The sequence below is a fragment of the Streptomyces sp. NPDC003016 genome (assembly GCF_053591455.1).
In genome coordinates, this window is record NZ_JBSFTV010000024.1 from 57,672 (window position 1) to 115,342 (window position 57,671).

Below are 57,671 nucleotides of genomic sequence, written 5' to 3' on the forward strand. Positions count from 1 at the left end.
GCAAGGGAGCCGGGGCCTGGGCGGGAGCGGAGGCCGGCGAGGGAGGGGCGAGGACGGCGGAAGCGGCAGCGGTGAGCCCGCCGATCTGCGCCGACAGGCGGGTGAGCAGCAGCTCGCGGTCGCCGCAGAGCACGAGCGTGTGCCGGCGGCCGTCCGCGACAGCGGCCGTCAGCGCCCGCAGCGCGTCCCCGGTGCCCAGCGGGGTCACACCCAGGTCGCGCAGCCGGGCCAGCACCGCGTCGTCGACGCGCATGCCGCCGTCCGCCCACAGCGGCCAGCCGATCGACAGGGCGCGACCGGACCTGGCGCCCCGCGCGGCCAGTTCGCCGCGGTGCGCGACATAGGCGTCCATGAAGCCGTTGGCCGCCGCGTAGTTCGCCTGCCCCGCGTTGCCGAGCGCGGCCACGGTGGACGAGAAGACGATCAGCTGGTCCAGCGGCTGGTCCATGGTGGCCTCGTCCAGGTTCACCAGGCCCGAGGTCTTGGGCGCGAGGACGGCGCGCAGTCGCTCGTCCGTCTCCGTGGCGAGGTAGCCGTCGTGGAGCACTCCGGCGCAGTGGACGATCCCGTGGATCGCGCCGTGGCGTGACACGACATCGGCCACGAGGGCGTCGACGGCCCGGCGGTCGGTGACGTCGGCCCTGCGGTACTCGACCGTGACGCCCGGCGTTCCGACGGAACCGAGCTCACGCAGCCGGGCGGTGTCGGGTTCGGAGCGGCCGACCAGGACGATCGTGCCCCGGTGGAGGGACCGGGACAGCTCTTCGGCGACGATCCGGCCCAGCCCGCCGAGTCCACCGGTGACCAGGTGGACGCCGCCTTCGCGCCATGGGGTGGCAGCGGTGTCCCCGGCTTGCGGGTGCGGGAGGAGTTCCGCCAGCCGGCGGACGTACCGCCGTCCGTCGTGGTGGCGGATGTCGTGCTCGGCGTGGTCGCGGGCGTCCGCGTCGACGGCTCCGGCGAGCGCGGCGGCGGACGTGGGGTCGGTGTGATCGAAGCGGTCGAGGTACTCGACGCACTGGGTCCGCAGCCAGGGGTGTTCGAGTGCGGCCGTGCGCAGCAGGCCGGACACGCCGGCCGGTACCCGGGCGGCCGAGGAGCCGTGTCCGAGGACGACGAGCTGCACGAGGCGCTCGCCGGTGGCGCCGCGCCCGGCGACGCGGGTGCGTATCCCGCTCAGCAGGGTCTGCGTCAACCGCAGGTACTCGGCGTCCAGCGGACGATCGGCGGCCGGTTCGAACGTCCGCAGCTCGGCGCCCCGGGGCAGCAGCGCGGACAAGGCGCGTACCGCCGAGGAGTCGGTGACACCGGCGCCGACCAGCCACACGTCGTGGCCGTCCGGGACCGCGGGCGCACCGGAGGGAGCGGCTCGCGGCTCCCAGCGCGGCTCCAGCGTCAGCACGGCGCCGCCGGCCGTGTCCGGCGCGGGCGCCCGGTCGGCCGTGGCCGCGCCGTCGCCGGATCCGGCGCCGCGCCGGGCGGCCCCCGACACGTCGCGGGCCGGGTGCAGCCAGTAGGCGTCCTTGGTGAACGGATAGGTGGGCAGGGAGATCCTGCCCGGCCTGTGCCCGTCCGCGAACAGCAGCTCGAACGCGACGGCCCCGCCCTGCGCGTACTGCTCCGCGAGCGATTCCAGGCGGCGCGGATCCGTCTGCTCCAGTGCCGTCCCGTCCGGCTTCCGCTGCGGGCGCTGTGGCTTGTTCTCACCGGTCCTGACGGCCGGCGCGCTGCCGGAGTCCAACCAGGTGCGCAGCGTCCGGACGGCCTGCCCCGGAGTGTTCGCCACGTAGGCCAGGCGGTGGCGGAAGTGCTTGCGGCCCTGGAGCAGCGTGGCGCTGAGGTCCCGCAGGCTCTCCCCGGGGTGGCCTTCGATGTGGGCGACGAGCCGGCGCGCCTGCTCCCGGAGCTGCGCGGCGGTACGGGCGGACAGGGCGATCAGACGGGCGCCGTCCTCCGGCCGTCGCGCGGGGGTCATGGGGGCTGCGGGGGCCGTGGGCGCTTCCGCCAGTACGAGGTGTGCGTTGGTCCCGCTGTAGCCGAACGAACTGACCGCGGCCAGACGGGGCCTGTCCCCGCGCGGCCAGGAGCGCGCGCGGGTGTTCACGTAGAACGGGGTGCCGTCCAGGTCGATGTGGCCGTTGAGCCGCTCGTGCTGGATGGTCGGGGGCAGTGTCGCGTGCTCCAGCGCGAGGATCGCCTTGATGGAGCCGGCCACGCCGGCGGCGCACGCGGTGTGCCCGATGTTGCTCTTCACCGAGCCCAGGGCGCAGTGGCCGCGCCGGTCGGTGTGTGCCGCGAAGCTCCGCACGAGGCCGTCGATCTCCACCGGGTCGCCCAGGGCGGTGCCGGTGCCGTGCGCCTCGACGAGTTCGATGTCCGCGGGGTCGATGCCGAACCTGTCGTACACGCGCCGCTGGAGCTGGGTCTGTGCCTCCGCGCTGGGGGCGGTGATGCCGTTGGACCTGCCGTCCTGGTTGACGCCCCAGCCCTTGATGACCGCGTGGACGCGGTCGCCGTCCGCCTGCGCGTCGGCCAGCCGCTTGAGGAGCAGGACGCCCACTCCCTCCGCGGGTACGAACCCGTTGGCCCGCTCGTCGAACGCGTAGCAGCGGCCGTCCGGGGACAGGGCCCGCAGCTGGCTCATCGCCACATGCACGCCCGGCCCGGGTATGACCCATACACCGCCCGCCAACGCCGTGTCGCTGTCGCCCAGGCAGAGGCTGTCGCAGGCGTTGGCGATCGCCACCAGGGACGACGAGCACGAGGTGTCGATGGAGAGGCAGGGGCCCTTGAGGTTGAGCGTGTAGGAAACGCGGCTGGCGAGGACGGCGCTGTTGGTGCCGAGGTTCTGGTGGGCACTCAGCTCGGTCTCGTCGAGCCTGCCGCCGTAGCCGTTCACCGAGCAGCCGACGAAGACACCGCACTGCGTGCCGGAAAGGGCCTCGGGGTTGTAACCGGCCTCTTCTATGCAGCGCCAGCTCTCCTGGAGGAGGACACGCTGCTGCGGGTCCATGTACTCCGCCTCGCCGGGCGAGATGTTGAAGAACAGCGGGTCGAAGTGGTCGGCGTTCTCCAGCACACCCATCCACTTGCTGTACGACTTGCCGGGTGTGCCGGGACGCTCGTCGTAGTACTCGCCCACCTCCCACCGGGAGGGGGGTACCTCGGAGACGCAGTCGCGGCCCGTGAGGATGTTCTGCCAGAACTCGTCGAGATCGTCCGCCTTGGGGAACGCCCCGGACATGCCGATGACGGCGATGTCGACGAGTTCGATGCCGCGCCCGGCCGGCCGGGCGGGCGCCACGGGCTCGGGTGCGGGCTGCGGCGCCGGGGCGGGCTCGGGTACCGCAGCCGGCACGGGCGCGGGCTGCGGGGCCGGCACGGGTACGGGCTGCGGGGCCGGCACGGGTACGGGCTGCGGGGCCGGCACGGGTACGGCGTGCGGCTCCGGCTCGGGTACGGGAAGCTTCACGCCCGGCTCTCCCGCCAGGTGCCGGGCCAACTCGCTGATGGTCGGGTGGCCGTAGACCGTCGTCGCGGAGAGCGAGAGTCGCAGCCGGGTGTTGATGGTCCGGGTCCAGGTGACGCCCGTGATCGAGTCCAGACCCAGCTCCACGAACGGCGTGTCGTCGTCGAGATCGGACTCGGCCAGCTCCAGTTCCCCGGCCAGACTTGCCCGCAGCCACGCGGCGAGCGCGGCCTCGGCCCCCGCAGGGGTCTGCGGCCCTGCCGCGGAGTCCGGTTCGGCCGTCTGCGGCCGGATCTCCTCCCCGGCCGCCGGCCGGGCGTCCGGGGCGGTGGAGAGGGCGGCCGCCGGCGGCCCGGCGGCAGGGGTGTCGTCCGGGGACGACGGGGCGCCGGCCTCCCCGAGCAGACCCACGAGGTGGCCCACCAGCTCGTCGACCGTGGGGTGGCTGTAGACCTGGGTGGCGGAGAGCGACAGGCCGAAGTGCGTGTTCAGCCTGCGCGTCCAGGTGACGCCTGTGATCGAGTCCAGACCCAGCTCCACGAACGGCGTGTCGTCGTCGATCGCCGACTCGTCCAGTTCCAGCTCCGACGCCAGACTCCGGCGTACATGGACGGCAATGCCGTCCTCTACGGAGAGGGAACCGCTCGGGGCAGCCGAGGACCCAGAGGTCGTGGCACTCATCAGATCTCCCATGGCGCCCTCGATCAGGGCGGACAACTGGCCGAACGTGGGGTGACCGAAGACATCGGCCATCGTGAGAGAAAGCCCGAGGGAACGGTTGACCTCGCCCAGCCACACGACGCAGCTGATCGAGTCCAACCCCAGCTCCACGAGGTGCACGTCGTCGGAGCCCGGAGCCGCTTCGGTCCCGATGACGCCGGTCAACGACTCACGCAGGAACCGATGCAGATCACTATCGGTCGGGATCTTAGTACGTGGTTCGGACATCATCCATCAGCGCCCTCTGCGGACGCCCCGCGTCCGCCGTCGTCCGACCCGGTCCGTGGGACTATGCGGTCGATGTGCCGTCCCAGCGAGGCATTGAAGGTGTCGGGCGCCTCAAGCATCACGAAGTGCCCCACCCCCTCGACCAGATCCACCTCCACTCCGCACCTGTGTGCGGCGGCGAGGTTCGTCGGCATCCAGGAGGTCGAGTTGACCAGGACCAGCGGGACGTCGAAGTGCTTCGGCACGTCCTGCAGGTACGTCAGCATCTCGCGGAACGCGGCCGAGACGATCGCCCCGCCCACCTGCTCGCGCGTGCGCTCGACCAGCTCGACCAGATCCTGTCGCGCTGTGTCGAGGAACAGCTCCCCGGCCTTCACCGGCTGGTCCGAGAACGACTGGACGAAGCGGTCGAGTTGAGCGGCGTCCAGTCGCTTGGGGTCGAGGTTGTGGAGCGTGTCCACGCCGATCATGCCCTGGACCGAACCCCCGAGCAGCGGCGCGGCGGCCAGCATCACCGGCCCGCCCAGCGAGTGACCGATCAGGACCACGTCCCTCACCCCGGCGTGCTCGACGACGGCCGCCACATCCCGGGCGAACGCCTCGATGGTCCACTTCCGCCGGTCCTTGCCCGACCGGCCGTGCCCGGCGAGGTCCAGGGCGATCACGGTGAACCGCCCCTCGAAGAAGGGGATCTGACGGTCCCAGTACGACGCGTCACAGCCCAGACCGTGAATGAAGACCAGTGCGGTGGGGCCGCTGCCCCGGACCCGGTAGTGGATCCGGGTTCCGTCGGCCGACCGCGCCTCGGCCGCACCCGCGCTCCCGGTCGCGGGCAGAGGCGCGGTCGCGGGGAGGGTCGCGGCCGCCGGCAGGGTCGCGGTGGTGTGGGGCGCGGACGCGTCCATCGGCTTGCGCGCGATGATGCCCACGTGCTCCATGTCGGGGCCGGGAGCGCCGTACGACTCCCGGTCCACTCCCACGGCGCCGAAGAACCCGGCGCGCTCCACGACGAACCCGGCCGCCTCGCACTCCCTGCGGAAGACATCGGGGTCGATGGCGTTGATCAGGCTCGGCCCGCCGACGACATGGGCCGGGTCGAAGTGCGCGGCAACGTCGTCGATGTACCCGGGCCACGGGTCACCCGCCCGCTTGCGCTCCTCGTAGTCGGCGGCCTTGGAGGCCCAGTACCCGAAGTAGGGCGAGTCGGTGCTCAGGAACACCTTTCCGCCCGGGGTCAGCCAGCGGAACATCTTGCGCAGTATGAGCCGCACCCCGTCGGGGTCGAGGAAGTGCATGACACGGCTGGCGTGCACGGCGGTGAAGCGCTCGTCCTCGAAGTCGACGTCGGGCAGTGTGCCCCGTCGCAGGGTCAGGCGCTGCCTGCTCTCGTCGTTGACGCGCTGTCCGAGGATGTCCAGGTGCTTCTGCTCCATGTCCAGTGCGACGACCCGGGCCCCGCGCTCCAGCGCGGCGATGCTGGCGACACCGTAGGCGCAGCCCATGTCCAGCACCTCCCCGCCGCGCTCGCCGGCGTAGTCGGCGAAGTCGGTGGAGTAGGGGATCAGGTGCTCGACCATGACGCCCGTGCGGTTGAGGGTGGCGACCATGCCGCCGAAATCGATGGCGGCGGCGGACTTGAGGTCCTCCAGGACGTCGTGCTCCCTCGTCACCGTGATCGGCGCCCTGGACGGGGCGGCGGCCTCGGGTGCCGTCGGTTCCTGCGACGGGAGCGGCGTCAGGGAGACCGCCTTGCGTTCGGGACGACGTTCCCGGCTGCCCCGGCCCGCGCCACGGTCACCCGGACGGACGTCGAGGCGGTGCGGTATCTCCGCCGGATCGGCCAGTACGACGGGCTTGGATGATGCCGTCCGCGTCTCGTCTGCGGGACGCGGCGCACCGGCCGTAGCGGGAACCGCGGCCCTGGGCGCGACCGTGACCGTCGAGGCCGGCGTCGGCGTCGAGGCCGGCGTCGGCGGTGGCGGGGAGACCGCCGTGGCCGGGCCGGGCCGTTCGCCGCCCACCCAGTAGCGGTTCCTGGCGAACGGGTACGCGGGCAGGCGCAGCCTCGTGGGACGGCTTTCGCCCGGCCGGGCGCCCGGGCCCGGGATGGTGTGGCCCGCGACGTAGTGCTGGGCCAGGTCCACGAGTGCCTCACGGCGGTGGGCGGGGTCGAGCCGGGTGTCCAGGGAGTCTTCCAGCCGGGTCCGGATGTGCTCGGCGCCCGCCGCACGGGCGGTGAAGTCCCGGGGCACCGTGCCCCCGAACCACGCACCGGCGCGCGCCGGGCGGTCGGACCGCGCGTGGCTCTTGGCCGTCCAGAGCGCGACGGCCTCGTCGAGGGAGCTCACGACGACGGCGCAGCGGTGGCGGAAGTGATGCCGTCCGGTGAGCAGCGTGGCGCTGAGTCGCGGCAGGTCGGCGTCGCTCAGTGCGCCGGTCGCGATCCGGTCGACCAGCCGGTGGACGACCTGCTCCAGGGCCGTTTCGGTCTTCGCCGAGAGCGGCAGCAGGTAGTACGGCTGCGCCGGGGCGGCCGGTGACGGCCCGCCGGTGTACTCGCGTACGACCACATGGGCGTTGGTGCCGCTCATGCCGAAGGCGCTGACCGCGCCCGTGCGGGGCTTGCCCGGCGGCGGTGTCCACTCCTTGGTCGACTTGTTGACGTAGAAGGGGCTCTCGCTCCAGTCGATGTACTCGTTGTCCTGCTCGCAGTGGAGGCTCGCCGGGATGGTGCCGTGACGCAGGGCCTCCGACAGGCAGACCAGGCCGACCAGGCCGGAGGCGGCGAAGGTGTGGCCGACGTTGGTCTTGGTCGAGGTGAGGGCGCAGAAGCCCTGCTTCTCGGTATGCGGGCGAAACGCCTCGCGCAGGGCGTTGACCTCGACGGGGTCGCCCAGCCTGGTCCCCGTTCCGTGGGTGACGATGTAACCCAGGTCCTCGGGATCGACCCCGCCCCGGCGGTAGACGGTCTCCAGCAGCTCGCGCTGTGCCTCTCCGGCGGGGGCGGTGATGCCGTTGGTCCTGCCGTCGTAGTTGATGCCGCTGGCAGTGATCACGCTGTGGACGGGGTCGCCCTCGGCCTCGGCCCGGTCGAGCGGGCGGAGCACCAGCGCCGTCACCGCCTCGCCGGGCACCATCCCGTCCGCGCGCCGGTCGAAGGTGGCGCAGCGGCCCTCGGCCGACAGCATGCCCGCCCGGTTCATCGCCGCGAGCGACTGCGGGGTGAGGACGAAGTTGGCCGCGGCGACGACGGCGATGTCGCACTCGCCCCGGCGCAGGCTCGCGCACGCCTGGTCCAGGGCGACCAGGCCGGACGAACAGGACGTGTTGATGGCCAGGACGGGGCCCTTGAGGTCGAGGAAGTACGACAGCCGGGCGGCCAGCACGCCGTCATGGTTGGAGGTGAGGCTGCCGCCGTCCCCGACCAGCAGCTGGTAGTCGCCCTGCTCCACGCCGACGAACACGCCGACGCGGCTGTCCTTCAGTTCCTCGGCGCCGAGGGCGGCGTCCTCCAGTGCCTTCCAGCTCTCCTGGAGCAGATGCCGCTGGCGCGGGTCGATCGTGCGGGCCTCCTTGGGCGCGATCTCGAAGAAGGCCGCGTCGAACTCGTCCGCCCAGTCGATGCCGCCCATCCACGGGTAGCGCTCCGCCGCTTCCTCCTCCTGGTGCGCCGCGGCGGCGCCGAAGCGCACCGGCGGGACCTCGGTGACGAGGTCCTTGCCGTCGGTCAGCGCGTTCCAGAAGTCGTCGACGGAACGGCAGCCCGGGAAGATGCCGCTCATGCCGATGACGGCGACCGGCGCCTCGCCCGGGAGCGACTCCCGCGGCTCGTCGGTCCTGGTCCGGCCGTTCCCGGGGAACACTTCGCGAGCGTCCCCGCCGGACGTGTCGTACCGGTCCGGCGTCCCGCCCCGGCCGGACGCCTCGCGTCGGCCGCCGGTCGCCTCGTTCTCTCCGGACGTCTCGTCAGGGCCCGCAAGCGGCACCACCACGGGCTGCCCGGCCAGGTGCCCGGTGAGGCGGCCGATGGTGGGGTGGTCGTACAGGACGGTGGGCAGGAGACGTGTGCCGAGGCGTTCCGACAGCCGGTGGGCCAGCTGTGTCAGCCGGATCGAGTCCAGGCCGAGGTCGACGAAGTTGCCACCGTCGTCGAGCTTCTCCACGGGTGTCTTCAGGACGTGCGCCACGCTCTCGCGGACCGCTGCCGCGAGTCCCGCGCGGAGCCCGTCGCGGTCGGCCGGGGTCTCCTGGGTCCCGGACGGCCGGGGCACCGTGCCGGCGACGGCGCGGTCGACCAGCGACCGTGCCCGCGCGGCGGAGGCGTGCAGGACGAGGGGGGCGGCGGGAGCGGCCGTGAGGAGGCGCTCGAAGAGCGCGAGGCCGGTATCGGTGGCGAGCGGCTGCTGGCCGCTGGAGTCGAGGTAGGCCGTGACGAAGTCGCGGCCGGACCGTCCGTCCGGCCGCCGCTGGGCGGCCGCGCCCAGTCCGCCCTCCTCCCAGAGGGGCCACTGGACCGCCAGGGTCCGGTGCGGGGACCGGCGCCCGTCCAGGGCACGCGCGTACGCCGCCTGGAAGCGGTTGGCCACCGCGTAGTCGCAGCTGCCGAAGTCGCCCAGCGTGGCGGAGCTCGACGAGAAGTGGCAGACGAACCGCGCCGGGCGCGGGCCCGGCACCCGGTCGAGCGCCCGCTCCAGCGCCAGCGTCCCGAGCACTTTGGCGCCGAGGACGTCCTCGATCGCGTCGCGGGTCTTCTCGGTCAGCGGCAGCGCCTGCGCCGTACCGGCGGCGTGGATGACACCGTCGATCGCGCGTACGGAGGACGGCAGACCCTCCAGGAGCCGGACGAGCGTCTCCTCGTCGGTGACATCGGCGCGGCGGCAGACGATCTCTCCGCCGTTACGACGAAGGTCCTCCGCCCACACCTCGTCGGCCGGCCGCAGCGGTGAGCGGCCCAGCAGCACCAGGTTGGCCCGGTACGCCCCCGCGAGGTGCTCCGCGAGACGGCGGCCCAGTCCGCCGAAGGCTCCGGTGACGAGATACGTGCCGCCCTCCCGCAGGGCCGAAGGACCGTGCGGCGCGGGGAGGTCGACGCTCTCGACCCGGCAGACATGGCGTCGGCCCGCCCGGTAGAGGGCGCCGGCCTTGGACTCCTGGTGCTGTTCGGTGAGGAGCAGGCCGGCCCAGCGCGCGGCGTCCGCGACGCCGTCGTGCAGGACGACGCGCAGGGCCGTGCCGGGGAGCACCCCGGGCAGCGAACGCTCGTAGCCGATCAGCGAGTCCAGGGCGGCCTGTTCCACGGCATCGCGGAAGTGCCCGGCCACGAGGACGTCGGGGACGTCCAGGGACGTGGCGGCCAGGGCGCGCACCAGTACACCGACGTCGGTCAGCTCGCGCAGGACGGCAGCGCCGGCGTCCTGCTCGGTGGGCCACAGGTAGTGGATGGCGTCGATCGGACCGTGTGCCTCGGCGACGGTGGCGAGCACGCGTCGCCAGCTCCGCTCGTCGCTCCGGTGCACCGCGTGGGCGGAGACGGAGGCGGAGGCGGCCGGGCCGCTCGCCTGCTCGACGAAGACCAGCCGGGCGCCCGGCGCGTGTTCCCGGGCGGCGCGCCGGTAGGACTCCTGTGCCGCGCGGTCCGTGAGGAAGACCACGACGTTCTGCCCGGTGGACGCGGCTCGGCCCCTTCCGTCCCGGCCGGCCCCTTCCCTCCCGGGATCGCAGGGTGTCCAGCGCTCCTCGAAGAAGCGGGGCTGCGACACGTCGTCGGCCGGCGGCGTGACGCGTTCCCGGCCGGTGGCGTGTGCCCGGGAGGCGTGCGGGGCCTCGGGCTCGTCCGGCTCCCCGGACAGCCAGTAGTACTCCTCGCTGAAGGGGTACGTCGGCATGCTGACCCGGTGCGGCCGCCGGCCGTTGCCGTACAGCAGGTCCCAGTCGACCGGACCGCCCGCTTCCCACAGCCGCGCCACCTTGTCGAGCCTGCGCTCGGCCAGCCACTGGCGGACGAGACCCCGCCGGTCCTCGTCGTCGAGCAGGGACGACGGCGCCGCACCGGCGCCCTCGCTCACGGGCGGGTCCGTACGGTCGGCGAAGTCCCGCAGCGCGCCGATGAGTTCGGACACGGTGTGGACGACGAAGGCCGCCCGCTTCGCCAGGGCGGTCCGCCCGACCTGGAAGGTGAAGGCGATGTCCGCGAGGCGGGGAGCCGTCGGCCGGGCGGTCTCCTCCTCGGCCAGTCGGTGCGCGAGGTCGCGTGCGTACCGGCGCAGGTTCTCGGTGGTCCCGGCCGACAGGGGTACGAGGTGGGGTCCGGCGGGTACCGCGTCCCGGTCTGCCCGGGGCGGGGCCTCCTCCAGGATGGCGTGCACATTGGTGCCGCCGATGCCGAAGGAGCTCACCGCGGCCCGCAGTGGTGCGGCGCCGGGCACCAGGGGTGTGAGGCGGTCCACCACGTGGAAGGGCGAGTGCTCGAAGTCGATCTGCGGGTTGGGCGCGTCGTGGTTGATGGTCGGCGGCACCGTACGGCGGCCCACGACGAGGGCCGTCTTGACGAGTCCCGCGAGACCCGCGGCGGCGTCCAGGTGGCCGAGGTTGGACTTCACGGAGCCGATGCCGCAGAAGCCGGTCGCGTCGGTGTACCGCCGGTACGCCTCGGTCACCGCCATGACCTCGATCGGGTCGCCGATCACCGTGCCGGTGCCGTGGGCCTCCAGGTACCTGACCGACTCGGGGTGGACGCCGGTCCGGTCGAGGACCGAGGCGACCAGCTCGGACTGGCCCGCGACGCTGGGCGCGTAGTAACCGGCCTTCCGGGCTCCGTCGTTGTTCATTCCCACGCCGCGCACCAGCGCGTAGATGTGGTCGCCGTCGCGGACGGCGGACACGGCGTCCTTGAGGAGGACCACCACGGCCCCCTCGCCACCGATCATGCCGGTCGCGTCTGCCGAGAAGGGCTTGCAGTGCCCGTCGGAGGAGAGCGTCATGCCCTCCTCGTACAGGTAGCCGACGGTGTTCTCGCCGTACATGCCGCAGCCGCCGGCCAGGGCGTGCGTGGTCTGCCCGGAGAGGATGCCCTGGCAGGCGAGCGCCAGCCCGGCCAGTGAGGACGAGCAGTTGCTGTGGACGTACAGACTGGGACCGCGCAGTCCGAGCTTGTGCGAGATGGTCGTCGGGATGGTGCCGGGCTGGGCCTGGAGGAATCCGACCAGGGCCTCCGAGTCGCGCCGGGTGTCACGGCCCGCGACGGGGGCCTGGTAAAGGGCGTTGCTGGTGGACATGTAGACCGCCGCGTCCGCGACGTCGTCCGGCAGGTGGCCGGCGTCCTCGATCGCCTTCCACGAGTGCTGGAGCAGCCGGCGCAGCTGAGGGTCCATCAGTTCGGCGTCGCGCGCCGAGACCTGGAAGAAGCCCGCGTCGAAGAGGCCCTTGCCGCGCATGCTGGCGCGCACGGGCACGTGGGCGGGATCCTGGATCAGCCGTTCGTCGATGCCGAGGCGGCGCAGCTCGTCCGCCGGGCAGAGCTCCACGCTCTCCTCGCCCGCGAGGAGGTTGCGCCAGAACTGGTGGTGGTCGTCGGCTCCGGGCAGTCCGACGGACATACCGATGATGGCGACGCTGTCCGCGAGGTACGCGGGCGGTCCGGCGTGGGCGGCGGTGTCGCCCGCGGTGATGCCGGTCTTCCTCCCGTCGGTGCCGTGGCCGGGGCCGGTGTCCGCGGCCGGGGCGGGGGCCGGGGCCGGGGCGGGGACCTCGGCGACCGGGGCCGGTGCCGCGTTCAGAAGGGTGCGCAGATGGGCGCCCGTCCCCCGCGCGTGCGCGCAGCGGAAGACATCGGCCGCCGTGAAGGACACGTCGAACCGCTTGGCGACGCGATCGGCGAGCAGCACCGCCAGCACGGAGTTGCCGCCCGCTTCCAGGAAGGCGTCCGTGGGCCGGAGGTTGCCGACGCCCAGCACCTCACGCCACAGGGTCAGTACGTCGTCCTCCTCCGGGGCCACCACGGCGACGGCGCCGGCCGGCTCCTCGGGCAGCGTCAGGGGCCGTCGCGCCAGCGTCAGGCGGTCGACCTTGCCGTTCGGGGTCTGCGGAAGCCTGTCGATCGGCAGGACGAAGGCCGGAACCATGTGGTCCGGCACGCTGCGGCCCAGGTGCCGGAGCAGTTCCCGGGAGGTGACGGGTGCGACGCCCGGGGTCCGGGTCCAGTACGCGACCAGCTGGGTGCCGCCGTCCGCCGTGCCGGCCCTGGCGACGACGGCGCACTCGCGCACGGCCGGGTGCCGGCTCAGGACGTGCTCGATCTCGCCGGGTTCGACGCGGAAGCCCCGGACCTTCACCTGGGAGTCGATACGGCCCAGGCACTCGATGGTGCCGTCGCTGAGCCGGCGCGCCAGGTCCCCGGTCCGGTACATCCTGCCGCCGGGCGGGAAGGGGTTGTCGGGGAACCGCTCCGCGGTCAGTCCGGGCTTGTTGAGGTAGCCGAGGGCGAGTCCGTCGCCCGCGATGCACAGTTCGCCGGCCACGCCGACGGGGGCGATGCGGCCCTGCCCGTCCACGATGTGGATCCAGGTGTTGTCGATGGGGCGGCCGATCGTGACGCGCTTGTCCGCCTCGATCCGCGCCACCGTGGACCACACCGTCGTCTCGGTGGGCCCGAACAGGTTCCAGACCTCGCAGTCGAGCGCGACCAGGCGTTCCTTCAGCGTCTCGGACAGCGCCTCACCGCCGCACAGGACACGGACGCGTTCGTCGTTGGTCCAGCCCGAGTGGAGCAGCATCGTCCAGGTCGCGGGCGTCGCCTGCATCACGGTCGGCCGTACCCGGGCGATCAGCTCCATGAGCCGCCCCGCGTCGCGGGCGGTGGCGGCGTCGCCGAGATGGCACTGCGCGCCGGTGACCAGCGGCAGGTACAACTCCAGGGCTGCGATGTCGAAGCTGTGCGTCGTCACCGCCAGAATCCGGTCGTCCGCACGCATCCCCGGCCGCTCGGCCATCGCGCACAGGAAGTTGGTGAGTGCGCTGTGGGGCACCACCACGCCCTTGGGGTCGCCGGTGCTGCCCGAGGTGTAGATGACGTACGCCGGGTCGGAACCGGTCACCCGGCTGTCCGTGTCCGCGCCGGTCTCCCGGAAGGCCGTCCCGTCGTGGTGCGCCCGGCCGGGCTCGGGGTCCGTACCGTCGATCAGGACCACACGGCGGCCGGTGGCCCCGGCGCCCGGGTCGAGGTCCCGCAGCTGCCCGTCCAGCGCCGAGACGCTCAGGACCACCTGCGGCGCGGCGTCGTCGAGGATGTACGCGATCCGGTCCCCGGGGTACGTCGGGTCGAGCGGGATGTACGCGCCGCCGGCCCGCATCGTGGCCAGCAGCGCCACGACCAGTTCGGGCGACCGCTCCAGGTAGACGGCGACCAGGCTGCCGGGGCCGACGCCGAGCCCGCGCAGCCGGGCGGCGAGCCGGCACGAACGCTCGTCCAGCTCCGCGTAGGTGAGGGTCTCGGCCCCGTCGGTGAGGGCGATCGCGTCCGGGGTGCGGGCGGCGCGCTCGGCGAACAGTTCGTGCGCCCACCGCTCCGGGTGGCTCACCGCGGTGTCGTTCCACTCCACGGTGAGGGTGTGCAGTTCCTCCGGCGACACCAGCGAGCAGTCGTCGACAAGTTGTGCGGGCGCCGCGGCCGGGACGGTCTCCAGCAGGTGCGCGTACTGGCGCAGCAGCCGGTCGGCCGTCCCCCGGTCGAACAGCGCCGGGTCGTACTTCCAGTTGACGGCGTACCCGTCCTGCGCTCCGTGCGGCTCGACGACCTCCAGGACGAGTTCGTACTCGCCCTCCTGGTGGATGCCCTCGACGTGGGTGAAGGAGCGGGTGTCCGCGGTGACGTCCTCGTGCCAGTCCTGGTACATGAAGGCGTGGCTGAAGACCGGCGCGGAGCCGTCCGTGGCGCCGAGGCCGAGCTCGCGGACGAGCGGCCCGAACGGGTAGCTGCGGGCGATGCCGTTGAAGAGCGTCTTCTGGACGTCCTTGCACAGGTCGGCGAAGGGCTGCCGGCCGGACATCCGGCTCCTGAGGGGCACCATGGTGACGAAGTGGCCCACGGTGTCGTCGAAGCGCGCGCCGGCGCGGTTGCTGACCGGCATGCCGACCACGATGTCGTCCTGCTGGGTGTACTGGCGCAGCAGGACCTTGTACGCCGCCAGGAACGCCGCCGAGGGGTAGACGCCGTGGGTGCGGGCGAACCGCGTGATCCGCCCGCTCAGCTCCGCCGTGAGGCGATGCGTCACGGTGGCGCCGTGCGCGCCGCGCCCGGGCGTGGCGCGCGGCCGGTCGGCGGGGAACGCGGGTGCGGGCAGCGGGCCGGCCAGCTGCTCCTGCCAGTACGCGAGCCGGGCCGCCCCTTCCCCGTCCCGCAGCAGGGCCGTCTCCTCGGCGACGAACTCCGCGTATCCCGCGCGCGCCCGGGGGTCGCCGGGCATCGGCAGACCATCGGCGGCGGCCCGGTAGCAGGCCAGGAGGTCCTTCACGAGGACGACGGCGGAGGCGCCGTCGAGGACGAGGTGGTGGGCGTTCAGGAGTACCCAGGACTCGTCGCCCGGGGTGCGGAACACGGTGAGCGTGCAGAGCGGCCCGTTGTCCAGGTCGAACGGTTCCTTGGCATGCCGGCGCAGCAGCGCGACCGTCTCGTCGTGGTCGAGAGCGGGCAGTTCCCGCTCCGTGAAGGCGGGACGGGGCGCGTCGGGTCGTGCCAGCACCAGTCGGCCGTGCTCCTCGCGCACCACGCCCCCCAGGACGGGGTGGCGGACGACCGTGCGCTCGAAGGCGCGGCGCAGAGCGCGGGTGTCCAGCCCGGTGGCCCGGAAGCAGAGCGGCACGTTGTACGCGCTCGCCCCGGGCGCCGCCTTCTGGAGGGCCCACAGGCCCTGCTGGTCCGCGGAGAGGGGGTGTTCCTCGGGAAGAGGGTGCGACGCGGGCGTCCCGGCGGGCTCGGGGGCGTGCGCACGGGGGACGTCGCCCAGGTGGGCCGCCAGCTGGTCCACGGTCGTGTACTCGAAGAGTGACGCGGACTCGAACGCCGGGTCGAGTTCCCGCTGGATCCGGCGGGCGATGTGGACGAGGGCCATCGAGGACAGTCCCAGCGCGGGGAAGTCCTGGTCGGTCCGCACGTCGTGGGGCCGGGTGTCCAGTTGCCCGCCGATCGCCCGGCGGAGCCATTCGCGGGCACCCGGGGCGGCAGCCGGCGCGGTGTGCGGCCGCTCCGCCTCCCGGAGCGGCTCCTGCGCGCGCTCCGGCGCCGGCTTCTGCTCCGGTTTCCGCTCCGGCTGAGGCCGGTGTTCGTGCTCCGGCCGGTCCTCCCGCCGGGGCCCGTGCTCCGCGGGGGACGGCTTCTCGTCCTCGTACCAGTACTCCTTCCGTCCGAAGGGGTACGTCGGCAGGCTGACACGGCGGGGTGGACGGGCGCCGTGGAGCTCACGCCAGGGCACGGTCGCACCGGTCAGCCACAGCCGCGCCGACGTCCGGAGGTCCCCCGCGGCGACGGCCGCCGCCATGCCGGGGTCCAGCGCCTCACCCACGCGCCGCGACGGCGCACCGGTGAGTTCGGCGTACTCCCCCTCACCCGCGCCACCAGTGGTGAGGAACGCCGCCAGCCGGTCGGCGAGCTCCGTGGTGGAGCGTACGACGAGAGCGAGCCGGACGGGCAGCTCGTCGCGGCCGGTCTGAAGGGTGTGGGCGAGGTCGCGCAGCGGCACCGGCCGCCCGCCGCGGTCCGCCTCCTCCAGGAAGCGGGACAGTCGTCCGGCCGCGGCCCGCAGCTCCTGCGGGGTGCGCGCCGAGAGCGGCACCAGGCAGGTCTCGTGGGCCGGCCGTCCGAACGCACGGGCCGCGACGTCGTCTTCCATGTATTCCTCGATGATCAAATGTGCGTTCGAGCCACCGGCGCCGAAGCAGGAGATGCCGGCGCGCCTCGGCAGAGGCCGCCCCTGCGCGTCGGACGGCGTCCAGGGAGCGAGCTCACGCTGGACGAAGAACGGCGACCGCTTGAAGACGATGCCGGTGTTCAGGTCCTCGGCGTTGATGGAGGGCGCGAGCCGCCCGTGCCGCAGCTGCATCAGGACCTTGGTGAGCCCGGCGATGCCGGACGCGCTCTCGCAGTGGCCCAGGTTGGACTTGAGCGAGCCGATCGCGCAGTACTGCCCCTGGCGCCCCGTGCCGAAGGCCCGGCTCAGCGCCGAGACCTCCATGGAGTCGCCGAGGAGGGTCGCCGTGCCGTGGGCCTCGACATAGCTGACCGTGTCGGGCGTGACACCGGCCTTCTCCATGGCCCGTACGACCACATCACGCTGGGCCGTCAGGCTGGGCATGCTGTAGCGGCTGGTACGGCCGCCGGAGTTGACGGCGCTGCCCTTGATGACACCGTAGACGTGGTCCCCGGCCGCGACCGCGTCCGCCAGCGGCCGCAGCACCACGGCTCCGACGCCCTCGGCCGCGAGGAACCCGTCGGCACGTTCGGAGAACGGACGGCACCGGTCGCCGGACGACAGCAGCCCGTGCTCCTCCAGCACCTCGAAGTGGTCCGGGTTGAGCAGCAGATTGACCCCGCCCGCGATCGCGCAGTCGCTGTCACCGCTGTGGAGGCTTTCGACGGCCAGGTGGACGGCCGTCAGCGAGGCGGAGCACGCCGTGTCGACGGCGATGCTCGGCCCCTGGAAATCGAAGAGGTACGAGGTGCGGTTGGCGATCGACGAGTAGGCGGTTCGCCCGTTGTACGTGGAGTTCATGACGCCCGCGAACACACCGACGCGGCCGCACTCGGCCAGTGCCCCGGCGGTGTAGCCGGCGTCCTGCACGGCGCTGTGCACCGTCTCGACGAAGAGCCGCTCCTGGGGGTCCATCGCCGCCGCTTCCCGCGCGGGGATACCGAAGTACTCGGCGTCGAAGGAGGAGACGTTCGCCAGGAAACCGCCCCGGGGACGCTCCTCGCCCTCCCAGCGGCACCACCATCGGTCCGTCGGGTAGGGGGCGGTGGCGCTCTCGCCGCGGGTCAGGTTCTGCCACAGCTCCTCGGGGCTGTCGGCTCCCGGGTAGCGCCCGCCGAGACCGACGACGGCGATGTCCCCGGTACGGGCCGGGGCGGGGGTCCGCGCCGGTTCGGGGGTCCGCGCCGGTTCGGGGGTCCGCCGGAACCCGTCGTCCGCCGGGGCGGGCCGGAACTCCTGAACGGGCGGGGCAGCCGGGGCGGCCGGGGTGGTCGACGCGACCGGGACGGTCTGGGCGGCCGCCTCCGTCGTGCCGCCGGCCAGTACCCCGGCGAGCCGCTCGGGATGCGACGCCGTGAAGTACCCGGCCACCTCCCCGATCGTCGGGCAGTCGAAGAACAGCGTGCTGCTCAGCTCGTCGAAGTCACGGGACAGCATGTTGTTGAGCTGGATGACGAGGATCGAGTCGAGCCCGAGGTCGAAGAGGTTGGCGTCCTCGGCGAGCTCCTCGGGTGCCAGCCTCAGCGTCCGGGCGACGAGCCCGGTGAGGTACGCCGTGGCGCGGGCGGTGAGGGAAGCACCACCACCGTCGGTGACACCCCGGGCGACAGCACTGGTCCGCGGCTGCGGCTGCGGCGCCTGCGGGAACAGGCGCAGCAGCTCCGGGCGCCGGTCCGCGAGGAAGTGCTCGACGAGTTCGTCCAGCGTGCGCAGCTCGAAGAAGAGCGTGCTGCCGACGTCCTCGAAGTCCTTGGCGACGGCGCTGTTCATGCCGGACACCAGGATGGAGTCCAGCCCGTAATCGTGCAGGTCCTTGTGCGGGTCGAGCTCCGTGTCCGCAAGGCGCAGGGCCTCGCGTATCAGCTGTTCGAAATAGGCAGTGACGTGGGTGCGCAGGGATGCCTCGGCGCCACCGGAGCCACCGGAGCCACCGGAGCCACCGGAGCCACCGGAGCCATCGAGGGCACCGGATTCATGGCCGGAACCGGAGTCGCGGGCGGAACCGGCCGTCGTACCGGCAGCCGCCCCTGCCCGGTCCTCGGCTCCTTCGGGTTCTTCCGGTCCCGTCCGGATGCGGAACCTGCCGTCGCTCTCGGCGACGATCAGTTGCTGGCCGAGGGCATGGGCGGCGGTGTCCGGCTGGGCGCCGGTACGGAAGCCCTCGTCCTCCAGGACCTCCAGCCAGCGGTCGGCCGCCAGCACGGGGCTTCCCGGGATGCGCAGTTCGGCGTCCCGGTACAGCCACCATCCGTCCAGCAGCCCGAACGTCAGATGGGCCAGGATCGTGTTGCGGCTCATCTCGTTGATGAACAGCAGGCCGCCCGTGCGCAGGGCCGCCTTGACGTTGCGCAGGGTGCCGGAGATGTCCGCGGTGGCGTGCAGCACGTTGGTGGCCACGACGATGTCGAAGCCGCCCGGCTCCACGCCCTGCTGCCCGGGCGGGCGCCCCGCGTCGAAGATCCGGGTCGTCAGGTGCGGGTAGCGGGGGCGCAGCCGCTCCTCGGCGCGGAACAGGAACGCCTTGGACAGATCGGTGTAGCAGTACTCGGCGATGCGGTCGCCGAACGGTTCGAGGGCCTCCAGCACCTTCGCGCTCGTCGCACCGGTGCCGGCTCCGACCTCGAGGACACGCAGGCGCCTGGACGAGCCGGCACGGTCCCAGGCCCGTACGGCGTCGGCCACCAGGACGCTCAGCCGGTCGTTGAAGTAGTCGGCGACCGGGTCGCCCCGGTAGATGCCCTCGACCCGTGACATGGAGGAGCCCGGGAAGAGGATCTCGGTGGCCTGCCGGGTGCCGGTGAGGACGTCGGCCAGAGCCAGCAGGCACGACTCGACCAGGTCGACCTGCGCCCGCTGGTTCTCGTTGGGCTGCCATCCGTCGCGCTCGGCGTGCCACTGACGCCACAGTCCGGCCCGGTCCAGGCCGTGGGCGGCCGGCCCGGCGCGGCGGCGGTCGCCCACGAGCTCCACGAGCCCGGCGTGGGCGAGCAGCCGGTCGCTCTCCTCCATCCACCGGGCGTACTTGGCGAGGACACGCTGGTCCAGACCGTCCAGACCCTCGGGCTGTCCGGTCAGGCCGTCCCGGCCCAGCGGAGCGAGGTCCCGGAGCGTGACGAAGAGCAGCTGGGCCGCCAGTTCGCACATACGCGGGTGGGGCAGGAACGCGTGCAGCCGCTCCACCTCGCCGCGCGGCGCACGGTGGGCCGCCACGATCTCGTCCCGTACGGACGGCAGGAGGGCCGGACGGCTGCCCTGCCGCTCGTCGAGCGCGAGTCCGCGCAGCGCCCCGTCCCCGAAGGTCCGCATCAGCACGACCTGGCTGTGCTCGCTCCCGAGGAACGACTCCAGGGCGTTCAGCGCCTCGTCGGGGTCGAGCGAGTCGACGCCGACGGCCGCCATCCGCTCCTGGTAGAAGGGGTCGCTGACCACTCCGGTCACACCCCAGTAGCCCCAGTTGACCGCTTTGGCCAGGGGCAGTCCGCGCTGCTGGAGCTCATGCGCCAAGGCGTCCTTGAAGGTGCATCCGGCCGCGTAGTTCGCCTGGCCGGCGGCCCGCAGGAAACTTTCCACCGAGGAGAAGAAGAGGACGAAGTCCAGCGGCTCGGCGCCGAACACGTCGGCGATGTTGACGCCGACGTCGACCTTCGAGGTGAGCGCCGCACGGAAGACGTCCTCGTCCATGTGCGTCAGCGTCCTGTCGGCCAGCACGATCGCGGAGTGCACCACACCGTCGATGCGCGGATGGTCTTCCTTGATCTGCCGGTACGCGGACAGCAGGCTCCCGCGATCGCTCGCGTCCGCCGAGATGTAGCGGGGGGCCCGCGCGCCGACGGCCCGGGCGCGCGCGGCGAGCCCGGCGAGCTTGCGTTCGATCGCTTCGTCCAGCGGCCGGCGGCCGATCCACACGATCGACGCCTGGTACCGCTCGACCATGGAGCGGCTCCAGAGCTCACCGATACCGCCCGCGCCGCCCACGACGACATGGACGCCGTGCCGGCGGTACGGGCCGGTGGCCGGTTCCTGACCGGTAACCGGTTCCTGACCGGTGACGGGGAGCAGTTCCTGCGAGAACCAACGCCCGCCGCGCAGGGCCAGGGTGGTGCCGGGCCGCACGCCGGTCAGCCGTCGTTCGCCGCCGAGCAGGGCGTCGACCGGTTCGCCGGAGAGCTCGTGGGGCAGGTCGACGAGGTCGATCGTCCAACGGGTGTGTTCCTTGGCCAGGCTGCCCATCAGCCCGTGGACACCTGCGTGTGTCGCCGCGACCCTGTCCCGCTCGCGGACGAGCTGGGTGCCGAAGGTGTACGCCGTCCAGGTCATCTCCCGGGTGCCCTGGCCCAGCGCCAGCAGCGCCTTGACGATCCGGAAGAGTTCGATCACGCCGCGTTCCTGGCTCCCGATCATGTCGTCGGGGTCCTCGGCCGGAGCGACCCAGACGACCTGCGCGATGCGGCCGGCGGCCCCCGGGCGTGCGGGGTGCGCGGGATCCGTGGACGCTTCGCGTATCCGGTCGGCTGTTTCCTGGATCGAGGCGCCCGGCGGGAGGTCGATCGCCCGGTGGCGGGGGTGGAGGGCCCGAAGTCCCGCACTCAGCCGGCGGCCGGAGTCGAAGACGAGCACCTCGCCGTCCGTGGTCTGCGGGGACGCCTCACCGGGATGCCTCGGCTCCCACACGGGCAGCAGGGTGCGCAGCCGCGACGCGCGGGCGGGGCGGTCCGCGGGCGCTTCGAGCTCCCGGTAGGCGAGTCCGCGCAGGGTTGCGCAGACGCGGCCCCGCTCGTCGATGAGGTCGATGTCGAGCACCCGGCCCGCTCCGGCGGCCCGCCGTCCCGCTGCCGGGCGCACCCATGCGTACATCGTGGCGCCGAAGGGCGCGTGGACGTCGAGCCGGTCGAGTGCGAACGGGACCGGAGTCGCCCCGTGCCCGTCGGTGGTGGTGTCCGGGCCGGCGGCCGTGTCGAACGCGGGGTCCAGGCCGAGCGAGGCGTGGATCGCCGCGTCCAGGAAGCTCGGGTGGAGGGTGTAGTCGGCCAGTGAGCCGTCCATGTCCCCGGGCAGCGACAGCTCGGCGAGCACCTCGCGGCGCCCCTCGGATTCTCCCCGGTGCAGGGTCCGTACGAGACGGAAGCCCGGCCCGTACTCGACGCCCGCGCGTGCGATGTGCGCGTAGCACTCCGCCCCGGACAGCGACCGCAGCCGAAGGCCCGAGCGCAGCCGGTCCAGTTCGACGTGCGGCGGGGCCACGGCGGGGCCGGTCACCGCCCGGCCCTGGACGTGCGAACGGCCGCCGTCGCTCAGGAGCTCGAAGCGCAGCGGTCCCGCGCCCGTGGCACCGTCCGCCTCCTCCTGCGTGCGGTGTCGTTCCGGGGCGAGGGTGAACTCGATGTCGCGGCCGTCGTCGCCGACGACCACCGGGCGCACCCAGGTGACGTTCTTGAGGACGGTCCTCCCGCCCTCGCGCTCCGCGCCGGTCAGGGCACGCCGGACGGCGGTGTACGCCATCTCCAGGCCGGCCACGGCGGGCAGCAGCCGCCGGCCGCCGACGACGTGGTCGGCCAGCACGTACTCGTCGCCGGTGAAGCGGGAGCGGTAGCGCTGTCCGTCCGGTCCCGACACGTTCTCGTGCAGCAGCGGGTGCAGCCGCGCGGGCGGCTCCCCGCCCGCCGTGGTCCCCCGCCGCGCCGGCGTCCCGGGGAGCTCCCGCCGGGTCCGCAGGGCCGGTGCGGGCCACGGGTGGGCCACGGGCCCGAAGGCGTATCCCGGCAGACTGATGCGCCGGGCCGCCCGCGGACGGGGCAGGAGGCTCCAGTCGACGTCGGCGCCGTCCGCCCACGCCTTGGCGACCTTCTTGAGCCTGCCGTCGGCCAGTCGGCGCGCGAGTTTCGCGTCCCGGGCCCTCGCGTCCTGCCGCCCGGCCGGCCGGGCCCCGTTCCCCGGCCGCCGGCCCGTGAAGCGCCGGGGCGATCCGTCACCGGCCGGGTCCTGGACGAACGCCTCCAGCTCGGCCGCCAGCCGGCGCGGGTCGCGCACGACGAACGCCACCCGGCAGGCCATCGGCACCCGGCCCACCTGGAGCGTGTGAGCCAGGTCGTCCAGGCGCGACGAGACGGCCCGGGAGCCGCGCAGGTACCGCAGCAGCTCGGCGGCCGCGCGCACGAGGTCGTCGGGTGTGCGGGCCGAGAGCGGCACCAGCTGGGGCACGGTGTCGCCGCCGGTGTCCACGGTCGCCCTCCTGTTCGTGTCTGCGCCGCTGTGCATGCGTCCGGTCGTGTCCGTGGTCGTGTCCGTACTCGTGGTCGTGCGGGCGGCCGGACGCGCCGTGGTGGCCGGGCCGGCGTCGCGTACGTACTCCTCGAAGACGGCGTGCGCGTTGGACCCGCCGAGCCCGATGGAGCTCTGCGCGGCGCGGCGCGGGGTGTCGCCGGCCGGCCAGACACGCAGCCGGTCCACGACCCGGAACGGTGAGGTGTCCAGCCGCAGCTGCGGGTTCGGCCGGTTGTAGTGCAGGGTCGGCGGGATCTGCCCGTGGTAGAGGCTGAGGAGGACCTTCACGCTGCCCGCGAGACCGGCGGCCGTGTCGAGGTGGCCGATGTTCGACTTCACCGAGCCGATGCCGCAGTAGCCGGTGTCGTCCGTGTGCTCGCGGTACACCTCGGTCAGCGCCGCCAGCTCGACGGGGTCGCCCAGCTTCGTACCGGTGCCGTGCGCCTCGACGTAGCCGATGGAACGGGGGTCGACGCCGGTGCGTTCCAGGACCGTCCGGATCAGCCGGCTCTGCCCGTTGACGCTGGGGCTGTAGAAGCCGGTGGCGTCCCCGCCGTCGTTGTTGGTCGCGACACCACGCAGCAGGCCGTAGATGTGGTCGCCGTCGGCGACGGCGTCGGCGGCGCGGCGGATCAGCAGGGCCACGGCTCCCTCACCGCCGACCATGCCGTCGGCATCGGCGTCGAACGCCCTGACGTGGCCGTCGCTGGACAGGTTGAGACCCGGCTGGTGGATGTAGCCGAGGCCGTCGACGCTGTTCGCGGAGGCGGCCGCCACGAGCGCGAAGCCCGACTCCCCCGTCAGCACCGCGCGGGCCGCCAGGGAGAGCGCGGTCAGCGAGGAGGAGCAGTTGGAGTGCACGGACATGCTCGGTCCGCCGAAGCCGAGCTGGTACGAGATCATCGAGGCGACCGTGCCGCTCTGGCTCATGACCCAGGACAGGTACTGGCGGGGGTCGTCGAGCACGGCGGCCGGATTCTCGGCGGTGTCCTCCGGCGCACCGTAGAAGTGGTTGCCGGTGGAGACGTAGACGGCGGTGTCGGGGATGTCGCGGTGGTCGTAGCCCGCGTCCTCGACGGCCTTCCAGGCGTGCAGCAGGAGCTGACGGAACTGCGGGTCCATCAGCTCCACGTGGTTCGGGGAGAGCCGGAAGAACTCTCCGTCGAAGTCCTCCTTGCCGTCGAGGGAGGAGCGCAAGGGGACGTAGGCCGGGTCGCGCAGCACGTGCTCGGGCACACCGGCCTCGCGCAGCTCCTCCTCCGTCCAGCGGCGCACGGCCTCGTCGCCCCGCTTGAGGTTCTCCCAGAACTCCCAGTGGTCGCGGGCTCCCGGGAAGCGGCAGGCGATGCCGACGATCGCCACCGCGTCCTCGGGCACGGACCCGCCACCGGTCCCGGCCTGCGGCTCGGACACGGGCTCGGACACGGGCTCCGGCTCCGGCTCCGGCTCCGGCTCCGGGACACGTACGGCATCCGGCGCGGGGGCCGCGGCCGGCCCGGGGGCGACGGCCCGCACATGCGCCGCGATGCTGCGCACGGTGGCGTACTTGAACAGATCGGCGGCCGCGAACGGCACCCCGAGCCGCCGGCTGATCCGGTCGGCGAGGACGACGGCCGACAGGGAGTTGCCGCCCACCTCGAAGAAGGAGGCGGTGGGGGCGAGGTCCCGTACCTTGAGGACGTCCTGCCAGAGGGCGAGGACCTCCTTCTCGGCGTCGGCCCCGGCATCGGTCCCGGCGGCCTCCGCTGCCCGGGAAACGACGTGCGTCGCGGGAGCCACGGGCGCCGGCGGGGCCGCGGGCGGGGCCAGCGACACCTCCCGCGCCATCAGGTCGTTGCGGTCCACCTTGCCGCTGCCCGTCAGCGGGACGGCGTCGATCGCCACGAAGAAGTCGGGAACCATGTACGCCGGCAGCAGTCCGCGCAGATGCTCCTTGAACGCCCCCGAGGGGTCGCCCGCTGCTCCCGCGCGGCGCGGGACGTAGTACGCGACGAGCTGCTTGGCGCCGTCCTCGCCGCGCGCCACGACCACGCACTGGGCGATGTCCTGATGTCTGCCCAGGTGGTATTCGATGTCGCCCAGTTCGATCCGGTGTCCACGGATCTTCACCTGGAAGTCCAGCCGGCCGAGGTAGTCGATCTCGCCGTCCTCGGTCCAGCGGGCCAGGTCCCCGGTGCGGTAGAGCCTGCCGTCGGGCACGAGGTCGTGGTCGATGAAATTCTCCGCGGTGAGGTCGGGACGGTTCACGTAGCCCCGGGCCACTCCGGTACCGGCGACGCACAGTTCACCGGTCTCCCCGGCCGCCACCGGCCGCAGCCGCTCGTCGAGGATGTGGACCCGGGCGCCCGCGACCGGCCTGCCGATGGTGGTCGGGGCGTCGAAGCGAATGCGTCCGCCCGTGGCGTAGACGGTGGTCTCCGTCGGCCCGTACAGGTTCCACGCCTCACTGCCGGTGTTGCGGAAGTGCTCCTTCAGCGTCCTGGGCAGTGCCTCGCCGCCGCAGAGGATCCGTACGCCCTCGTGATTCCGCCAGCCGGAGTGGAAGAGCATGCTCCAGGTCGCGGGCGTGGCCTGCATGACGGTGGGCCGCACCGTTGCGACGCGCTCCTTGAGGCGCTCGACGTCCTTGATCGTCGGGCTGTCGCAGACATAACAGCGGGCACCGCTGACCAGCGGCAGGAACAGTTCGACCTGTGCCATGTCGAAGCTGATGGTGGTGACGGCGAAGAGGGTGTCCGCCGCGCTCATGCCGGGCTCCCGCCGCATCGAGCGCAGCAGATCGCCGAAGCCCCGGTGGGCGATCATCACTCCCTTGGGACGGCCCGTGCTCCCGGAGGTGTAGATGACGTAGGCGAGGTCGTCCCCGGCCACCTCGGCCCGCACCGGCCCGTCGGCCGGGGCGGCGGCCGCTATCCGCTCCCGCTCCCGCTGTTCGTCGAGCACCAGCAGAGAGGCCGGCACCGCGTCGGCACCGCCGGCGCGCGGGCGGCCGTCGAACAGGTTCCGGGCGCGGTCCTCATGACGCGCCTGGGTGACGACCAAGGCGGTGCCGCTGTCGGTGACGATGTCGGTCAGCCGGGCGACGGGCAGCTCCGGATCGAGGGGCACGAAGGCCGCACCCGCCTTGAGGATCCCGAGCAGCGCGACGACCGTCTCGGCCGACCGGTCGAGCAGGACGGCCACCAGGTCGTTGCGCCGCACACCCCGTTCCACGAGATACGCGGCGAGGGCGTCGCTGCGGCGGCTCAGCGCCCCGTAGGTCAGCACCTCCTCCTGACTGGCGACCGCGACCGCGTCGGGGGTCCGGCGCGCCGCCTCCTCGAAGAGTTCGTGCACGCAGGCCTCGTCGGTCCCGGCCGTGTCCGCGAACCGTTCGCACAGCTCGGCCAGGGGCGTTCCCGGCTCGTCGCACACCGCCGTCAGCACGCGTACGAAACGCTCCGCGAGCTGCTGGACGAAGGGGCGGCTGTAGAGCTCCGGCTGGTACTTCCAGTACAAGGTGAAGGCGTCGCCGCTGCCCCAGACCTCCAGCGAGAGCTCGTACTCCCCCTCCTGGTGGATCTCGTCGACGAGTTCGTACGGCCGGCCGGGGCCGGAGATGCCGTCGAGGACGTCCTGGAAGACGAACGCCGTCTGGAACACCGGGGAGCGGCCGGGAGGCGTGTCCGAAGGGAGTTCCCGGACCAGTGCGGAGAAGGGGTGGCTGTGCAGCATGTCGTCGGCGACGTCGCGCTGCACGGCGGAGACGGTCTCGCCGAACGTGGCCCCGTCCGGGAGCGCGACCCGGACCGGCACCATGTTGATCATCAGTCCCATGGCCCCGGCGAACTCCTCGCCGCCGCGCTCGTTCACCGGCATTCCGACGACCAGCTCACGCCGGGCGGCGGCCTCCCCGGCCGTCCCGAAGACCTCGGCCGCCCCGGAGTCGCGGGAGGGTCCAGAGCCTGCGGCCCGACCGGAGCCTTCGAAGCGGCCGGAGTACGAGGCCAGGGTCGCCGCGTAGGCGGTGAGCATCGCCGTCGAGACGAAGGCGCGCCGGCCGGCGGCCGTTTCCCTGATGCGGGTGACGAGTTCCGCGGGCACCCGGTCGGCATGGGTGTCCCCGGCGAAGCGGTCCGTCAGCGCCGTGTGGGGCCGGCCGGTCGGCAGGTCCAGCACGGGCAGCGGTCCGGCGAGCCGGTCGCGCCAGTACGGGAGGAGCTCCCCGCCGCGCTCGGCCAGGGTCCGCCGCTCCTTGTCCACGAAGTCGTGGAAGCCCGCGCCGGTCCCGGCGTCGAGGTCCGCGGGCGCCACCGGTCCGGCCCCGCTCCGCAGCGCCTCGTACGCCTCGAACAGCGCGGTCATCAGCAGCTTCGCCGAGCTGCCGTCGAAGATGACGTGGTGGACGGTGATCAGCACGATCGACCCGTCCGCCGGGCGGTCGAAGACACGGACCCGGAACAGGCCCTCCCCGTCCGCGGAGGTCCCGTCCATGACGAACGGCCTCTTGCTCTCGCGCCGGACGGCCGCCAGCGCCTCGCCCTCGTCGGCGGCGCCTGTCAGATCGACCCGGGCGAAGTCGGGCTCCCGACCGGGGTCGACCGACTGGCAGGGGGTGTCCCCCTGCCGGTGGATCACCGTGCTGAGCACCGGATGGCGTGCCACCAGCACCCGGCACGCCTCCTGGAAGGCCGGTACGTCCAGGTCGACGACGCGGAAGCACAGCGGCACGTTGTACGCGGCCATGTCCGGGTACGCCCGCTGGAGCGCCCACAGACCGTGCTGCCCCTCGGAGAGCCCGTAGGTGCGCACCCCGGAGCCGGACGGCACGGGCCGCCCCTGCGACGGCTGCTGCCGCAGCTCGCGCAGCAGGTCCCCGACCTCACTGCCGCTGATCCTGCCCGCCCGGTAGTCCGCGATGAGGGCGTTGAGCTCGTGCTTCACTTCTCGTTTCTTCCTGTGTCGAGGAGCGCGATGGCGTCGTCCAGGTGCAGGGCGCCGGTCTCCAGGCGCTCAAGCACCGCCAGGACCTCCGGCTGCGGGCCTTCCGCCCGTTCGGGCCGCTGGGGGCGTGGCTGTTCCTCGGTTCTCGCGGCCACCAGGCGCGACAGTGGCGCACGGCCCCGCGCGGCCAGGTGCGCGGCCAGTTCGGCGACCGTGCCGTGCTCGAACAGGGTGCTGGGCAGGAACCCCGGGTCGACCGTGGCGGCCAGGTCCCTGGTCAGGCCGACGGCCCCCAGCGAGGTCAGCCCCATGGCGATCAGGCCGGTGTGGGCGTCGATCTCGCTGACCGGCCGTCCCAGGCGCGCGGCGACCAGCTGACGCAGGAAGCCCCGCGCCTTCTCCTCGGGCGTGTGGCCGGGGCGTGCCGTGTCCACGGACGGCGCGGGCAGTTCCTCGTCCTCGGGGACGAACCGCCAGTGGACGCCGCCGCCTTCCGGCACACCCGCGGACGCGGACACGCCGTCCGGCACCGCGCTCCGGGCCGGCACGACCGGCACGGGCGCGACGGGCCCCGCGACCCGCGCGCTGTTCGACGGCACACCGTCAGCGAGCGCCCCGCTGCCGCTCACCGGCACGTCGGCCACGGGCACCCCGCTCATCGCCTCGGTGGTCGCGGCGGGCGTCCCCTCGGACGCGCGTCCCTCACCGCGGCGGGGGGTGACCCAGTGCCGCTGCCCGGCGAAGGGATAGGTGGGCAGGTGCAGGCGACGCGGTGACGGCGTGTCGTGCAGGGCGCCCCAGTCGACCGTGTAGCCGCTGAGCCAGAGTTCGGCGATCTTGTCCCACTTGCCCTGGGCCGACCAGCGGCGGACCAGTTCCGCGCGCAGGTCGTCCTCGTCCAGGAGCCGTCCGTCCTGGAGCTGCTCGGCCCCGCGGCCCCGCCACACGTTCCCGGCACCGGTGCCGGCGTCCCAGGCGATGCCGTCGAGGGCGCTCCTCAGCTCGTCGAGACCGTACGCGAGGATCACGGCGCGTTCCGCCAGAGCGACCCGGCCGGTCCGGAGGGTGTGGGCCAGCGCCGCGAGATCCGCTGCCGCTCCTTCCTCCGTCTCCAGGAAGCGCGCCAGCTTGGCGGCGTAGGCACGCAGCCGTTCGCCGTCGGTCGCCGACAGCGGTACGAGTACGGGGGCCGGCCGGCCCCCGCGCGCGTCCCGTGCCGTCGCCCCGGTCACCGGGGGCGCCTCTTCGAGGACGATGTGCGCGTTGGCACCGGTGGCGCCGAAGGCGCTCACCCCGGCCCGGCGCGGCGTACCGGGGCCGCCCGCCGGCCACTCCTCCAGTTCCGTCTGCAGACGGAACGGCGAGTCGTCGAGGTCGAGGTAGGGATTGGTCCGCTCCACCCGCACCAACGGGGTCAGGGTCCGGTGGTGGAGCTGGAGCACCGCCTTGGTCAGCCCGCTGATCCCGGCCGCGGCCTCGGCGTGCCCGATGGCGGACTTGACGGACCCCAGGGAGCAGAAGCGCTTGGCGTCCGTGTACTTCTCGAACGCCCGCCGCAGTGCCTGGATCTCGATCAGGTCACCGATCTCCGTTCCCGTGCCGTGGGCTTCGAGGCAGCCGAGCGAACCCGGGTCGACGCCCGCGCGGTTCAGGCAGTCCTCGATGAGGGCGGCCTGTGCGGCGACGGAGGGCACCCGGATGCCCGGCGTCCGGCCGGAGTGGTTGACGGCGCTGCCCTTGATGACGGCGTAGACCGCGTCACCGTCCGCGAGCGCCGACGCCAGCGGCTTGAGCAGCACCGCCCCGACTCCTTCGGCGGAGACGTAGCCGTCTCCCCCGGCGCCGAACGAGCGGGCCGGTGCCTCGCTCGCGAGCAGTTCCAGCGCGCCGTAGGTCCGGTACTTGCCCGGGTGCAGCGAAAGGTTCACACCGCCCGCGAGGGCCGCCCGGCACTCCCCGCGCCGCAGGCTCTCGACCGCGAGGTGCACGGCGCTGAGCGAGGAGGCGCACACCGTGTCGACGGCCATCGAGGGGCCGCTGAAGTCGCAGAAGTGCGAGACCCGGTTGGCGATGGACGCGGCGTTCAGCGACAGCGGAGCGGGCCCCCGCCCGGTGCGGCCGTCCGGCCGCGCGGCCTCGTGCTGAACCAGCACGTAGTCCTTGTGCATGACGCCGGCGAAGACGCCGACCGCCCGGCGCGGGCCGTCACCACCGGAGGCGGTGAGACCGGCGGGTGTGTACCCGGCGTCCTCGATCGCCTCCCAGCAGACCTCCAGGAACATCCGTTCCTGGGGGTCGAGGAGGACCGCCTCGTCCGCCGGGATCCCGAAGAACTCGGCGTCGAAGCGGTCGACGTCGTCGACGAAGCCGCCCCAGGCTGACATCTTCCGTCCGGACGGCGTGCGCTCCCCCTCGAAGGTGTCGCGCGGCCACCGGCTCTCGGGCACCTCGGTGACGCAGTCCCGCCCGGCCTTGAGGTTCTCCCAGAACTCGGCGACATTCGCCGCCTTCGGGTACCGGCCGGCCATGCCCACGACCGCGATGTCACCCTCGTCGTGCTCGCGCACCGGACCGGTGGGCGGCTCCCCGCCCCCCACGGCCGGCGCGACGGGCGCCACGGAGGACACGGGCGCCACGGACGCCGCCGGTGCGACCGGCTCCGCAGGCCGGGCAGGGCTCGTCGGACCCGGACGGTGGTGGCGTACGAGATGCGCGACCAGTTCGGCCGCCGTCGGGTGCTCGAACAGCAGCGTCGGCGACAGCCTCGTCCCGAGCCGCTCCCCGATCTCCCCCGCCGTCCGCAGGAGGGTGGCGGAGTCCAGGCCGAGGGCGTAGTAACTCGTGTGCATGCCGACCTGGTTCGCCGGAACGCCGAGCTGGGCGGCGAGGACCGAGGTCACCGCGGCGCCGATCCCGTCGGACGGGGGCAGAGCCGCGTCCCGGTCGGCGGACCCGGCCCGGTCCGGCGCGGCGACGGTCCCGGAGACTGATCCGGCCCCCGTGCGGGTCCCGGTGCCCGTTCCGGCTCGGGCGGCGGAACCGGTTCCCGGCCCGTCGTCGCGGCGCGCGGGGTCGATGTGTCCGGCGTCGCGCACCACCTTCGTGGTGAGGTCCGCCAGTTCGCCGATCCTGTGCCCCCCGATGTCGAAGAACTCCATGGTGAAGGTGAGCAGTTCTTCCCGCAGCTCGACCGACTCGCGTCGCACCCGCGTGTAACAGGCGCGGCCCAGCGAGGCGTCGGCCCGGAACGAGGCGTAGTGGAGCGGCAGGAACAGGCGCTGCTCACCGTCCGCCGGGTCACCGCCCGCCTGCGCCTCACCGAGGACCACCGCGCAGGCCGCCACCGCGCTGCCGTCGATCAGGGCGGGGTGGAACAACCGCTCGCCCCGGTCCCGGCTCGCGGCCCGCTCGTCGACGGCGACCCGCAGCCAGATGTCGTCGGCCCCGGTGTACGCGGCGCCGACCGCCTTCATCAGACCGGAATGGACGAGCTCCTGCGCGCGGAAGTCCCTGTAGATCTCCTCGAGGTCGCGCACCCGCCCGTCGGGGTCGCGCAGCGCGGTCCGCACCTCGCCCGGAACGCCGGTCCCGAAGCCCGTGGCCCCGCCCGTCGCCCGGTGCATCCCGGCCGTGACGTACGGCGTCGCCACCGGGCCGGCGCCGGGGCCCTGCGCCGGGGCGTCGGTCACCGTGATGCGCCAGGTGTCCGGGGTCTCGGCGCGCGCCTCGACGCGGATCTCCACGGCACCGTCGGCGTCCACGGCCAGCGGCCGGTAGATGGTCACGTCCCGGAGGGAGAGCTCGCGGTGCGCGAACCCCGTCGTCACCTCCGCGAAACAGCCGTACAGCAGGTCGATCCATGCCAGGCCGGGCAGCAGTCGCCGCCCGTAGACACGGTGGCCGTCCAGGACGGCGTCCCGGGCGTCGATGCGCCGTGTCCACACCATCGGCGAGGCGGCGGCACCGACGCGTTCACCGGTGCGCACGTCGGTCCGGTTGAGCTCCGGGAGCTCGACCGGGCGGCGCCGCACCGGAAGGCGAGGCACGTGGTGTCCCACGACGACGTGACCGTTGGTGCCGCCGTCGGCGAAGCTGCTCAGTGCCGCGTACGGCAGCTCCGTCGCGCCGGCGTGCCGCGGGAAGCCGAGGCGGGCGGGGTCGGGCGTGTAGTGCTCCATGGGCCGGACGCCGGACAGGAACGGCACCATGCGCTGGTGGTGCACCATGAGCGCCACCTTGATGAAGGCGGCGATGCCTTCCGCGCAGAGCGGGTGCCCGATGTTGGGCTTCATCGAGCCGAGACGCAGAGGCCCGGTCCGGTCCTGTCCGTAGACCGCCTCGACGGCCTTGAGTTCGAGGAGGTCGGTCATCTCGGAACCGGAGCCGTTGACGTCGAGGTAGGCGACCTGGTCCGGTCGGCAGCCGGCCTGACGGAGCGCTTCCCGCATGACCTCCTTCTGGGTGGCCAGGTTAGGGGTCGCCGGCCCGGCGGTCCGGCCGTCGTTGTTGATGGCCACGCCTTCGACCACGGCGTACACCGTGTCGCCGTCCCGCTCGGCCTGGGCCAGCGGTTTGAGGACGACGACGCCCGCGCCCTCGCCCAGGACGACGCCGCCGGCCCTGCGGTCGAAGATGTGGAACTCCCCGTCCTCCCGGAGCAGTCCACGGCGGCGGAACAGCTCGTGGGCGGAGGGGTCGGCCAGCAGGCTGACGCCCGCGACCAGGGCCAGGTCGACCGAGCCCGCCGCCAGCGCGTCGGTGGCGACCTTCATCGCCACCAGCGAGGACGAGCAGGCCGTGTCCATGACCATGGCGGGGCCGTGCCAGTTGAAGAACTGGGAGACGTTGGCGGCCAAGTAGTTCTGTCCGACGGCCATGATCGGGTTGCGCGCCTCGCCGACGAGGGCGTCGTCGGCGAGGCCGCGGCTGCGCGCGCCGACGTACACACCCGTACGGGTGCCGTCCAGCTCTCCGAGCCGGTACCCGGCGTGGTGGACGGCCTTGAGGCTCTCCTCCAGCAGCACCAGGGCCTGGGGGTCCATGGCGCGGACGTCCTCGGCGTGCAGCATGAAGTAGCCGGGATCGAAGCCGAACACGTCGTCGATCAGTCCGGCGTGGAAGCCGGTGGGGCGTCCCCAGCGGCTCGTGGGGACCTCACGGACCGCGGAGCGGCCCTGGGAGAGCAGGTCCCAGTAGGCGTCGACACCGGGTGCGCCGGGCAGTCGGCAGGCCATGCCGATGACGGCGACGGCCGCGCCGCGCCCACCGTCGCCCTCGCCTTCGCCCTCGCCCTCGGCGACCGCCACGGCCGCACGGGAAGCCGGTGCGGTCCGGGCAGCGGGTCCGGCCGGGGCGGGTGACTCGGTCCCGGCAGCGGGTCCGGCCGGGGCGGGTGATGCGGCGGGCGACCCGTCCTCCGGGGCGCCGGGCCGCTTCTCGTCCACGCCCTCCGCCGTCTCCTTGTCCGGGCGGGCGTGTTGCGGCTCGTCACCGAACCGCGCGGCGATCTCCGTCGGGTACGTGTTCAGCAGCCACGTCGCGAGTTCGCTCAGGGTCGGGTACTCCAGGAGAACCGACGGGTCGAGCCGGACATCGAGACGCTGCCGGATCTGTTGCAGGACCTGCGCCAGCAGAATGGAGTCGGCGCCGTAGTCCGCGTACGAGGTCTCCGCGTCCAGCAGGCCCGGCTTGAGCTTGAGCTGGCCTTCGAACGTACCGCTGAGGAAGTCGGTGAGCCGCCTCACGAGGGGCCCGTCGGCCGTGGGAGTGGGCGCGGGGACGGCCACCGACGCGGACGCGCTCACCGGTGCCGTCGCCGCGGCGGCGGCCGGCGGCCGGGGTGCGGGGGCGGCCGGCGCCGCCGGGCGCGCGGCCAGCAGTGCGCCCGGGTCGAAGAGCCCGGCGCCGACCCGGACCGGCATGACGACAGGACCGCGGCGCACGGCCAGGATCTCGTCCAGGAACGCCAGGCCCTCGGCGTTCGTGATGCTTAGGAGCCCCGTGTCGGTGTACGCCTGGTTCGTCACCTCGCCGAAGCCGGCCTCCTGCCAACTCGGCCACTGGACGCTGGTGATCGGCAGGTCGGCGGCGTGCGCCCGCGCGAAGTAGTCCATGAAGGCGTTGCCCATCGCGTAGTCGCTCTGGCCCACACCCAGCGTGGGGACGACCCCGGAGACCGACGAGAAGAGCACGGCGAACCTCAGCGACCGCGCGTCGAGGGCGGCCAGCAGGTTCCGGGTGCCCTCGATCTTCGGGGAGACGACGCGGGCGATGTCCGGGACGGGCTTGCGGACGAACGCGGGGTTACGGGTGTCGACCAGCCCGGCGGCGTGGAGGACACCGGTGACACGCCCCAGCGTCGCCTCGATCGTCGCGATGCCCGCGGCCACCTCGTCGGCGCGGTCCAGCGGCAGTGCGAGGACGCGCACCTCGACGCCACGCGCCTCCAGCGCCAGGACGGCGTCGATCTTCTCGCGTACCGAAGGCGGGCAGGCGTCGGCCCACCGGGCACGCGGGGGGAGGGCTTCACGGCCCGTCAGGACCAGTCGGCGCACACCGTAGTGCTCGACCAGATGCCGTGCGCACAGCAGGCCCAGGCCGCGCGTTCCGCCCGTCACGAGGAGGACCTCGTCGTCGGCGAAGACAGGCCGGGCGGTTCGCGCCGCGACCGGCGCGCTCTCTTCGAGCACCGGGGCGTGCCGCACCCCCGCGCGGTAGCAGACCTCGGCCTCACCACTCCCGTCGCCGAGTTCGCGGTGGATGACCGCCGCGAGTTCGGCGTCCTCGCGCACGGCGGGATCCAGGTCGGCGTGGCACGAGGTGAGGCCGCGGTACTCGCTCTGGAGCAACCGGTAGAGCGCGGCACGCGCGGCACCGGCCAAGTCCACCCGCCCACCGTCGGGCCCGGACGCCGGCGCCGGTGCGTGCGCCCGGTCGGGAGCGGACGCGTCCGGTGTCTCCAGGCCCTGGGTCACGTACAGCAGGCGGATGTCCCGGGACGCCTTGGCGTCCAGGGCGCTCTGGAGCAGCGCCAGCGCCCGGCCGGACGGCCGGTGGTCGCTGATCCCGTCGACCGCGTCCGCCCCGGGGGTTCCGTCGCCGCCGGTCCTCACCGCCATGCCGGTGAGGTCGATCCAGGCCGAACACCTGCCGATGCACTGGGCGAGCGCGGTCTCGGCGCCCGGGACGGCCTCCAGCAGTGTCGCGTCGTCGAACAGGGCCGAAAGAGCTTCGGCGAGACGACGGGTGGACCGGTCGTGCAGGACGACGACGGCGGTGTGCCGCGTCCGTGCCGTACCCGACGGGGCCGGCCGCCACTGCTTGGTCAGGAACAGGGCCGCGCGGGCCGGGGGTTCGAGCCCGGCCGAGGGACCCGCGTCGGCAGCGGCGTCGGTCGTGCGCACGGTCGCGGTCGTGCGCACGGGCACGGGCCGGGTGTCGCTCGCGGAATCGGCCCGGGTCTCCGGCCCGGCCTCGGTCGCCTGTGCCGTCTCCGGTATCCAGTGCCGTTCACGGGCGAACGGGTAGGTCGGCGCACTGATCATGCGGGGGGCGGGGGTGGTGCGGGGGTGCAGTCGCTGCCAGTCGGGCGCCGCGCCGCGCACCCACAGTCCGAGGAGCTCGGCCGTCTTGCCGCGTTGCGCCAGCTTGTCGAGGCTCTCCGCGAGCTCTTCGGCGGGGATGAACGAGAGGGCCTGCCTGTCCCGCTTGGCGTTGCCCCGGTACAGGCCTTCGACGCTGTCCTCGCCCGCCAGGTACCGCTCCAGCTTCCCGGCGAGCGCCGCGAACGAGTCGGCGATCACGCCGAGCCGCTCGTCCATCGCCTCGCGCCCCGCCTGCAGGGTGTGGGCCAGGTCCGCCGGGGTGGTCCTCGGGGAGGCGGCCGCGTCCGCCTCGCGGGCGAAGCGCAGCAGTTCGACCGCGTACGCCCGCAGCCGCTCCTCGTTCTTGGCGGAGAGCGGGAAGAGCAGCGGTGTCCGCGTCGGCGTCGACGGTGCGGGACGCAGGTCCACGTGTTCGGCCACCACCAGGTGCGCGTTCGAGCCGCCGGCGCCGAACGAGGAGATGCCGGCGATCCTCGGGTGGGTACGGCCGTCGACGACCGGGCGCTCCCAGTCGCGCAGTTCCTGGTTGACGACGAACGGGGTACGGGTGAAGTCGATGTCGGGGTTCAGCGTCGCGGAGTGCAGCGACGGCGCGATCCGGCCGTGCTGGAGCTGGAGCAGCACCTTGGTGAGCCCCGCGATCCCGGCGGCGCTCTCGCAGTGTCCGATGTTGGACTTCGCGGAACCGAGGTAGCAGTACTGGCTGTCGCCGCCGGCGGCGGTGGCGGGCGCGCCAGGGGCGGATGCGGTCCTGAACGCCTGGCTCAGTCCGGTGATCTCGATGGGGTCGCCGAGCTTGGTTCCGGTGCCGTGCGCCTCGACGTAGCTGACGGCCCTCGGGTCGACCCCGGCCTCGCGCAGCGCACCGTGGATCGCGGCCTGCTGCGCGCGCGGGTTCGGCACCGTGTAACCGTTGGTGCGGCCGCCGTGCGACAGGGCGCTGCCCTTGATGACACCGTAGATGTGGTCGCCGTCGCGTTCGGCGTCGTGCAGCGGCTTCAGCAGGACGACACCGACACCCTCACCGGGGATGTAGCCGTCCCCGCCGACTCCGAAGCTCTCGCAGTGCCCCTTGCCGGAGATGAACTGCCCGGTGCTCAGGGCCAGGTACTTGTTCGGGTGGACCGTCACGTTCACCCCGCCCGCGAAGGCCATTTTGGTGCGGCCCCGGCGGAGGTCCCGGCAGGCCAGCTCCACCGCGGTGAGCGAGCTGGAACACATGGTGTCCACGGTCATGCTGGGGCCGTGCAGGTTCATCACGAAGGAGACGCGGTTCGCGACGCTGGCGTAACTGCTGCCGATCGCGTTCGGGTTGCCGCGGATGGCGTCCCCGCCGGGGAACAACAGCTGGTACTGCCCCCACATCACTCCGGCGTACACGCCGACCTGGCCGTCGCCGGCCTCCCCGCCGGTGTGCCGCAGCCGCTCCCGGGTGTAGCCGGCGTCCTCCATCGCCGTCCAGGCATGCTCCAGGAACAACCGCTCCTGGGGGTCGAGGTAGTCCGCCTCGTGCGGCGATATGTTGAAGAACAGCGGGTCGAACCGGTCGACCTCGGCGATGAACCCGCCCCACCTGCTGTAGTGGCGGCCGGGCCGCGCGCGGTCCTCGGAGTAGTACGCGCGCCAGTCCCAGCGGTCCGCCGGGACCTCGACGACACAGTCGCGTCCGTCCCGCAGGTTCTGCCAGTACTCCCGCAGGTCGCGCGATTGGGGATAGCGGCCGGACAGACCGATGACCGCGATGTCCAGCGCCGCGGGCTGCGGCGTCCCGGCGCCGTGGGCGACCTCCCGAACGGCGTCGGCGGAGGGCACGGCGGCGGACGGCACGGGGGCGGACGGCACGGGGGCGGACGGCACGGCGGTTTCGGCGGCGGGCAGAGCGGCCGGTGCCCCGGTCCGGGCGAACAGCGTGTCCAGGGTGGCTCGGTGGCCGGCCCTGAAGTAGGCGCCCAGCTCGGCGAGGGTGTGGTACTCGAAGAGAAGCGTCTTGGACAGTGAGCCGAACGTCGTCTCCAGTCCGGCCGTCAGCTCGGTCGCCAGGATCGAGTCCATGCCGTACGAACCGAGCGGCTCGTCCTGGTCCAGCTCGGCGAGCGGCAGCTGGGTGATGCGCGACAGTTCCTCCTTGAGGAAGCGCACCGTACGCGCTTCGAGCGCACGGTCGTTCCCGGCAGCGTCCACACCGTCGGCCCCGCCCGCGCCGACGGCACCGGACCCGGTGGTCGCTGCGGGAGCGCCGGAGGCGGTGGACGCGCCGGCGGCCGGCGTGGCGGGCAGGTGAGCGGCCGGCCCGTCCGGTCGGCTGCGCTCCTCGTCCCCGTTCAGAAGGGCCTGGAGGCGCGCCTCCTCCCCCGCTCCTACGACCACATGGGTCTCACCACTGATCAGCGCACGGTGGAAGGCCGCGACACCGGCCTCGGTCGTCATGGGCAGCAGTCCGCTGCGCACCCGCAGCGCCCGGCGGGTGGCCTCGTCGGCCCCCATCCCTCCGCTGTGCCACAGCGGCCATCCGATGGCCACCGTACGACCGCTGCGCCGGCCCGCGTCGACCAGTGCGCCACGCCGGCGCGCGAACTCGTCGAGGAAGGCGTTGGCCACGGCGTAGTCCCCCTGCCCGACGTTTCCGGTCGCGCCCATGATGGACGAGAACAGTACGAAGAAGTCCAGGTCGGCGTCCTTGGTCGCCTCGTCGAGATGGCGGCAGCCGTCGAGCTTAGGCGCCAGGACACGGCGGAACTCCGCCACCGGTTTCTTCGTCAGGAAGTTGTCCTGGATCACGCCCGCGGCGTGGATCACGCCGTGCAGCGCACCGTGGCGTCGCACCAGTTCGACGACGAGTCTCCCGGTGGCCGGACCGTCGGCCGCGTCAAGGACGTGGTACTCCGCCTCGGCGCCCTCGGCGCGCAGTGCGGCCAGCACGGCGTCCTTCTCCGGGCTCAGCGGGGACCGGCCGGTCAGGCAGATCACAGCGCCCTTCGCCCGCCGGGCGATCTCCTCGGCGAAGACCGGCCCCAGGCCGCCCGCGCCACCGGTGATGAGGTACACACCGCCGGCCCGCCACCGCACCGGCCGGGGCGTCACCGGGCCCTCGGCCCCGGTGTCCGCGGAAGCACCGGCCTCGGGGAGGGGCTCCCAGTCGAGGACGGTACGGCGGGCACCCTCGGCATGGCTGATCCGGTGGTCCTCGGACGAGCGGGCGTCCTCCTCCAGCTTCGCGACCAGGTACGGGGCCGGGGAGTCGGCGGGTACCGCGATGACCTGCCCGACCAGGGCGGGGTTCTCCAGTCGCGCCGTCCTGAGCAGGCCGGACAGCGCCTGGTACGTCGCTCCCTCACCGTGCGAGGGCGTCAGCACCTGAAGGAGCACGGGGCCCGCGGGCCTGCCGAGCAGAAGGCCCTTGACGGTGCGGAGCAGCTCGACGGCCCACTGCGCGACCGTGGCCCGGAGGGCGGCGGCGGGCTCGTTCTCCTCGGGCGGTTCCACGAACGACAGGTGCGGTGCCAGGGCGCGCAGTTCACCCAGCCGGTCCTCGAAACCGCAGGCGAGGACCAGCCGCGCGGTGTGGTCGAAGGCCGCGTCCGGGGCCGACGGGCTCGTGACGGCGGGCTGTTCGCGCCATACGGGCCGGAACAGCGTCACCTCTCCTGTGGCGGCCGTCCCGGCCGGTTCCGTGTTCTTCCGCATGGAGTAGCCCCGCAGTGACGCGAAGATCCTTCCCTGTTCGTCGCAGAGGTCGAGGTCCCGCCGCCGCACCTGGCTCGACGCACCCGGGACCTCACGTATCCAGACGTATGCGGATACCGGCGTGGCCGCGAACACGTCGAGGCGGTCCAGGGCGAAGGGCAGGGGTGCGCGCCAGGGCCCTGCTGCGGCGTGGAGCTCCGGTGCGAACGCCGCCTGCAGCGCGCCGTCGAGCACGCTGGGGTGCAGTACGTAGTCCTCCAGGGTGGGGACGGCGTCCGCGGGCAGGGTGAGGAGGGCCAGCAGCTCCCCTTCTCCCAGGTGTACCGACCGTACGGCGCGGTGGGTGCCGCCGTAATCGAGCCCTGCGGCGCGCAACTCCGCGTAGTAGTCGTCGGCTTCGAGGACCGCCGCGCGCATGCGGGACTTCAGTTCCTCGACCGGGAGCGGAGCCGGCGGGGTGACGCGCCGGCGCGACCCGACGCCTCGCGAGTGCACCACGTGCGCTCCCTCGGAGAGAGGACCGGTACGGATCGTGTACGACACCCGGTCTGCCGCGCCGGCCTCGGTCCCCGGACCGTCCCCTGCGGTACCCGAGCCGCCCGTCAGGACGGTGTGGACCGTCCGCTCCTCGTCCCGTACGACGACGGGCCGGGCCCACACCACGTTCTCCAGGCACAGGGCGAAGGCCCCGTCCGCGGTCGCCGGCAGCGTACGGTCGAGGGCCTCGCGTGCCATCTCCAGGTACGCGACGGCCGGCAGCACCGGCTCGCCGCCCACGCGGTGGTCACGCAGGAAGGGGTCCCGCGGGGTGAACGTCGAAACGAAGGCGGCCGCCTCCGTGCCGCCCGCCGCGGCTTCGCGCTGGAGCAGCGGGTGCCGCCGCTCGCGCTTCGGCGCTTCCACGGCCGCGGCGCGGTCGAGCCAGTAACGTTTCTTCGCGAAGGCGTGGGTGGGCAGCGGGACGCGCCGTGGGCGATCGGCGCCCCGGTGGAGCGCTTCCCAGTCGACCTTCGCGCCCCGCACCCACGCGGCCAGCACCTCGCCGGGCGAGCGGCCCGAGCCCACAGAACCCACAGAGCTCTCAGAGCCCTCGGAGCCGATGACCGGGGTCGTCGCGCCGCTCCTCTTCGCGCGTCCCCGAAGGACGGCGGGCGGGAGCGCGTCACCCGACACGAAGGCTCCCAGAAGGCTTTCGAGCGAAGCGACATCCGTCGGCAGCAGACCGAGACGCTCGCTCAGGGCCTCGCGGCCCACCTGCGTCGTGTAAGCGAGGTCCCTGAGACCGGCGTCGGTCGGCCGTTCGCACCGCAGATGAGCGAGCAGGAGTTCCGCCTGGCGTACGAGCTGCGGCTCGGTCTCCGCCGACAGCACGACCACGGACGGAATGCGTTCGGCCGAGGCCGGTTCACCGTGCCCGGCCGCCTCCTCACGGGCGGGAGCGGGAGCGGGGACGGGGGCCTGTGCGACGATCACATGGGCGTTGCTGCCGCCCGAGCCGAAGCTGCTGACCCCGGCGAGGCGGGCGGGGCGGCCGTCGAGTTCCCAGTCCGCGAGCCGTTGCGCAACGGAGAACGGCGTGCCCTCCAGGGTGATCTTCGGATTGAGCCGCGAGAAGTGGAGCGAGGCGGGAAGCTTCCGATGCCGCATCGACAGCACGATCTTCATCAGTCCGGTGATGCCCGCGGCGGCTTCCAGGTGCCCCAGGTTCGTCTTCACCGATCCGATGGCGCATGGTGCCCCGCTCCCCTCGAAGGCCCGGGCGAGCCCCTGGACCTCGATGGGATCGCCGAGCGCCGTGCCGGTGCCGTGCGCTTCGACATAGCTGATGTCGGAGGCGGCCACCCCCGCGTCGGCGAGTGCCGTCCGGACCAGGCTCGCCTGCATGGACGCACTGGGTACGGTCAGGCCACCCGCCTGGCCACCGTGGTTGGTGGCGCTGCCCTTGATGACGGCGTGCACATGGTCGCCGTCGTCGAGCGCCGCCGCCAGCGGCTTCAGCAGCAGGACGGCGCCGCCCTCGGAGCGCACATAGCCGTTCGCCGACTCGTCGAAGGTCTTGCACAGGCCGTCGGGCGACAGCATGCCCGCCTGGTGGTAGGCGATGCTGTTGGCCGGGTGGCACAGGAGGTTGACGCCACCGACCAGGGCCGTGGTGCACTCCCCCGCACGCAGGGCGCGCACCGCCGAGTGCACGGCCACCAGGGAGCTGGAGCACGCGGTGTCCAGCTGGACGCTCGGGCCGCGCAGGTCGTAGAAGTACGAGACGCGGTTGGCGATGATCGCCATGGAGGTCGCCAGCGCGCTGTGCGCCCGTACGGGGAGCCGGTCCGTGTCCGTGGTCCGCTGGTAGTCCGATCCGCTGGCACCGACGAAGACGCCCATCGGCGCGCCCGCGACCGCGCTCGCCGGATATCCGGCGTTCTCCAGGCACGCCCAGGCCAGTTCCAGCATCCAGCGCTGCTGCGGGTCCATGCGCTGCGCTTCGTAGGGCGTGATGCGGAAGAGGGGGGCCTCGAAGGATCCCGCGTCGGCGACGAACCCGCCGCGGTCGATCCCGGGGTGGGTGTCGGGGCCGACCCCTTCGGGCCACTGCCAGCGTCCGTCAGGCAGCGTCCCGACCGCGCAGCGCTCTTCTTCGAGGAGCTGCCACAGCGCGGTGGGGTCCTCGATGCCACCGGGCAGCCGGCAGGCCATACCGACGATCGCGATGTCGCGGCCATCGTGCTGCCCCACGACCGCGGGACGAGCCACGGCCTCGTCCCGGTCGGTGTCTTCACCCCCGGCCGTGCGCCCGCCCCGGTCGGCGGACCCGGCGCGGGCGGCGGGTCCGGCAAGGGGACGGGGCCCCGCGGGTCCCCCGGGCTCCTCGGGCCCGGTGACCGGCCCGGTTCGGATCGGCCGCGGGATGTCCGGCGTGTGGCTCGGTCCCTCTCCCCTGAGGCCGTCGAGATACGCAACGATCCGTGCGCCGGTGTTGTGCTCGAAGAAGAAGAGCGATTCGAGTTGAACGCCGAACCGGGTCTTTATCCTGTCCTGGAGATCAAGCAGACCCGCGGAATCGATTCCCAGCTCGAAGAGCGGACTCTCCAGCGGGTTCGCGATTCCCTCGTATGCGTCGGATCCGCCGAGTATCTCGTCGATCAACTCCAGGACTTCGCAGCGGAGTTGACTGGTCCCGGGGATATCGACGGACAGCGCCGGGGCACCCTGCGACAGCTGCCGGACCCGCTCCCGACGGCGGGGGAGATCGTAGGCCACGAGAACACCGTTGCCTCCGTTGACGAGATCACCGGGGCGATATCCCGGAACGAGACGGCGAACCTCTGCCCCGTGCAGCTGGTGCATGCGCAATACGGTGTCGAGGCAACGCCCTTGCTCGTTCGTCGCCCGAATGTACTCATGCAGTTCGAACTCCGGATGCCGCTTGAAGTCACGGCACCGCGTCACTCCCACCGCCGTCTCGGCGCCCCCGGTGTCGTGGCACCACGTCAGCAGGTGTTCCAGCAGCGTGTCGCCGAATCCCGAACTCTGCTCGCGGGGGTCGATGTTCAGCGAGAGCACATGCGCGACCGCGCCGTCAGGCCGGTGGAGCCGGTCGGCGGTATCGAATCGCACGGAGAGCAGGTCGTCCGCACGGCCGATGCGCTGGGAGTAGACGACACCCCGGACGACACCTTCGGACTCGACGACGAACTGCCCCACGGGGTGAGCGAAAAGGCGCTGCCTGATGACCTGTTCGGATACCCGGAGACCCTCGGCCCAGCAGAGGCTTTCCAGCTCCATGAGCCGGGGCATGTCGGAGAGACGAGCGCCACGGACGGCGCCCTTGCGATTCTTGAACATGAGTGAGTCCGACCCGCCCCCCGCGCCCGGCACTTCGCAGTGACCGGACGACCGTCTTTCCCGCCCCTGAAGGCCGTACCGATTGATCCGCGCGAGCGGGCCCGAGGCCAAGTGCCGGGCGGCTCGTCTCCCCTGCTCCGCGCTCCCCTGTCACCGATGTGACGAGCCGGAGCTCCGAACGGAACCCGGTCGCGAACTGGAAGAAAGCTTGCAGGCGCAAGCGAACAAAAGAAGCATAACCGGTGGTTGGGATTGATCTTGAAACTTCCCCGTGATCCTGGACACCTTCCGTCACGCGGCGAGGGTGCGGTCCGCTTCCGTTCCCCGGTGGCGCCGACGGGTCTCGCGAGGGGTGGGGCGGCCCCACCCCGGGGCCTCGGCCGGGCCAAGCCCCCTGCGCACGGCCTCCGTGCCGGAGGCGTGTGTTCCGTGGGCGGAGTACGTGTTCGGACGAAGGCCGCTTCGCTGCACGCCGGACACCGCACCGTGCGATCAAGTTCAACGCATCATTTGATATCGGATGTTAAAGAACAAGTTAGGGTAGCCGTCGCTCCAGTAAGGGCTTGTACGACGAGGGGGAAGAACTGTGGCTGGACTGCCCATGAGCGGCGACTGGATCCGCCGGTTCCACCCGGCGCCGGAGGCGAGCACCCGCCTGGTCTGCTTCCCGCACGCCGGTGGGTCGGCCACGTTCTACTTCCCCGTCTCCCGGGCGATGTCCCCCGGCGTCGACGTTCTGGCGGTGCAGTATCCGGGCCGACAGGACCGCATGAACGAGCCGGGTATAGACGACATTCCGACCCTGGCCGACCGGATCACCGAGGAGCTCGTGCGCTGGGCGGACCGGCCGCTGACCCTGTTCGGCCACAGCATGGGAGCGACGATAGCCTTCGAGGTCGCGCGGCGGCTCGAAGCCCGGGGCATCGTGCCGCTGGGGCTGTTCGCGTCCGGGCGCAGGGCGCCCTCGCGCCATCGTGGCGAGCGGGTCCATCTGCTCGACGACGACGGGCTCGTCAGGGAGTTGCGGCGGCTGAGCGGCACCGACGCGGAGGTGCTCGCCGACGAGGCGATCCTGCGCATGGTCCTGCCGGCCATGCGCAGCGACTACCGTGCCATCGAAATGTACCGCTACGCGCCGGGACCTCCGCTCAACTGCCCGGTCATCGCCTTGACGGCCGACGACGATCCCCTGGTGGACGTGGCTGACGCCAGGGCGTGGGCGCAGCACACGGTCGCCCCGTTCCGCATCCGGGTCTTCACCGGCGGGCACTTCTTCGTCAGTGCCCACGCGGAGAGCGTCGTGGGGGAGATCACCAGGCACGTCGAGGCCGCGACGGCGCGGCGCTGACCACGCGCCGGCAACGAGGGCAAGGAGCTGGGACCACTGGAACTCCACGAGTACGCGTTCTTCGACGCGGTCGGTCTGCGGAAGCTGATCCGGGACGGGGAGGTGACCGCGGCCGAGGTGGAGCAGGTGGCACGGCTCGCGCTGGAGCGGGCCGACGCCGATCTCAACGCGCTGACCCGGCCGTTGTTCGACCCGTCCCTGGCCCATGAGCCCGACGGACCGCTGGGCGGGGTCCCCTTCGTCATCAAGGACAGCGGCCCCTTCGCCCAGGGAGTGCCGTTCACGCTCGGCAGCCGCAGCATCAACGGTGCCTACGCGGTGGTCGACCACGACCTGATGGCCCGGTTCCGTGCCGCGGGTCTGGCGGCACTCGGGCAGAGCACCGCGCCGGAGTTCGGGCTGAGCTTCGCGACCGAGTCGGTGCGCTACGGCCCCACCCGCAACCCCTGGGACCTCGAGCGCGGCGTGGGCGGGTCGAGCGGTGGCGCGGCCGCGCTCGTCGCCGCGGGCGCGGTACCGCTGGCGCACGCCAACGACGCGGGCGGCTCCATTCGCGTCCCGGCCTCCTCCTGCGGTCTCGTCGGCCTCAAGCCGAGTCTCGGGCGCACCCCGTGCGGACCGCTGAGCGGTGAGGTCGCCTTCGGGCAGCTTGTGGAGTTCGCGGTGACCCGTACCGTGCGGGACACGGCGCATCTGCTGGACGCGGTCTGCGCGCCCGCGGTCGGCGACAAGTACCAGGCGCCGCCGCCGGTGCGCCCGTACGCCGAGGTCATCCGTACCGATCCGGGACGGCTGCGGGTGGCACTCACCACCTCGGCGTGGACGGGCGGGCCGGTGGACGCCCAGGTGGCGGAGACCACGGTGACCGTCGGCAAGGTGCTGGAGTGGATCGGCCACACGGTGACCGAGACAGGGCTGGACGTCGATGGCGAGGCGGTCGTCGAGGCCGCCATGCTCACCGCCGTCACCACAGGTGGCGCGGTGCTGAGGGGCGCGCCCCGCCGGCCCGACGCCTCGTCGCTGGAAGCGGTGTCGCGTCGTGTGCTCGCCGAGACCGAGGCGTTCACCATGCTGGACGTCATGAAGGCGATGGAGGCCCAGCACCGGGTGACCCGGCCCGTGGGCCGGTTCTTCCAGGAGTACGACCTGCTGGTCACGCCGACGCTGGCCCGGCTGCCCGCTCCGCACAGCACCCTGGACTACGACGCTCCCCACCCTTCGGTGCGCTCCTGGCTGAGCCGCATCTTCACGCACGGGCCGTTCACCGCCACGTTCAACGTGTCGGGGAACCCGGCCGTCAGCCTGCCTCTCGGCCAGAGCGTGGAGGGTCTGCCCATCGGGGTGCAGCTCGTCGCGGCGCACGGCCGGGAGGACCTTCTCCTCCAAGTGGCCGCGCAGTTGGAGCAGGCCGTGCCGTGGAAGGACCGCCAACCGCCGGTGTACGTCGGCTGACACCCGGGGCGGCCGGGCGGGAGCGTGCCGTGAGCGGGGGCGGGAGCTTCGGCCCCGCCCCGTCAGGGGTCGGAGCGCGGAGTCAGGAGAGCGGACCTCGCCCGCGGACGACGACCGCGGTGGCCAGATGGCCGGGGCCCTCACCGGCCAAGCTGTGCCACCGCCCCTCGAAGCGGTCGATCCGCTTCCCGGAGACGACCGGTCCGGGGACCTTGAGGGTTCCTGTGAAGGTTCCCCGGTCCGGATCAGGCTCGATCACGCACTCGCTGAAGTCCAGCCAGCGGCCGGTCAGCGGGTACCACGCCTTGAAGACGCTCTCCTTGGCGCTGAACAGCAGCCTGTCCCAGGCGATCGCGGGCTCGGCCGCGACGAGCCGTTCGAGGATGCCGCGCTCCTCGGGCAGCACCACCAGTTCCGCCACACCGTCGGGCACGGGGGCGTTCGGTTCGGCGTCCACGCCCACCGAGGCGACCGCCGAACGCCGGGCCACCGCCGCGGCGCGGTATCCGTCGCAGTGCGTCATGCTTCCGACCACGCCGTCGGGCCACTTCGGCGCGCGGTGCGCCCACGGCGGACCTTCCCGGGCGGGCAGGATCGGCCCGGGTGCCACGCCGAGCCGGGCCAGCGCGATGCGCGCGCACCGCCGTACGGTCGCGAACTCCCGCCGTCGTGCCTCGACGGCGCCGGCCACGACCTCGGCCTCCTGCGGGAACAGCACGACGTCCGGTGGGTCGGTGAACAGCTCACTGACCATCACGTCGTCGGGGAGCAACCGGGTGAGCAGCCCGCGCCGGCCGAGAGCGTCGGTCACCGCCACCTCCCCGGTCCGGGGAGTATGCGGCAGAGTCCGGCGGGCGCGACCGGCCGGCTGCGCCACTCGCGCGGGTAACCGAGCGACACCTCGCGGTGGGGCACCCCGTCGCACTCGATCGTGCGCGGGATGTGCAGATGCCCGTAGACGACGGTGGTCGCGCGGTACCGCACGTGCCAGTCGGCCGTGGCCTCGGTGCCGCACCACAGCGCGAACTCCGGGTAGTGCAGGACGCGGGTGGGCTCGCGCACCAGCGGGAAGTGGTTGACGAGCACGGTGGGCAGTGCGGGGTCGATCCGGTCCAGCCGCGAGCGAGTGTAGGCCAGGCGCGCCCGGCACCACGCCTCACGGCTGGGGTACGGGTCGGGGTGCAGCAGGTACTCGTCGGTGGCGACCACGCCCGCCTCATGGGCGACGGCGAGCGCCCCTTCCTTGGTGTACGTGCCTTCGGGCCGGAACGTGTAGTCGTACAGCACGAACAGCGGCGCGATCACGACCGGCCCGTCAGCGCCCTGCCACACCGGGTAGGGGTCCTCGGGCGTGACCACTCCGAGGCCGCGCAGGGTCTGGACCAGGTGCAGGTAGCGCTCCTCGCCACGGAACTGGACCGGGTCGTTCGGCGGGGTCCACAGTTCGTGGTTGCCGGGGGTCCAGATGACCTTGGCGAAGCGGTCGTTCAGTGTCCCGAGCGCCCACACGATGTCGTCGAAGGTCTCCGCGACGTCTCCGGCGACCACCAGCCAGTCGTCGTCCGACTCCGGTCGCAGACCTTCGACGATGTCGCGGTTCTCGGCGTAGCGGACATGAAGGTCGCTGATGGCGAACAGACTCATCTCAGCGCCCTCCCCGCACCGTGACGGCCGAGCTGCCCGTCCTCGTACACACCGCTTCCCCGTCCATGTCTCCTGCGCACGCTGCCGCTGCACAGCCCTGCCCCTGCGTCCCGCCCCGCGACGCGGGACGGCACACGATCTCCCCACTCTACGTGTCCCGGTCCCAGAGGCCCGGGGCGCGTGGCGCCAGGGCCGGCGAGGGCTCCGCGCGGCGCCGTCAGGAGTGTCCGCAGGGGCGCGGCGCCCGTCCGGCCGGCACCTTCGTCCGGCCCGTCTCCCTCTCCCCCGCCCTCGCCTCGGTCGGGGACGGGGCGGGGGCGGTCGCCCTGCCGATGCCGAATCCCGGCGCGCTGGGCACAGGTGTCACCGCATCGCAGAGGGGCCGCGGCCAGGAGGGCCTGGCGGCCGGCCGGCAGGCGCCGCCGCCGGGTCCCGGTCTCCTGGCGGACACGGTGGTCCTGGCCGAGAACGCGTCGGTCAGGAGCTTCGCCGTTCCGTACAGCCTTTCACCGTCAGCACCTCGACGCACCGTCAGGTTGGAGAAGGCGCACCGCCTTGGACATGTACACCGCGTTTGTGCCATAACTCTTCGGCAGGCTGACCTCGCGGTGGGCATCGAATCCGTTGGCCGACCAGAAGGCGTCGCTTCCCCCAACCGATATCAAGGACATCCGCTCATACATTTTCGACCTGGCCGTTGCCGTCAGATGGCGTACGAGACGTTTTGCCAGACCCCTGCCACGGAACTTTTCGGCGACGGCCAGATCGTGCAGATGCAGGTTTCGCGAGTGAAACGTGGTCTCTTCCGCCCGGGTCAGATCCGGATATTGGAACGTCGGGTAGGGCAGCGCCAGCGAGTAGCCGACTATCTGCTGCTCGAAATCCAGCACAAAGCAGGTGTCCGGTGAGGCGTGAGCCCTGGACTCCAGCGCTTCCCGTTCCTCCGACAGCTCACTTTCGATGTAGATGCTGGCTTCCAGCGCCACGATCCCGTCCCAGTCGCCTTCGGAGATGTGCCGTATATTCACATCCTGGCCCATCTACGCAAGACCTTCCGGGCGTTCGCCGTTCATCCCTGCGTACGGGAGCGGGCCGAGGCCGTCGAGTCCCTGTGCCATGCGGCTGGTGGCGTAGGCGCCGCAGGAGAGTATCCGGACCGGATCTCCCGGTGCGGCCGTCTTGGACATGTGGACGGGACCGCGCTCGCGCCGGGCTTTCCTTGCGCATCGGACGGATGTCCCGGGCAGCTCCCGCATCAATGATGCGTATCGCCCTTCGGTTCTCGCGGGATCGAAGAACACCTGGTCCTCGGAAGCGGCTGTCAGGGTGGCGCGCATGTGCGTATTCACCTCCATGGCCGGTGGTGGACGTCCATGGCCCTGCTCGCCCGCATCAGCGGTTCCCACGCTTCCGTCAGGAGCGCGAAGTCCTCGATGTCCTCCTGGACTTCCTGGAGCAGTCGCCTGCCGCGTGACGCCAGGATGTCGGCGAACTCGGCGTACCTGCCTCCCAGCTTTCGGTAGGATCGGTCGAGGACGTCCAGCCGGTGTACGTTCTCTCCCCGGTCCAACCGGGTGCTTTCCCTGGCGAATTCGACGATCGCGGAAGCTCGGACGCGATGCTGATCGTCGAGCAGCGACTCGCCGGCCATCGCCATCCTGTCGTAGATGAAATTGAAATAGAGCATCGACAGGAAGAACTTCGTCAATCGCAGCTGGTAGGCCATGAACCCGGGGTCGGTTCTCCGCTCAGCCGTGTAAAAATTCACGATGTTCCGGTTGTGCAGGACGCCGGGTAATTTGGCGTCGTGTATCAGGTGCATGAGGAAGTAGTCACTGCCGATGGTGTCGGTGGCCGGTGGCAGGGGAACGAGCTCGTACACCTCGTGATGGAAACTGATGTTGCACATGTCCACCCGCATGGGGTCGACGGTGGTCAGTACTGAGTGGTCCTCGACGAACGTGTCGGTGCCGGCTCCCCTGAAGGACTCGTCGACCAGCTGCCTCTTCTTCTCCTCCGGCCACTGCCCGGGAGCCCACAGGCTGACGATGTCGTAGTAGATCTCGCGGTCGAGCTGCTGGACCTCACCGATGTCCACGGACAGCTCACCGACGAAGGAGCTGCCCACCAACGTCACTGGCCTGTGCGCCTGTTCCGGATCCAGCTCGGTCCCGGACACGGCGCTTGCCGCGTCGGCGGCTCTTCTCCCGAGTGACATGAGCTCATGGTGAATGGGGAAGACAGGCTCACCGTTCAGGAGCTGATAGCTGCTGTCCGAGTCCCTGCGGTGTACCGACCGGCACCCGAGCGCGCTGCCGATCAAGAACGCCCGGTTGGTGCAGGCACCGTAGGAGACGTCGGCCGGGAGCATGAGATCGAGCAGCAGGTCCGGCTTGGCGACGCCGGCCCGGTGGATCACTTGCCGCAGAAAATTCCGCTGCTGCGCTTCGCCGAGGTGATGAACCCTCACGTTCGGCGCCCTCTGCTCCTCGCTGACGGTCTTGGCGTGCTCCGCGAACGCGTACGCGTCGGAGGAGTCAAGGATCAGCAGGTGCACCTCGACGTCGAAGTTCTTCGCCGCGTAATCCGCCTCGTCACCCATCGCCGATATCGTGTCGGCGCATGCCCGGTTCGTGGGGAGAGTCAGACAGATTCTGTGCATGCCAGCTCTCCGGTCGTCCCTTCGAGTTCTTTCCCGCTCCAGGACGCGAGCCCCAGCAGCTTTGCACCGAGGTCGTTCAGGGTGGCCCTGCCGTACCTGAGGGACTCGTGCTTCGTCGCGTCGCCGACCAGCGTCTTGTTCCAGTCCGGTGTCCTGAGCCGGCGCCACGAGTCGACCCTGGACCGTCTCATCTCCTGGTGCGACTCCAGAGCGGGCATCATGGAGAGGTACTGGACCGCCCGCACACCGTTCTCCGAGGTGTTGCGTTCCACCCCGTGCGCCAGCAGACCGTTCCAGATCAGCAGGTCGCCGGCCTTGAGTTCCGGCCGGACCACGGGAAACTCCGTCCGGTCGGCCTCGGGCCGGACCGGATCACGGTCCGCCGGCTGGAATGCCTTCCACTGGTCGAACGTGCGGAACAGTTCGGGCGAGCACTGGAAACCGCCGTGGTCCGGCTGCGTGTCATTCAGCGCGATGATCCCCTGGACTCTCTGGGGTGGCACGCCGAGTGTGCTGTCGACATCCCAGTGGAGCTCGATGTCGAAGCCTCTGTCCGTGGGCGCGATGAGCGCGCGATCGCGGTCCTTGATGTTGGGCGGGTTGAGGTTGAGCCGGTCCAGGGTGACCCACAGCTCTTCGCAGTCCCACACATCGACGAACGCGTCATAGACTCGCCGCGTCTGACGGCTGTCCCATATGAGCTGGTGGTGGTACGCCTCGACGAATCCGTAGACGTGCAGATCTCTTTCCAGATCCGACCGGAACCGCCGTTCCGAGTACCAGCTGTCCGGCCTGGCGGGGTCGAGGCCCTGGAAGTCCCAGGTGAACTCCAGCAGGCGTTCCGCCGCCGCGGCGGGGATCGCCTGCTTCACGATGACGTAGCCGTAGGTCTGCCAGAAGGCGAAGTCCTGTTCGGACAGCACTCGGAGCGGTCGTGACTTCCGGAGGTCTCGCAACGGTTTCTGCGCCAGGTACGACTCACCGTCGGAGCTGAAGTAGGGGATGTCCGAAGAGGCTCGATGCAGATAGGGGTCAGGCGTCGGCATGCAATCATTCCCAGGCTCGGATGTGCTGCGGCTGAGCGGGTCAACCGCGTGATACGGGTGAGGGGCGGCCGTGCGGCGGCCCCCTCCGGTCAGACGGCGCCGACCAGCACCTCGGCGGCGGCGATGCCGGAGACGCGGGTCGCGCCGTGCGTGGCCAGGTGCACGGCTCCGGGGCGGTCGCCCGCGGGGACGCCCATCTCGACGACCAGCGCGTCGGGGCGGCGGCGTACGAGGACGGCCAGGGCCTGCGACATCCAGCGGTAGCGGGCCGCGTCGCGGACGACGACCACCAGCGCGCGGCCGGTGGCGGGCGCCAGCGCGACCCGGTCCAACAGGCCCTCGGCGTCCGAGAGTTCGGATTCACCGATGCGTACGGACGTGGTGCCGGGACGCAGGTCTCGCAGCGGGCCGGCCACGCCCCAGGGGGTGCCGCCGTCGATGGCGAGATTCATCACCGGGGACAGTTCGACGACGTGCGGGTCGCCCACAAGGGGCAGTTCGGTGCCGGCGTCCGGGTTCCGGTGCACCCGGACCGCGCGCCGGGCCGCCACCAGGCCGATGTCGGAGGCGTTCTCGTCGGGCTTGGCGTTGCGGGCGAGCTCGGCGGACCAGGTGGCGAACTCGCCCACCCGGGAGGCGGCTTCGGCGAGGCGCGCCTCGGGCAGGGTGCCGTCCAGGACGCCGCGCACGAGCGCGTCGGCCAGCTCCTGGGTGGTGGACTCCTCGGCGCTCTCGCCGCCGACGCACACCGCGTCGGCGCCGCCGGCCACCGCCTTGACGGTCGCACCCGCGATGCCGTAGCGGCCGGAGACGGCGCCCATCTCGATGCCGTCCGTGACGACCAGGCCGGTGAAGCCGAGTTCGCCGCGGAGCAGGTCGTTGATGATCGGGTGGCTGAGTGTGGCCGGCAGCTCGTCGTCGTACGCCGGGATGAGCATGTGGGCGGTCATCACCGTGCGTACGCCCGCTTCCATGGCGGCGACGAACGGCGGCAGGGCGGTCCTGGCGATCTCGGCGGCGTCGGCCGTCGCCCGCGGAAGACTGTGGTGGGAGTCGACGTTGGTGTCGCCGTGGCCGGGGAAGTGCTTGACGCAGGCGGCGACGCCGGCTGACTGCAGACCGCGGATCCAGGCCGCGGTGTGGCGGGAGACGACGTCGGTGCGCGCGCCGAAGGAGCGGACGCCGATCACCGGGTTCAGCGGGTTGGAGTTCACGTCGGCGCTGGGCGCGTAGTTCAGCGAGACACCGACGTCGCGCAGCGCGCGGCCGATGTCGCGGGCGACCTGTTCGGTGAGGTCGGTGTCGTCGATGGCGCCCAGGGCGAGGTTGCCGGGCCGGGAGGCTCCGGTGCGCGCCTCGATGCGGGTCACGTCGCCGGCCTCCTCGTCGATGGCGATGACGAGGTCGGGGTTCTCGGCACGCAGCGACGCGGTGAGCGCGGCCACCTGTTCGGGGCTGACGATGTTGCGGCCGAACAGGACGACGGAGGCGAGACCTTCGGCGATCCTGCGGCGCACCCAGTCCGGTGCGGTGGTTCCCACGAATCCCGGCTGGAGTACGGAGTGGGCCAGCCGCATGAGTTCCGGGTGGCTGTTCTCTGCCATGAGGGTCCTCCGAGAGGGGCGGGGTGCGGGGCCGATGGTTCGGAAGACCGCGACAGCATTGGTATAGGCCAGAACGGATGTTGGCCTATACCAATCTGGGATGTCAAGGAGTGTCCGCGATGCGATTCATGCCGAAATGGGCGCGCCAGAAAGCGAGTTGGCGGAGCCGCGACCTCGATTGACGCGCCGGGCAGCCTGTGCAAACCTCCCGGTGATCCATTTCTGGCGACGGGGGGACGACCATGCATGCCGCCACGGGGACGCCATGACCACAACGGCCGCGCCGGGGGTGTTCTCCCGCCCCTACCGGGCCTGCACGCTCGCGGTGGGCAGCACGTTCGTCCTGGTCGCGTTCGCCGGCCTGGCGCTGAGTACGGTCATGCCCATCGCCGTCCAGGACCTCGGCGGACTCGGCCTGTACGCCCTCGCGTTCGGCGGTTTCCTCACGACCGGCATCGTGGGAACCGTACTCGCGGGCGGCTGGGCCGACCGGCGCGGTCCCGCGCCCGCCCTGTGTGCGGGGCTGCTGTGCTTCTCCGGCGGCGCGCTGCTGTCCGGGACCGCGGCCTCCACCCTGCCCTTCCTGCTGGGGCGGTACGTCCAGGGGCTCGGCGGCGGTGCGGTGACCGTGGCACTGTATGTGGTGGTCGGCCGCTTCTACCCACCGGAGCTGCGGCCGCGCATGTTCTCGCTGATCACCGCGTGCTGGATCGTTCCGTCCATGGTGGGCCCGCCGGTCGCCGGGGCCGTCGTCCAAAGCCTGTCGTGGCACTGGGTGTTCCACGGCATCGCGCTCCTCGGGGTGCTCGCGCTGGCGCTGCTCGCGCGGCCGCTGGGGCGCCTGCGGCCGGACGGCGCCGGGGAGAGCCCCGGGGGCGGGCAGACGAGCGGGCTGCGGGTCGTGCCCGCGCTGGCGGTGGCCCTCGGGGCCGGCCTGCTGCAGTACGCGGGGGCGCAGTCGGTCCCGTACCGCATGGCCGCGGCCGCCACCGGGCTGGTTCTGCTGGCCGCCGGTCTGCGGCCGTTGCTGCCCGCGGGCACCCTGAGCGCGCGGCGTGGCATCCCGTCGCTGGTGCTGCTGCGCGGCGTCTCGGCGGGCGCGTACTTCACCATCGAGACCTACATCCCGCTGATGCTGGTGAACGAACGGCAGTGGTCACCGGGGATGGCGGGCATGTCGCTCACCGGGGCGGCGCTCACCTGGTTCGCCGCCTCCTGGCTGCAGGGCCGTCCCCGGCTGCCGTGGCCGCGCGAGCGGGCCGTCCTCATCGGCGCACTGATCCACGGCGCGGGCGCGGCCCTGGTCCTGAGCGGCACGCTGCGGGCGATGCCCGCCGTGACCGTCGCCGTCGGCCTCGCCGTCGCCGGCTTCGGAATGGGGCTGCTGCTCCCCGGTGTCGGGGTCCTCACTCTCGAACACTCGCCCACGGACCGACAGGGCCGGAACTCGGCCTCGTTGCAACTGTCCGACAGTCTGTCCAGCGTGCTGCTCGTCGGCCTGTGCGGGGCGCTGTTCAACGCGGCGCACGTGCGCGCGGGACAGGACACGGCGGCCTTCGCCGCCGTGTTCGCCACCGCCCTCGCGGTGGCCGCCGCGGCCGGCCCGATCGCGCGCAGAATCACGCTGCCGCACACGGAGGAGAAGAACCATGCGACGGTATGAGCTCGTCGGCAGGCGTGACATCCGCCTGGCCACCGACGCCCCGGTGCCGGTTCCCGGCCCCCTGGAGGTGCTGGTGCGGGTGCGGGCCTGCACCGTCTGCAACCGCAGCGACCTCGCGTACTACCACTACTACGGGGAGCGCGACCACTGCGCCCAGGGTTGCTACGGCCATGAGATCGCCGGCGTGGTCGAGGCGGTCGGACCGGGCGTGACCCGTGTCGCACCGGGGCAGCGCGTCTTTGTCCGTACGCCGCTGACCACCGGTTACGCCGAGTTCGCCCTGGCCCGCGAGATATCCGTGGGCGCGCTGCCCGACGCGGTGCCCTTCGAGCAGGGCGCGATCCTGCAGCTGCTGCCGCTGGCCGTGCACGCCACCCGCGGTGTGCGGCTCGGTGACCGGGTCGCCGTCCTCGGCCAGGGCCCGGTCGGCCTCATGGCGCTGCGCATGGCGGCGCTGCGCGGGGCCTCTCACATCACCGCGGTCGACCTCGACGACTGGCGCCTCCAGCGGTCGGCCCGGTCCGGCGCGGACGCCACGCGCCGGGTCGACGGCAGTATGGAGCAACTCCTCGGGACAGGAGCGGAGTTCGATGTGGCGATCGATGCCGTGGGCACGCCGACGACGCTCAACGCCGGTGTGGGGCTCGTACGGCAGAACGGGCTCGTGGTCATGCTCGGCACCCACCACGTCGACACCCGGGTCACCGTCGACCTGGTGGCCTGGGAGCGCAAGGGGCTGCGGGTGCACAGCTCCGCCGAGCCCCTCGACACCGCACGCGCGCAGGCGCTCCAGGCCGCCGAACGGCTGGCTCTCACCAGGGAGTTGTTCCTTCCCCAGCTGCTGACGCACACGTACGCCCTGGAGGAGCTGCCCCGGGCGATGGAGCAGTTGTCGGCGAGCCGCGCACTGTACCCGGACGCCGGGCCGGCCCCGTACGACGGCCCGCCGCGCGAGACGCTGAAGGTGGCGATCGTGCCGTGAGGCGTCGTCCGTGAGGTGGGGCATAGCCGGGGCCGGCGACGTCGTGTCCCGCCGGGTGCTGCCCGCGCTGCGCGCGCTGGGGGAGGAGCCGGTGTTCCTGTGGGCGCGCGATCCGGCGCGCGCGGCGCCGGCCGCCGGGCGGTGGGACATCGCCGCGTCCGGCAACGACCCGCGGGGTCTGGTGACCGGTACGGACGCGGTGTACGTCGCCACCCCTGTCGTGCACCATGTGCCGCTGGCCGCGGCCGCGTTGGACGCCGGGCTGCCCGTGCTGATCGAGAAACCACTGGCGGGGTCCCTGCGCCCCGGCGGCGCCGCCCTCGCCGCGGACCGGACGGACGCGGGTGTCGCGTACTACCGCAGGCTCGCCCCCGTCGTGCGGGAGGTGCGCCGGGAGCTGGCCCGCTGGTCGCCGCACCGGGTGGAAGTGCGGTTCCGGTGCGCGTTCGAGCCCGGTCCCGGCCACCCCATGCGCTGGCGCACCGACCCCGCCGTGTCGGGCGGCGGGGTGCTCGCCTATGCGGGAAGCCACCGCCTGGACCTGCTGCTGATGCTGTTCGGGCGGCCCGCGCAGGTGAGCGCGCGGCTGGACCGGCGCTTCGCCGCGGGCGCCGAGCGCAGGGCCGAGGTGGAGCTCGGATGGCCCGGACTGCGCGCGCACTGTCTGATGGAGTGGGGCGACGGGCCGCCGGTGGACCGCGTCGCGTTCCACGGCGGCGGCCGCTCCCTCGTCCTGGACCCGCTGGACTCGGGGAAGCTGACCGTGGCCGGCCCCGAAGGCACGCGGCGGGTGCGGTACGAGCCGGACGCCAATCCTCATCTGCCGCTCGTCGCCGACTTCGTCGCGGCCGTCGCGGCCGGACGGCCACCGGTCTGCCCGGTGGCCGAGGCCGTTCTCGTCGACGACGTCATCGTGGCGGCACACCGCTCGGACGCCCTGGGCGGGGCGCCGGTCAGGGCGTGGTGACGGTGAACTTCCGCCGGTCGCCGTATCCGTGGGCCGGGGTCCAGCTCATCGGCTCGACATGGGCGTTGAACGGCGCACCGTCGTCCCGGGTCATCTCGGGCCGGGGATGGTCGAGGTGCAGCAGCGCGTCGTCGTAGCGGCGCAGCGAGGCGGCGGCGCTCAGGCGGGCGACCACGTCGTCGTCCTCGCCGCCCCAGCCCTCGTACCGCTCGTCGAAGCCGCCCACCGCGTGGAAGACGTCGGTGCGCAGCCACACGCAGCCGCCGGGCGGCTCCCGCAGCAGCAGGCCGCGCAGGACGGACGCGGGCACGTCGGCGGCGCCGTCGTCGTTGCGCAGGGCGATGGCGCGCAGCGTGGACGGCGCGTCGAGGGAGAGCGACCAGCGGTACGGCAGGTGGGTGCCGTGGCCGCCGTCGCGCAGGCGGGCGGTGTTGCGGGCGACGAAGAAGCGGTCCACGAGGATGTCGGCGTCCAGCACGCACACGTACGCGGGCTCGGAGGCGGCGTCCCGGGCCGATTCGACGACGCCCACGTTGACCGCCCACGCCTTGTTGAACAGGCCGTCCTTGCGGGCGAAGACGTAACGGTCGACGACGCCTTCCAGCGCCCGGCGCGTGCGGGGCTCGCTGTCGGCCTCCACCACGGTGACCCGGTGGCCGGGTCCGCCTTCCTGGTCGGCGAGCGCCCGTAGGCAGGCCAGCAGATTACGGGTCCGCAGGCCGCCCGCGCGGTCCCGGAAGGGGATCACCACGTGGACGGCGGCGGTCTCGGGGCGCGGACGGAGGCCGGGCGCCCCGGGCACCGCCGGGAGCGGCCGCGCGGTGTATTCGGCGCCGAGGTGGTAGTCGATCCAGATGTGCCGGTCGGCCTCCGCCACCGCCGCCGCCAGCCGCTTCCGCTGCTCCGGGCGCTCGTCGAGCAGCGTGGTGAGGCCCTCGCGCAGCGCGTGCTGCGCGGCGGCGCGCGTGGGGTCGGCGAGGACCTCCCCGTACGGCCGCGCGGCGGCGGGCGCGTCCGCCACGAGGGCGGCGAGCGCGGCATCGACCGTACGGTAATGGGCCTCGCTCTTGGCCCAGTAGTCGGCGGCGATGGCCGGCACGGCCGGGTCGTGGGCCAGTACGGCGTAGGCGGTGAGGCGTTCGGCGAGCCGGGGAACGGCCGGTTCGGGTGACGTGGGCATGTGGGTGCTCCGATCGGGGGCCGGTGGGGTCATGCGCCGTCGTCCGCCGACCAGGGACGCAGCCAGCGCGGGTCGGGCGTGTCTCCCGAGCGGAGGAATCTGACGTCGGCGGACAGGCGCATGGTGGTGGTCGTCGTGTCCAGCGAGGCGTGGATGATCTGCGGCACGTGCACCATGAGGTCTCCGGCGGTGAAGTCGGTCCACAGCCAGCGGCGGCCCAGGTGACGGGCTGTCAGCTCCAGGTCGTGGGAGATCGGCCGCCGGTCGCCGAGGCGGTCCGTGGTGTCGCGCAGCGGCGCGTACTCCTCGGGTGCCAGCGTGTGGGAGCCCTCCAGGTAGACGAGCGAGCCGGTCCGCCTCGGGCAGTCGCCCACCGGGATCCACAGGGTGAGCACGCGGGGCGGTGCGGCGACGGCGTCCATGTAGTCGAG

15 protein-coding genes and 2 pseudogenes (2 of these 17 cut by a window edge) are annotated in these 57,671 nt (G+C 72.6%); 5 read left to right on the top strand and 12 right to left on the bottom strand.

The annotated features are described in order from the left end of the window. The 4 genes and pseudogenes from ACWDZ4_RS21465 to ACWDZ4_RS21480 all read right to left on the bottom strand — a co-directional run. A protein-coding gene (locus ACWDZ4_RS21465; protein WP_451510007.1) for an SDR family NAD(P)-dependent oxidoreductase crosses the window boundary here: on the bottom strand, positions 1 to 4,354 show its beginning. It extends 11,378 nt beyond the left edge of the window; the window shows 4,354 of its 15,732 coding nt (coding positions 1-4,354); it begins with the start codon at positions 4,352 to 4,354; its stop codon lies off the left edge, out of view. A gap of 62 nt (positions 4,355 to 4,416) precedes the next feature. Continuing rightward, positions 4,417 to 27,561, bottom strand: a complete 23,145-nt coding sequence (locus tag ACWDZ4_RS21470) for an amino acid adenylation domain-containing protein (protein ID WP_451510008.1) — start codon at positions 27,559 to 27,561, stop codon at positions 4,417 to 4,419. After that, entirely contained in the window at positions 27,558 to 41,600 is a 14,043-nt protein-coding gene (locus tag ACWDZ4_RS21475; protein WP_451510032.1) for an SDR family NAD(P)-dependent oxidoreductase, read from the bottom strand. Before ACWDZ4_RS21475 ends, ACWDZ4_RS21470 begins: the two co-directional genes overlap by 4 nt. A 255-nt stretch (positions 41,601 to 41,855) precedes the next feature. After that, positions 41,856 to 42,692, bottom strand: a pseudogene (locus ACWDZ4_RS21480) (GNAT family N-acetyltransferase); the annotation flags it as partial. A 601-nt stretch (positions 42,693 to 43,293) separates the two neighbouring features. Between ACWDZ4_RS21480 and ACWDZ4_RS21485 the strand changes: the two are divergent. Beyond that, a complete protein-coding gene (locus ACWDZ4_RS21485; RefSeq protein ID WP_451510033.1) occupies positions 43,294 to 44,040 on the top strand; it encodes a thioesterase II family protein in 747 nt (248 codons plus the stop codon). 207 nt (positions 44,041 to 44,247) lie between these two features. Further along, a pseudogene (locus ACWDZ4_RS21490) lies at positions 44,248 to 45,492 on the top strand (amidase); the annotation flags it as partial. Positions 45,493 to 45,574: 82 nt separating this feature from the next. Here ACWDZ4_RS21490 and ACWDZ4_RS21495 read toward each other — a convergent pair. The 6 genes from ACWDZ4_RS21495 to ACWDZ4_RS21520 form a co-directional block, all read right to left on the bottom strand. Then, positions 45,575 to 46,276 (bottom strand): 4'-phosphopantetheinyl transferase family protein, encoded by a 702-nt coding sequence (locus ACWDZ4_RS21495; protein WP_451510034.1) that lies wholly within the window; start codon positions 46,274 to 46,276, stop codon positions 45,575 to 45,577. A gap of 23 nt (positions 46,277 to 46,299) precedes the next feature. Continuing rightward, positions 46,300 to 47,136, bottom strand: a complete 837-nt coding sequence (locus ACWDZ4_RS21500) for a metallophosphoesterase family protein (RefSeq protein WP_451510009.1) — start codon at positions 47,134 to 47,136, stop codon at positions 46,300 to 46,302. 512 nt (positions 47,137 to 47,648) lie between these two features. Then, positions 47,649 to 48,176 (bottom strand): GNAT family N-acetyltransferase, encoded by a 528-nt coding sequence (locus tag ACWDZ4_RS21505; protein ID WP_451510010.1) that lies wholly within the window; start codon positions 48,174 to 48,176, stop codon positions 47,649 to 47,651. 305 nt (positions 48,177 to 48,481) lie between these two features. Further along, the gene (locus ACWDZ4_RS21510) at positions 48,482 to 49,798 is read right to left on the bottom strand and encodes a DUF6271 family protein (protein WP_451510011.1); all 1,317 of its coding nucleotides are present in this window, start codon (positions 49,796 to 49,798) and stop codon (positions 48,482 to 48,484) included. Further along, positions 49,780 to 50,844, bottom strand: a complete 1,065-nt coding sequence (locus ACWDZ4_RS21515; RefSeq protein ID WP_451510012.1) for a phytanoyl-CoA dioxygenase family protein — start codon at positions 50,842 to 50,844, stop codon at positions 49,780 to 49,782. Before ACWDZ4_RS21515 ends, ACWDZ4_RS21510 begins: the two co-directional genes overlap by 19 nt. Before the next feature lie 89 nt (positions 50,845 to 50,933). Further along, positions 50,934 to 52,448 carry a glycoside hydrolase family 3 protein gene (locus tag ACWDZ4_RS21520; RefSeq protein WP_451510013.1) on the bottom strand — a complete coding sequence of 505 codons (1,515 nt, stop codon included), beginning with the start codon at positions 52,446 to 52,448 and terminating at the stop codon, positions 50,934 to 50,936. Positions 52,449 to 52,713: 265 nt separating this feature from the next. Here ACWDZ4_RS21520 and ACWDZ4_RS21525 point away from each other — a divergent pair, with 265 nt between their 5' ends. The 3 genes from ACWDZ4_RS21525 to ACWDZ4_RS21535 are packed head-to-tail and all read left to right on the top strand — an operon-like array spanning position 52,714 to position 56,060. Then, a complete protein-coding gene (locus tag ACWDZ4_RS21525) occupies positions 52,714 to 54,111 on the top strand; it encodes an MFS transporter (RefSeq protein WP_451510014.1) in 1,398 nt (465 codons plus the stop codon). Continuing rightward, entirely contained in the window at positions 54,098 to 55,093 is a 996-nt protein-coding gene (locus ACWDZ4_RS21530; RefSeq protein WP_451510015.1) for a zinc-dependent alcohol dehydrogenase, read from the top strand. The genes ACWDZ4_RS21525 and ACWDZ4_RS21530 overlap by 14 nt, the downstream gene beginning before the upstream one ends. A gap of 10 nt (positions 55,094 to 55,103) precedes the next feature. Next, positions 55,104 to 56,060, top strand: coding sequence for a Gfo/Idh/MocA family protein (locus tag ACWDZ4_RS21535; protein WP_451510016.1), 957 nt, complete (start codon positions 55,104 to 55,106; stop codon positions 56,058 to 56,060). Here ACWDZ4_RS21535 and ACWDZ4_RS21540 read toward each other — a convergent pair. Both ACWDZ4_RS21540 and ACWDZ4_RS21545 read right to left on the bottom strand, forming a co-directional pair. After that, a complete protein-coding gene (locus ACWDZ4_RS21540) occupies positions 56,047 to 57,240 on the bottom strand; it encodes a glycosyltransferase (protein WP_451510017.1) in 1,194 nt (397 codons plus the stop codon). The two genes, ACWDZ4_RS21535 and ACWDZ4_RS21540, sit on opposite strands and share 14 nt — an antisense overlap. 29 nt (positions 57,241 to 57,269) lie before the next feature. Further along, a protein-coding gene (locus ACWDZ4_RS21545; protein WP_451510018.1) for a phytanoyl-CoA dioxygenase family protein crosses the window boundary here: on the bottom strand, positions 57,270 to 57,671 show its 3' end. 483 nt of this gene lie beyond the right edge of the window; 402 of the gene's 885 nt are visible here — the last part of the coding sequence; its start codon lies beyond the right edge, outside the window; it ends in the stop codon at positions 57,270 to 57,272.

Coding starts and splice junctions, on each gene's coding strand:
- ACWDZ4_RS21485 (WP_451510033.1), top strand. CDS start 43,294: ATGAGCGGCGACTGGATCCGCCGGTTCCACCCGGCGCCGGAGGCGAGC.
- ACWDZ4_RS21500 (WP_451510009.1), bottom strand. CDS start 47,136: ATGAGTCTGTTCGCCATCAGCGACCTTCATGTCCGCTACGCCGAGAAC.
- ACWDZ4_RS21505 (WP_451510010.1), bottom strand. CDS start 48,176: ATGGGCCAGGATGTGAATATACGGCACATCTCCGAAGGCGACTGGGAC.
- ACWDZ4_RS21510 (WP_451510011.1), bottom strand. CDS start 49,798: ATGCACAGAATCTGTCTGACTCTCCCCACGAACCGGGCATGCGCCGAC.
- ACWDZ4_RS21515 (WP_451510012.1), bottom strand. CDS start 50,844: ATGCCGACGCCTGACCCCTATCTGCATCGAGCCTCTTCGGACATCCCC.
- ACWDZ4_RS21520 (WP_451510013.1), bottom strand. CDS start 52,448: ATGGCAGAGAACAGCCACCCGGAACTCATGCGGCTGGCCCACTCCGTA.
- ACWDZ4_RS21525 (WP_451510014.1), top strand. CDS start 52,714: ATGACCACAACGGCCGCGCCGGGGGTGTTCTCCCGCCCCTACCGGGCC.
- ACWDZ4_RS21530 (WP_451510015.1), top strand. CDS start 54,098: ATGCGACGGTATGAGCTCGTCGGCAGGCGTGACATCCGCCTGGCCACC.
- ACWDZ4_RS21540 (WP_451510017.1), bottom strand. CDS start 57,240: ATGCCCACGTCACCCGAACCGGCCGTTCCCCGGCTCGCCGAACGCCTC.